Origin of the sequence: Novosphingobium sp. TCA1, assembly GCF_009811895.1 — a bacterium.
Classification (GTDB): domain Bacteria; phylum Pseudomonadota; class Alphaproteobacteria; order Sphingomonadales; family Sphingomonadaceae; genus Novosphingobium; species Novosphingobium panipatense_A.
On record NZ_BLJH01000002.1, the window covers coordinates 112,011 to 168,964 of the forward strand.

The 56,954-nt window shown below is 66.5% G+C and carries 51 protein-coding genes (2 of these 51 cut by a window edge); 27 read left to right on the forward strand and 24 right to left on the reverse strand.

From position 1 onward, the window contains the following. Positions 1-1,044, forward strand: partial view of an ABC-F family ATP-binding cassette domain-containing protein gene (locus tag NTCA1_RS03830; protein ID WP_159828520.1) — the 3' portion only. 546 nt of this gene lie to the left of the window's left edge; 1,044 of the gene's 1,590 nt are visible here — the last part of the coding sequence; its start codon lies off the left edge, out of view; it ends in the stop codon at positions 1,042-1,044. Between the two features lie 7 nt (positions 1,045-1,051). On the opposite strand, the gene NTCA1_RS03835 is transcribed toward NTCA1_RS03830, so the two are convergent. The 3 genes from NTCA1_RS03835 to NTCA1_RS03845 all read right to left on the reverse strand — a co-directional run bounded on the left by NTCA1_RS03835 (position 1,052) and on the right by NTCA1_RS03845 (position 6,090). After that, on the reverse strand, positions 1,052-2,194 hold the full coding sequence (locus NTCA1_RS03835; RefSeq protein ID WP_159828522.1) for a mechanosensitive ion channel family protein: 1,143 nt from the start codon (positions 2,192-2,194) through the stop codon (positions 1,052-1,054). Between the two features lie 215 nt (positions 2,195-2,409). Continuing rightward, positions 2,410-4,725, reverse strand: coding sequence for a CDC48 family AAA ATPase (locus NTCA1_RS03840; RefSeq protein WP_159828524.1), 2,316 nt, complete (start codon positions 4,723-4,725; stop codon positions 2,410-2,412). A gap of 582 nt (positions 4,726-5,307) precedes the next feature. Then, a complete protein-coding gene (locus NTCA1_RS03845) occupies positions 5,308-6,090 on the reverse strand; it encodes a universal stress protein (RefSeq protein WP_159828526.1) in 783 nt (260 codons plus the stop codon). A 210-nt stretch (positions 6,091-6,300) separates the two neighbouring features. Between NTCA1_RS03845 and NTCA1_RS03850 the strand changes: the two genes are divergently transcribed. The 4 genes from NTCA1_RS03850 to NTCA1_RS03865 all read left to right on the forward strand — a co-directional run bounded on the left by NTCA1_RS03850 (position 6,301) and on the right by NTCA1_RS03865 (position 8,990). Beyond that, positions 6,301-7,008: a CoA transferase subunit A gene (locus NTCA1_RS03850; protein WP_086492664.1), complete on the forward strand. Its 708-nt coding sequence runs from the start codon at positions 6,301-6,303 to the stop codon at positions 7,006-7,008. Then, positions 7,008-7,643 (forward strand): CoA transferase subunit B, encoded by a 636-nt coding sequence (locus NTCA1_RS03855; protein ID WP_159828529.1) that lies wholly within the window; start codon positions 7,008-7,010, stop codon positions 7,641-7,643. Before NTCA1_RS03850 ends, NTCA1_RS03855 begins: the two co-directional genes overlap by 1 nt. Positions 7,644-7,664: 21 nt before the next feature. Continuing rightward, the gene (locus NTCA1_RS03860; protein WP_159828532.1) at positions 7,665-8,351 is read left to right on the forward strand and encodes a glutathione S-transferase family protein; all 687 of its coding nucleotides are present in this window, start codon (positions 7,665-7,667) and stop codon (positions 8,349-8,351) included. 90 nt (positions 8,352-8,441) lie between these two features. Next, on the forward strand, positions 8,442-8,990 hold the full coding sequence (locus tag NTCA1_RS03865; RefSeq protein ID WP_159828535.1) for a glutathione peroxidase: 549 nt from the start codon (positions 8,442-8,444) through the stop codon (positions 8,988-8,990). Positions 8,991-9,036: 46 nt separating this feature from the next. Here NTCA1_RS03865 and NTCA1_RS03870 read toward each other — a convergent pair whose 3' ends face one another. From NTCA1_RS03870 to hisS, 8 genes are all read right to left on the reverse strand, one after another. Then, entirely contained in the window at positions 9,037-11,997 is a 2,961-nt protein-coding gene (locus NTCA1_RS03870) for a CHAT domain-containing tetratricopeptide repeat protein (RefSeq protein ID WP_159828538.1), read from the reverse strand. Between the two features lie 137 nt (positions 11,998-12,134). Continuing rightward, on the reverse strand, positions 12,135-12,986 hold the full coding sequence (locus NTCA1_RS03875) for a sulfurtransferase (RefSeq protein ID WP_159828541.1): 852 nt from the start codon (positions 12,984-12,986) through the stop codon (positions 12,135-12,137). A gap of 168 nt (positions 12,987-13,154) precedes the next feature. Continuing rightward, positions 13,155-14,372, reverse strand: a complete 1,218-nt coding sequence (gene metK, locus NTCA1_RS03880; protein WP_086492670.1) for a methionine adenosyltransferase — start codon at positions 14,370-14,372, stop codon at positions 13,155-13,157. A 41-nt stretch (positions 14,373-14,413) separates the two neighbouring features. Further along, positions 14,414-16,057: an apolipoprotein N-acyltransferase gene (gene lnt, locus NTCA1_RS03885; RefSeq protein ID WP_236549089.1), complete on the reverse strand. Its 1,644-nt coding sequence runs from the start codon at positions 16,055-16,057 to the stop codon at positions 14,414-14,416. Between the two features lie 274 nt (positions 16,058-16,331). Beyond that, positions 16,332-17,237: a DUF4167 domain-containing protein gene (locus tag NTCA1_RS03890; RefSeq protein WP_159828544.1), complete on the reverse strand. Its 906-nt coding sequence runs from the start codon at positions 17,235-17,237 to the stop codon at positions 16,332-16,334. A gap of 237 nt (positions 17,238-17,474) precedes the next feature. After that, complete coding sequence (gene prmC, locus NTCA1_RS03895; protein WP_159828547.1) at positions 17,475-18,323, reverse strand: peptide chain release factor N(5)-glutamine methyltransferase; 849 nt, start codon at positions 18,321-18,323, stop codon at positions 17,475-17,477. Between the two features lie 87 nt (positions 18,324-18,410). Then, the gene (prfA, locus tag NTCA1_RS03900) at positions 18,411-19,481 is read right to left on the reverse strand and encodes a peptide chain release factor 1 (RefSeq protein WP_086492674.1); all 1,071 of its coding nucleotides are present in this window, start codon (positions 19,479-19,481) and stop codon (positions 18,411-18,413) included. Next, positions 19,478-20,734 (reverse strand): histidine--tRNA ligase, encoded by a 1,257-nt coding sequence (gene hisS, locus NTCA1_RS03905; RefSeq protein WP_086492675.1) that lies wholly within the window; start codon positions 20,732-20,734, stop codon positions 19,478-19,480. Before hisS ends, prfA begins: the two co-directional genes overlap by 4 nt. A 174-nt stretch (positions 20,735-20,908) precedes the next feature. Between hisS and NTCA1_RS03910 the strand changes: the two genes are divergently transcribed. Continuing rightward, positions 20,909-22,852 (forward strand): M61 family metallopeptidase, encoded by a 1,944-nt coding sequence (locus NTCA1_RS03910; protein WP_159828550.1) that lies wholly within the window; start codon positions 20,909-20,911, stop codon positions 22,850-22,852. Positions 22,853-23,086: 234 nt separating this feature from the next. Next, positions 23,087-23,635, forward strand: a complete 549-nt coding sequence (ppa, locus tag NTCA1_RS03915; protein ID WP_086492677.1) for an inorganic diphosphatase — start codon at positions 23,087-23,089, stop codon at positions 23,633-23,635. A gap of 80 nt (positions 23,636-23,715) precedes the next feature. Here ppa and NTCA1_RS03920 read toward each other — a convergent pair whose 3' ends face one another. The 6 genes from NTCA1_RS03920 to panC all read right to left on the reverse strand — a co-directional run bounded on the left by NTCA1_RS03920 (position 23,716) and on the right by panC (position 29,352). Continuing rightward, positions 23,716-24,480: an SDR family NAD(P)-dependent oxidoreductase gene (locus NTCA1_RS03920; RefSeq protein ID WP_236549090.1), complete on the reverse strand. Its 765-nt coding sequence runs from the start codon at positions 24,478-24,480 to the stop codon at positions 23,716-23,718. 164 nt (positions 24,481-24,644) lie between these two features. Beyond that, complete coding sequence (locus tag NTCA1_RS03925) at positions 24,645-25,241, reverse strand: hypothetical protein (protein ID WP_159828556.1); 597 nt, start codon at positions 25,239-25,241, stop codon at positions 24,645-24,647. Beyond that, entirely contained in the window at positions 25,238-26,617 is a 1,380-nt protein-coding gene (locus NTCA1_RS03930) for a HAMP domain-containing sensor histidine kinase (RefSeq protein ID WP_159828559.1), read from the reverse strand. Before NTCA1_RS03930 ends, NTCA1_RS03925 begins: the two co-directional genes overlap by 4 nt. Positions 26,618-26,623: 6 nt before the next feature. Beyond that, the gene (locus NTCA1_RS03935; protein WP_159828562.1) at positions 26,624-27,310 is read right to left on the reverse strand and encodes a response regulator transcription factor; all 687 of its coding nucleotides are present in this window, start codon (positions 27,308-27,310) and stop codon (positions 26,624-26,626) included. A gap of 64 nt (positions 27,311-27,374) precedes the next feature. Continuing rightward, positions 27,375-28,160 carry a CsgG/HfaB family protein gene (locus tag NTCA1_RS03940; protein WP_086492682.1) on the reverse strand — a complete coding sequence of 262 codons (786 nt, stop codon included), beginning with the start codon at positions 28,158-28,160 and terminating at the stop codon, positions 27,375-27,377. 328 nt (positions 28,161-28,488) lie between these two features. Next, positions 28,489-29,352 (reverse strand): pantoate--beta-alanine ligase, encoded by an 864-nt coding sequence (gene panC / locus NTCA1_RS03945; RefSeq protein WP_159828565.1) that lies wholly within the window; start codon positions 29,350-29,352, stop codon positions 28,489-28,491. A 225-nt stretch (positions 29,353-29,577) separates the two neighbouring features. Between panC and NTCA1_RS03950 the strand changes: the two genes are divergently transcribed. The 3 genes from NTCA1_RS03950 to pgmG are packed head-to-tail and all read left to right on the forward strand — an operon-like array spanning position 29,578 to position 32,109. Further along, entirely contained in the window at positions 29,578-30,390 is an 813-nt protein-coding gene (locus NTCA1_RS03950) for a division plane positioning ATPase MipZ (RefSeq protein ID WP_086492684.1), read from the forward strand. After that, positions 30,387-30,695, forward strand: coding sequence for a J domain-containing protein (locus tag NTCA1_RS03955; protein ID WP_086492685.1), 309 nt, complete (start codon positions 30,387-30,389; stop codon positions 30,693-30,695). Before NTCA1_RS03950 ends, NTCA1_RS03955 begins: the two co-directional genes overlap by 4 nt. A gap of 7 nt (positions 30,696-30,702) precedes the next feature. Next, positions 30,703-32,109, forward strand: a complete 1,407-nt coding sequence (gene pgmG / locus NTCA1_RS03960; RefSeq protein ID WP_159828568.1) for a phosphoglucomutase/phosphomannomutase PgmG — start codon at positions 30,703-30,705, stop codon at positions 32,107-32,109. Here pgmG and NTCA1_RS03965 read toward each other — a convergent pair. Beyond that, positions 32,106-33,377 carry an MgtC/SapB family protein gene (locus NTCA1_RS03965; protein WP_159828571.1) on the reverse strand — a complete coding sequence of 424 codons (1,272 nt, stop codon included), beginning with the start codon at positions 33,375-33,377 and terminating at the stop codon, positions 32,106-32,108. The genes pgmG and NTCA1_RS03965 overlap by 4 nt on opposite strands. 174 nt (positions 33,378-33,551) lie before the next feature. On the opposite strand from NTCA1_RS03965, the gene NTCA1_RS03970 reads away from it, so the two are divergent. After that, complete coding sequence (locus NTCA1_RS03970; protein ID WP_374705158.1) at positions 33,552-36,008, forward strand: ligase-associated DNA damage response DEXH box helicase; 2,457 nt, start codon at positions 33,552-33,554, stop codon at positions 36,006-36,008. Positions 36,009-36,179: 171 nt separating this feature from the next. Here NTCA1_RS03970 and NTCA1_RS03975 read toward each other — a convergent pair whose 3' ends face one another. The 4 genes from NTCA1_RS03975 to NTCA1_RS03990 form a co-directional block, all read right to left on the reverse strand. Beyond that, a complete protein-coding gene (locus NTCA1_RS03975) occupies positions 36,180-36,614 on the reverse strand; it encodes a biopolymer transporter ExbD (RefSeq protein ID WP_086492689.1) in 435 nt (144 codons plus the stop codon). 28 nt (positions 36,615-36,642) lie between these two features. Then, positions 36,643-37,176, reverse strand: coding sequence for a biopolymer transporter ExbD (locus NTCA1_RS03980; RefSeq protein WP_201282410.1), 534 nt, complete (start codon positions 37,174-37,176; stop codon positions 36,643-36,645). A 115-nt stretch (positions 37,177-37,291) separates the two neighbouring features. Then, entirely contained in the window at positions 37,292-38,062 is a 771-nt protein-coding gene (locus NTCA1_RS03985) for a MotA/TolQ/ExbB proton channel family protein (RefSeq protein ID WP_086492691.1), read from the reverse strand. A gap of 74 nt (positions 38,063-38,136) precedes the next feature. Beyond that, positions 38,137-38,808 (reverse strand): energy transducer TonB, encoded by a 672-nt coding sequence (locus NTCA1_RS03990; protein ID WP_086492692.1) that lies wholly within the window; start codon positions 38,806-38,808, stop codon positions 38,137-38,139. Between the two features lie 361 nt (positions 38,809-39,169). Between NTCA1_RS03990 and NTCA1_RS03995 the strand changes: the two genes are divergently transcribed. Then, on the forward strand, positions 39,170-40,096 hold the full coding sequence (locus tag NTCA1_RS03995) for a hypothetical protein (RefSeq protein WP_159828577.1): 927 nt from the start codon (positions 39,170-39,172) through the stop codon (positions 40,094-40,096). 107 nt (positions 40,097-40,203) lie between these two features. Then, positions 40,204-41,511 carry a homoserine dehydrogenase gene (locus NTCA1_RS04000; protein ID WP_159828580.1) on the forward strand — a complete coding sequence of 436 codons (1,308 nt, stop codon included), beginning with the start codon at positions 40,204-40,206 and terminating at the stop codon, positions 41,509-41,511. Between the two features lie 158 nt (positions 41,512-41,669). On the opposite strand, the gene NTCA1_RS04005 is transcribed toward NTCA1_RS04000, so the two are convergent. Then, a complete protein-coding gene (locus NTCA1_RS04005; RefSeq protein WP_236549091.1) occupies positions 41,670-42,113 on the reverse strand; it encodes a hypothetical protein in 444 nt (147 codons plus the stop codon). A 93-nt stretch (positions 42,114-42,206) separates the two neighbouring features. Between NTCA1_RS04005 and glpX the strand changes: the two genes are divergently transcribed. Both glpX and NTCA1_RS04015 read left to right on the forward strand, forming a co-directional pair. After that, positions 42,207-43,190 (forward strand): class II fructose-bisphosphatase, encoded by a 984-nt coding sequence (gene glpX / locus NTCA1_RS04010; protein ID WP_086492696.1) that lies wholly within the window; start codon positions 42,207-42,209, stop codon positions 43,188-43,190. Between the two features lie 213 nt (positions 43,191-43,403). Further along, complete coding sequence (locus tag NTCA1_RS04015) at positions 43,404-44,339, forward strand: ribose-phosphate pyrophosphokinase (RefSeq protein ID WP_086492697.1); 936 nt, start codon at positions 43,404-43,406, stop codon at positions 44,337-44,339. A gap of 144 nt (positions 44,340-44,483) precedes the next feature. On the opposite strand, the gene NTCA1_RS04020 is transcribed toward NTCA1_RS04015, so the two are convergent. Continuing rightward, positions 44,484-45,428, reverse strand: a complete 945-nt coding sequence (locus NTCA1_RS04020; RefSeq protein ID WP_159828583.1) for a helix-turn-helix domain-containing protein — start codon at positions 45,426-45,428, stop codon at positions 44,484-44,486. Between the two features lie 180 nt (positions 45,429-45,608). Between NTCA1_RS04020 and hisN the strand changes: the two genes are divergently transcribed. The 12 genes from hisN to NTCA1_RS04080 all read left to right on the forward strand — a co-directional run. After that, positions 45,609-46,391: a histidinol-phosphatase gene (gene hisN, locus NTCA1_RS04025; RefSeq protein WP_086492699.1), complete on the forward strand. Its 783-nt coding sequence runs from the start codon at positions 45,609-45,611 to the stop codon at positions 46,389-46,391. A 12-nt stretch (positions 46,392-46,403) separates the two neighbouring features. Continuing rightward, the gene (locus NTCA1_RS04030; protein WP_159828586.1) at positions 46,404-46,838 is read left to right on the forward strand and encodes a gamma-glutamylcyclotransferase family protein; all 435 of its coding nucleotides are present in this window, start codon (positions 46,404-46,406) and stop codon (positions 46,836-46,838) included. A gap of 10 nt (positions 46,839-46,848) precedes the next feature. Next, positions 46,849-47,607: an SDR family NAD(P)-dependent oxidoreductase gene (locus NTCA1_RS04035; protein WP_159828589.1), complete on the forward strand. Its 759-nt coding sequence runs from the start codon at positions 46,849-46,851 to the stop codon at positions 47,605-47,607. Between the two features lie 190 nt (positions 47,608-47,797). Continuing rightward, positions 47,798-48,001: a 50S ribosomal protein L35 gene (rpmI, locus tag NTCA1_RS04040; RefSeq protein WP_021232722.1), complete on the forward strand. Its 204-nt coding sequence runs from the start codon at positions 47,798-47,800 to the stop codon at positions 47,999-48,001. Between the two features lie 13 nt (positions 48,002-48,014). After that, a complete protein-coding gene (gene rplT / locus NTCA1_RS04045; protein ID WP_021232721.1) occupies positions 48,015-48,374 on the forward strand; it encodes a 50S ribosomal protein L20 in 360 nt (119 codons plus the stop codon). 217 nt (positions 48,375-48,591) lie between these two features. Next, complete coding sequence (locus NTCA1_RS04050) at positions 48,592-49,431, forward strand: helix-turn-helix domain-containing protein (RefSeq protein ID WP_159828592.1); 840 nt, start codon at positions 48,592-48,594, stop codon at positions 49,429-49,431. Positions 49,432-49,520: 89 nt separating this feature from the next. Beyond that, on the forward strand, positions 49,521-50,618 hold the full coding sequence (gene pheS / locus NTCA1_RS04055) for a phenylalanine--tRNA ligase subunit alpha (RefSeq protein ID WP_159828595.1): 1,098 nt from the start codon (positions 49,521-49,523) through the stop codon (positions 50,616-50,618). Positions 50,619-50,638: 20 nt separating this feature from the next. Next, positions 50,639-53,047 carry a phenylalanine--tRNA ligase subunit beta gene (pheT, locus tag NTCA1_RS04060; RefSeq protein WP_159828598.1) on the forward strand — a complete coding sequence of 803 codons (2,409 nt, stop codon included), beginning with the start codon at positions 50,639-50,641 and terminating at the stop codon, positions 53,045-53,047. 55 nt (positions 53,048-53,102) lie between these two features. Further along, positions 53,103-53,993, forward strand: a complete 891-nt coding sequence (locus tag NTCA1_RS04065) for an aldose 1-epimerase family protein (protein ID WP_201282411.1) — start codon at positions 53,103-53,105, stop codon at positions 53,991-53,993. Positions 53,994-54,007: 14 nt separating this feature from the next. After that, complete coding sequence (locus NTCA1_RS04070) at positions 54,008-54,757, forward strand: SDR family NAD(P)-dependent oxidoreductase (RefSeq protein WP_159828604.1); 750 nt, start codon at positions 54,008-54,010, stop codon at positions 54,755-54,757. 101 nt (positions 54,758-54,858) lie between these two features. After that, positions 54,859-56,394, forward strand: a complete 1,536-nt coding sequence (locus tag NTCA1_RS04075) for a peptide chain release factor 3 (RefSeq protein ID WP_159828607.1) — start codon at positions 54,859-54,861, stop codon at positions 56,392-56,394. Between the two features lie 198 nt (positions 56,395-56,592). Further along, positions 56,593-56,954, forward strand: partial view of an endonuclease/exonuclease/phosphatase family protein gene (locus NTCA1_RS04080; RefSeq protein WP_159828610.1) — the 5' portion only. It continues 343 nt past the right edge of the window; only the first 362 of its 705 coding nucleotides appear in the window; the start codon lies at positions 56,593-56,595; its stop codon lies off the right edge, out of view.

Consider the following 56,954-nt stretch of genomic DNA (forward strand, 5'->3'; position numbering starts at 1 on the left):
TGGCCCGGCGGCGCCCTTGTCGCCAGCCACGACCGCGAACTGCTGCGCCGCGCGGATCGCATCGTCGAGCTGACCGGCACGGGCGTTCACATGGTCGGCGGCGGCTGGGATGCTTTCGACGAGCAACGCAGCCGGGAGCGTGCCCGCGCTGCCGAAGTGCTGGAAAGAAGCGAGGACGCGCTGCGCCGTTCACGCCGCGAACGTCAGGAAGAGGTCGAAAAGCAGGCCCGGCGCGACAGCCGGGGCCGTCAGGACGCCGCCAGGGGCGGCGCACCGAAGATCCTGCTCGGCGCCCGCAGGCAGCGCGCCGAGGAAACCGGCGGACGTCAGGGCAAGCTCGGCGACGAACGCGTGGGCCGCGCGCAGCAGGACCTCGACGCGGCGCGCCGCGAGGTGGAAGTGCTGGCCCCGATCCATATCGAACTGCCGCCCAGCGGCCTGCCCTCCGGCCATGTCCTGATCGAGGCGCGCGGCATTACCTGCACGCGCGGCGGAAGGCACTTGTTCGGCCCGCTCGACCTCGTGATCCGCGGCCCCCGGAGAATCGCCGTCACCGGCGCCAACGGTTCGGGCAAGACCAGCCTGATCCGTATTCTCTCCGGGCTGGACCGGCCGGACGGGGGTCCGGACGGGGGCGAGATTCGCGCCGAAAGATCACGCAGCGCGCTGCTCGACCAGCACGTCTCGCTGCTGGGCGACGGCGGCACCGTGCTGGACGCCTACTTGCGCCTCGATCCCGGGACCGACCGCCACGCCGCCCATGCCGCGCTCGCCCGTTTCGGCTTTCGCAACGCCTGGGCGGAACGCGATGTGGCCGGTCTTTCCGGCGGAGAGCGGATGCGTCTGGCGCTGGCCTGCCTGTTCACCCGGCGGGAGGTGCCCTGGCTGCTGATCCTCGACGAGCCGACCAACCACCTCGATCTCGCATCGGCGGAAATGCTGGAACAGGCTCTGCGCGGCTACGACGGCGCGGTGGTCTGCGTTAGCCACGATAGGGCCTTTCGAGAGGCGCTGGGCCTGGAAGAGACGATCGCGCTGGGATAGGCTCAGTTCAATTGGCTTTGCGCGCGTCGCCGTTTACCGACCCCGCGACCAGTTCCGCCAGCCCCGCACTTGCGCCGAGTTCGACCGGTGCCACCGGCAGGGTCCGCCGCCGCACGAGGGCTTCGGGCTGGTTGCGACGGATCCAGTCCATCATGCTCTCGCGCAGCTCGCAGCGCAGGTCGAACAGCGTCGGGCCGTCGCGGGCGCTCATCAGCAGGCGGACTTCGATGGCGTCGTCCTTGCAGTCCGTCACCTGAAGGACTTGCGCCCGCTTGTCCCAGAGGCGGTGGGCGGCGATCTGGCGGGAATATTCCTCCCGGATCGGGCCGATGTCGGTGCCCTGGTCGAGATAGAGGAACACGGTGCCGAGCAGCTGCGAGGTCGTCTTGGTCCAGTTCTGGAAAGTGTCTTCCAGGAAACGGTTGGACGGCACGACGAGGCGGCGGTCGTCCCACAGCCGCACGACGACGTAGGTGGTGCGGATATCCTCGATCCGGCCCCACTCGCCGTCGAGGATCACGACGTCGTCGATGGAGATCGGCTCGGTCATCGCCATCTGGAAGCCCGCGATCAGTGCCTTGAGCGCGGGCTGCGCCGCCGCGCCCACGGCCAGTGCCGCGAGGCCCGCCGATGCCATCAGGGTCACGCCGATCTCGCGCACACCCGGGATCGAGGCCAGCATGCCCGAGACGGTCAGGAACACGATCAGGAACGTGCCGATGCGGCTGAAGATGGCCAGGCGGGTGCGCCGCCGCCGGGCATTGCGGTTGTTCTCCACCGAGATATCGGCGCGCACGATCATCGCCTCGACGAAAGCACGCAGCACCGCCACCGCCACCCAGCCGGTCAGCAGCGGCATGACGAAAGGCGCGAACCGTTCCCAGACCGCTTCGAGCGCAGGGGTTTCCCGTGCCGCGAGAACGACCCCCATGGCCACGAAAGCCCAGCGCGTGGGCCGGAACAGGCGATTGACAACGATATCGTCCGCCTCGCTCGCGCTGCGATGGGTCACGCGGTGGAGGATGCGGAACAGCACGGCATGGGCCAGAAGCGCGATCGCCACCCCCAGCAAGGCCGCAAGCACCGCCACCAGCGGCCGCTCCGCCCAGTCGGGCAGGCCGCCGAGCAGGTTTTCGATGAGCCGGATCATGGTGATCTAACTATGCTGCACCGCAGCAGTTTCAGAACGAGGTTCGCTTCGTCGGTCTTTCGGGGCGAGTGAGCGATCCCGTTCGGACGATCGCAAGAGATTCACGTCGTCCCGGACATGATCCGGGACCGCTGGCCGAGCCGCGCCCTGCTCGCGAGGAAGCGCCTCAAGATCTGCCAGCGGTCCCGGGGCGAGCCCGGGACGACGTGTCTGGATCAGTCCCCGTGCTTCCGCTCGCGGGTAGATTCCACCATGCCGGGGGCGATGAAGCCGATCGGGATCACTTCCATGGCGCGCTTCTTGAGTTCGCCCTTCATGCGCTCGTATTCGGCTTCCATCTCCTCGGTCACGGTGGCGCGGCTGTCTTCGAGAGCGTCCTCGAAGTCCTCGCGGCGGACCTGTTCCACTTCGGCGCCGCGCTTGCGGATGGCGATAAGGCCGGCGCGGCGCACCACGTCTTCCAGGTCGGCGCCGGTGAAGCGCTCGGTGCGGGCAGCGATGTCGCGCAGGGAAACGTCGTCGGCCAGCGGCATCTTGCTGGTATGGATGCCCAGGATGTGCGCGCGTCCGGCCTCGTCGGGGGTGCCGACATAGACCAGTTCGTCAAAGCGGCCGGGACGCAGCAGCGCGGGATCGACTAGGGCAGGGCGGTTGGTCGCGCCGATCAGCACGACCGACTGCAGCTCCTCCATCCCGTCCATTTCGGCGAGGATCGTGTTGACCACGCGGCCCGTCACTTGCGGCTCGCCGCCACCGCCCCCCATACCGCGCGCGGGCACGAGGCTGTCGATCTCGTCGATGAAGATCACGCAAGGCGCGACCTGGCGGGCGCGGGCGAAGAGGCGGGCGATCTGCTGCTCGCTTTCGCCGTACCACTTCGACAGGAGGTCGGAGGACTTGATCGAGATGAAGTTCGCCTCGGCCTCCTTGGCCACGGCCTTGGCCAGCAGGGTCTTGCCGGTGCCGGGCGGGCCGTAGAGCAGGAAGCCCTTGGCCGGGCGAATGCCCAGCTTGTGGAAGGCTTCCGGGTTCTTCAGCGGCAGTTCCACGCCTTCCTTCAGCTTGAGCTGTGCCTCGTCGAGGCCGCCGATATCGGCCCAGCCGATGTTCGGCACCTGCACCATGACCTCGCGCATGGCCGAAGGCTGGACGCGCTTGAGCGCGGCCACGAAATCCTCGCGCAGGACCTGCAGTTCCTCCAGCACTTCGGGCGGGATCGTGCGGGCTTCGAGGTCGAGCCGGGGCATGATCCGGCGCACCGCCTCGATCGCGGCTTCGCGGGTGAGGGCGGCCAGGTCGGCGCCGACGAAGCCGTGGGTGGTGCGGGCGAGTTCGGTGAGATCCACCTTGCTGCCGAGCGGCATGCCGCGCGTGTGGATGCCCAGGATCTCGCGGCGACCGGCCTCGTCCGGCACGCCGATCACGATCTCGCGGTCGAAGCGGCCGGGGCGGCGCAGCGCCTCGTCGATGGCGTCGGGCCGGTTGGTGGCGGCGATCACGACGACATGGGCGCGGCTGTCGATGCCGTCCATCAGGGTGAGCAGCTGCGCGACCAGGCGCTTTTCCGCCTCGCCGTGAACCTGGCTGCGTTTGGGGGCGATCGAATCGATCTCGTCGATGAAGACGATGGCAGGCGCGGCCTTGGTGGCTTCCTCGAAGACTTCGCGCAGGGCCTTCTCGCTCTCGCCATAGCCGGAGCCCATGATCTCGGGCCCGTTGATGGTGAAGAAGTTGGCCTCGCTCTCGTTGGCGACGGCCTGGGCGAGGCGGGTCTTGCCGGTGCCCGGCGGGCCGTGGAGCAGCACGCCCTTGGGCGGGGCGACGCCGAGGCGGGTGAAGAGTTCGGGATAGCGCAGCGGCAGTTCCACCATCTCGCGCAGCTGGCGGATGGTGTCGCTCATGCCGCCGACGTCGTCGTAGTTGACGTCGCCGCGGGCGTCATGCGCTTCCTCGAAGACCTCGCGCAGTTCCACTTCGGTGTTCTCGTCGATGTGGACGATGCCGCGCGGGGTGGTGGAGACGACGTTGAGGCGGATCTGCGTCAGCGCATAGGCCGGGGCATTGAACATGCGGCGAAGCTGCGGCGGAATGTCCGCGACCTGCTGCTGGCCGGTGGTGGCGACGAGATCGCCCTGCACCATCGGGCGCTGGAAGAAGTTGCGCTTCAACGCCGCCGAGGGGCCTTGCAGGCGCATGTCCTTCTGCGCGGGCGCGAAGACCACGCGCTGCGCCGGGCGCGATTCGGCCTTGCGCACCACGACGTGATCGCCCGAGCCGACTTCGGCATTGCCGCGCTGAAGGCCGTCGAGGCGGATGACCTGGAGGCCTTCGTCCTCGTCATAGGCGAGCACGGCGCGGGCGACGGTGGCCGCCTTGCCGGTGATTTCGAGCACATCGCCTTCCATCGCGCCGATTTCCGAGAGCGAGGCGCGCGAGAGACGGGCAATTCCCTGGCCGCTTTCTTCCTGACGCGCGGCTGCGACCTGCAGCTTCACCGTCCGTTCGTCGGCTTGAGTTGGGGCGTCCGCCATGGGTGTCCTTTCCATCCTCCCGATTCCGACGCCGCGCCGGTTCGCGCGGGTCGCCCGGGATGTGGACTGGAACTAGGTATGGCTCCCCCGGATTTCAAACCAACCCGCGACCGCTCTGGATGTTTCCGATGGAACTGTTTGAGAACGTTGTTCTCAAACAGCCAAAAAGAAGGCCCGGAAGTTTCCAACCGGGCCGTGAAAGTTTTGGGAGAGGATGCCTGAAAGGCACTGTCTTTATGACCCCGACTCGGTTTTTGTGCAAGTGCGAAAACGCAGGATCGTGATTGCGAAACATGCAAGCAATGTTGCGCGGCTTGTAACTACCCTGCGTAATGATAGTTGAATTTATATAAAACAATGACTTGCAAGTTGAATGCGGCGTCAGCTTCGGCTTGACGTAATCGTCATGGCGATCGGCCTTGGCGACGGGGTGCAATCGTTGACTGTTGCGCCGCGAAATTTACTCACCCTGCTAAGTATCTGAGCTGCAAGGCTGCGCCGGAGCCTCACCTTGACGACAAGAGGCGCCGGTGACGGGCACCGGCGCCTCTTTCTGCCGTCTTTCGTTTGTTCCGTATCGGCTCAGTGACAGAACAGGACCGCAGGCGCACTGGCCTCCGACAGGAAATGGGCGGTAACGCCGCCGAACAGGAATTCGCGCAGGCGACCCTTGCCATAGGCGCCCATGACCAGCAGTTCGGCATGGTTCTGGTTTACGGCAAGCGCCAGGGTTTCCTCGGTGGACCCGCGCCTTTCGTATTCCTCGTATTCGGCGTGGACGCCGTTGCGGGACAAGTAGCGCAAGGCATCGGTGGCGGGGAAGCCGCCGGACTTTTCGATGACCATCACCAGCTTCACCACCTGGCAGCTTTGCAGCAGCGGCACGGCCGCCTTGAGCGCGCTGGCCGCCTGTTCGCCGCCGTCCCAGGCGATCACGGCGCGGCGGATCGGCAGGGAAAGCCTGCGCCCTTCCGGCAGGGTAAGCACCGGCGCGCGGGCCACCATCGCCAGTTGCCCGGCAATGCCGCTGGAGCGCGAGACCACCACCAGATCGGAAAGCCGCGCCGCGCCGGCCAGCGCCGGAACGGGATCTTCTTCGCTGCGGATCACCTCGAAGGCGATGTCGCCGCGCGTCAGCCGCCCCTCGATCGCCTCGGCGGCGGCATCGTCCTCGCCGCGGGCCTTGTCGAGCGCTTCGGAAATCACATAGCTGCCGCCCATCGGGTCCATGGCGATATAGCGCGAGACCGGCGTATCGACGAGCACGGTAAGGTGCCCGTCGAGATGACGGGCCAGTTCGAGCGCGGCATCGACGCGGGCTTCGCTGTCGGGCTTGCGGTCGGCGTTCACGAGTATCGAGCGCATGGTAATTCTCCCGTTGACCGCAGGTAACCTACCGCAAGGTCATGGAATTGCCATGACGAAGATCAAACTTCGCTTCCGGTTTCGATTCGGGGAGTGATAGCGTGCCGCGGCACAGACTTATCCTTGCCGATCGAAGACAGCCGATGGAAAACAATCGCTGTTCGTCATGAAATTGGCTGTCTAGGTTCGCGCCCAGAACGGGAGATATGCATGAACAAGATCTACCCCAGCGCCGCTGACGCGCTGGACGGACTGCTGAAGGATGGCCTGCTGATCGCCGCGGGCGGTTTCGGCCTATGCGGCATCCCTGAGCGGCTGCTGGATGCGGTACGCGATTCGGGCGTGAAGGACCTCGTCTTCGCCTCGAACAATGCCGGTATCGACAACGAAGGCATCGGCAAGCTGCTGCGCACCAAGCAGGTGCGCAAGATGATCTCGTCCTATGTGGGCGAGAACAAGGAGTTCGAACGCCAGTTCCTTTCGGGCGAACTCGAAGTCGAATTCTGCCCGCAAGGCACCCTGGCCGAGCGCATGCGCGCGGGCGGCGCCGGGATTCCGGGCTTCTACACCAAGACCGGCGTCGGCACCCAGGTGGCCGAAGGCAAGGAAGTGAAAATGTTCCGGGGCGAGGAATACATCCTTGAGGAAGGCATCTTCGCCGACCTCAGCCTGGTGAAGGCGTGGAAGGCGGACGAGACCGGCAATGTCGTGTTCCGCAAGACCGCGCGCAATTTCAACGTGCCCGCCGCCACTTGCGGCAAGGTCTGCGTGGTCGAAGTGGAGGAGATCGTTCCCACCGGCTCGCTCGATCCCGACGGCATCCACTTGCCAGGCGTCTTCGTCCAGCGGCTGGTACTGGGCGCGCCTTACGACAAGAAGATCGAATTCACGACGACCCGCGAGAGGGAGACTGCCTGATGAGCTGGACTCGTGACGAAATGGCCGCGCGCGCGGCGAAGGAGCTTCAGGACGGGTTCTACGTGAACCTCGGCATCGGCATTCCCACCCTGGTCGCGAACCATGTGCCCAGCGGCATGACGGTGACGCTCCAGTCGGAAAACGGCATGCTCGGCATTGGGCCGTTCCCTTATGCCGACGAAGTCGATGCCGACCTCATCAATGCGGGCAAGCAGACCGTCAGCGAACTGCCGCAATCGGCCTATTTCGACAGCGCCACCAGCTTCGGCATGATCCGCGGCGGCCATATCGACCTGGCCGTGCTGGGCGCGATGGAGATTGCCGAGAACGGCGACATCGCCAACTGGATGATCCCCGGCAAGATGATCAAGGGCATGGGCGGGGCGATGGATCTTGTCGCCGGTGTGAAGAAGATCATCGTCGTCATGGAGCACAATGCCAAGAACGGCGATCCCAAGTTCATCCCGGCCTGCACCCTGCCGCTGACGGGCAAGAACGTGGTCGACATGATCGTCACCGACCTGGCCGTGTTCCAGCGGGTCGATCATGACAGCCCGTTCAAGTTGATAGAACTGGCGCCGGGCGTGACGGCGGAGGAAGTCGCCGCTAAGACCACGGCGCATTACGTAACCTGATATCCACTTGGGAGAGTTCCGATGGCCTATACCCTGATCACCGCCAATCGGAACTACTCCAGCTGGTCACTGCGCCCCTGGGTGCTGATGAAGGCGCTCGGCATCGATTTTACCGATCGGGTCGAGCCTTTCCTGGCACCGACCAATTACGACGCCTTCCGCAGCTTCTCGCCCACGGGGCAAGTGCCGGCGCTGATCGACGGCGAGCGGACGGTCTGGGATTCGCTGGGAATCACGCTCTATCTGGCCGAGCGCCACCCCGGCCTCTGGCCTGCCGACGAGGGCGCCCGCGCCTTTGCCCAGTGCGCCGTGGCGGAAATGCACGGCGGGTTCTCCGCCTTGCGCAGCGATTGCACGATGAACGTCGGCGTCCGCGTCCGCCCCCGGGCGATGCGCGCCGAACTGGTGCGCGATGTCGCCCGCCTGCGCGAGATCTTCGGCGAGGGACTGTCGCGCTTCGGCGGCCCCTGGCTGGCGGGCGAGAGCTTTACCGCCATCGATGCCTTCTTCGCGCCGGTCGCCTTCCGCATCCGCACCTATGGGCTGGACGTCGGCACCTGCCAGACCTGGGTGGACACCGTCCTCGATCACCCGGCCATGAAGCAGTGGGAAGCCGAGGCGCTGGCCGAGACCTGGCGCGAGGAAGGCCACGAGGCCGAACTGGCCGAGGCCGGGGAAGTGATTGCCGACTACCGCATCGCGGAGTGATCGCACACGGGGTCTTCACGAGTTCCTGGCGTCTTGCGGCGGTCATGACCTTGCGCCATGTTCCCGGCCGACAATCCGGGAGATAACGCAATGGCCGCCGACATTACCGCAATTCCGCTGACCCGTATCGACGGCAGCGCCGACAGCCTCGCCAATCACGAAGGCAAGGTCCTGCTCGTCGTCAATGTCGCTTCCAAGTGCGGGCTGACGCCGCAGTACGAAGGGCTCGAGAAGCTCTATGGCGACTACAAGGCGCAGGGCTTCGAGGTGCTGGGCTTCCCGGCCAACGACTTCGGCGCCCAGGAGCCGGGCAGCGATGAGGAGATCGTCGAATTCTGCCAGCTCAATTACGGCGTTTCCTTCCCCCTCTTCACCAAGGCCGACGTGACCGGCGGCGACAAGCAGCCGCTCTATGCCGCGCTTACCGAGGCGATCCCGACCAAGCAGGGGGATGTCGAGGGCATGAAGGAGCGTTTCCGGGGCTACGGCATGACGCCGAACGAAGATCCCGAAGTGCTGTGGAACTTCGAGAAGTTCCTGGTGTCTCGCGACGGTTCGGTCGTTGGCCGTTTCGCGCCCGGCACCGCGCCGCAGGATCCGCTGCTGGTGGAAGCGATCGAAGGCGAGCTGGCCAGGTAAGGGGCTGAAACGCCGTGGTGGCGCGATGCGCCGCCACGGTGATCCCTCAATTCCCGACGAGCACGAAGGGCGCCCAGGTCGCAGGATGGGCGCTTCCGGCGATCGCGGCATCGCCCAGCACGTCTAGCTGCGCCCGGCGCAGGGCTTCGGCGCGGCTGGTCCTGCCGCGGGCGGCCATGACCGTGCGCAAGGTGAGGCGACTGGCGACGTCGTCGCGCACCGGCCAGTGCGACAGCAGCAGCGAGCGGGCACCCGCCGAAACGAAAGCGCGGGCCAGGCCGGAGTAAGTCGGCGCGTTTTCGCTTTCGCCCGCGCTGGTATCGCAGGCGGACAGGATCACCCAGTCGGCATCGAGGCTCAGTCCGGCAATCTCCGAGGCGGTGAGCAGGCCGTCATCGCTGCCGGAAGCCGAACCGGAGGGCGGCGTCAGCACCAGCGCCGGTTCCACGAGATTGCGATAGGCGCCGCCGACCAGACCATGGGTGGCGAAGGCGATCACCCCCGCCTTGCCGAAAGAAGCGGACTTGACCGCCTGCTCCGTGGCCTGGGCGCCGATCAGGATCCGGCGCTCTCCGGGGACGTTACGGGCCATGACCTGCAATTCGCGCGCCGCCCCCGGCAGTTCGGGAAGTTGGGCGAGGGCAGGCTCGACCGCATCGGACCAGCCTTGCGCTCCCGTGACCGGCAAGAGCGGCGCGCCGATCCCGGCAAAGCCGCTGGGCGGACTGGCCCGCTTTCCGCCCTTGCCGAGCGAGGCGGCGCTGACCAGCGTGCGCACCGCGTGGCGGCGGACCAGCCAGGCGGTTTTGCGCAGTGCTTCGGGGTCGGCGTCATTGCCGCTCGGCTCTGCGGTCACCAGCGTATCGAACGGAAGCGAGGCGAGCATGCCGGGGGCGAGAATGGCCAGTTCGCGGCTGCCGCGCAGGGCTTCGGCGATTGGGGCGGGAAACAGTTGCTGATAGAGGCGGTAGGCGGTTTGCCGGTCGAAAGCCGAAGTGCCGTCGGTCAGCAGCCCTTCCTCGATCGAGGCGCGCAGGCGGCGTTGCAGATCGCGCAGGGCGCGCGAGGCGATCGTGGTCTGCGCCGAAGCTACGCCGTCGCGGGTGATCGCCATGATCACCAGCCCGTCGGCATCTTGGCCGTAGAGCACCAGTGCCTGCCCTTTCGCCAGCTTCGCGCGGGCTTCGGCAAGGGTGGCCGGTTCGAAGCCGGTCAGCGAGGCATAGCCGGGGACGAGCGCAGCGATCCGCCGGTCCAGCGCGCGCAATTCCTCTTCGGCCTCGGCAATACGGGCGGCAGTGTCACGGCGACCCGTATCGTCCCCGCCGCTGAGGCCGATCTCGCGGTCCTGCTGCTTGTGCAGTTCGCGCAGCCGTGCGGCGGCGGACAGATAGGCGCGGATGGCCGTGTCGGCCTCCGGGCCGAAGCGGTCGCGGATCGCATCCACGGATGTGAAGGCGGTTTGCAGGTCGCCCATTCCGGCCATCTGCAAGGCGTCGAAAGCGGTTTCCGGGGCGCCGGCGGCTAGGGCCATGCGCGCTTCGAGGACGAACGTGCCCGCAGCCTGATCGCGTAGCCGCACCGCGCTGGTGGCGGCACTGGTGCGGTCGAGCAGATGGGCGCGCAAGGCGGCCACGGCGGGCCTGGCGCGGGCGAGGGCGCCTGCCGGATCGCCCCGGCGCAGATCCACGGCGCCGCGCAGGGTCAGTGCGGCCACGCGGTCGAGATTGGTGGGCAGGGCGCGCCGGGCATAGGCGGCGTTGACATGGTCCAGCAGCGCCTGCGCCGCATCGAGATTGCCTTCTGCCGCATCGCCCAGCGAGATCAGCATCTTGGCAAGGCTGAGTTCGGCGCGCAGCACTTCGGGATCGTCGGGGGAGGAGGCGATGCGGCGGGCCATGCCCAGGGCCTTGCGGTTGAGCGCCAGCGCGCGCTCGGGCTGGCCGTCGTCGCGGACGATGCGGGCGATCTGGCCGAAGACATTGGCCCCGGACATCGGCTGCGACGAGGGCGGCAGGGCCTCGAAGATCTTCGCGGAGCGCTCGTAGAAGGCCAGGGCCTCGTCCGAGAAACCGGCAAGGTCCAGCGAGTAGGCGACGGCGTTGAGCGAATAGCCCACGTCGCGGTCGTCCGGCTCGCTTTTCGCCATGCGCAGGTCCAGCGCGCGGCGCAGGATCGGCGTGGCCTGACCGTAGATTCCCGCGTCGTTGAGCGCCGCGCCCAGCGCATTGAGCGCGGCCAGCGTCAGCCGGTGATCCTTGCCGAGATGGCCGTCCGCCCAATTCGCGGCAGCGCGGGCCGCCGCGACCGCCGAAGTCGAATCGCCCGCCTGTATCTGCAGGGTGCTGAGAGTGATCCCGTAGAGCGTGGGATATTCGCTGTTCCGGCCGCTGCGGGTGCTGGCGGCCACGGCAATGTCCACGGCCTGCTGCACTTTTGGGATGGCTTCCAGCGGCAGGCCCCGGCGATAGTCGATCAGGGCAAGCCCATAGAGGGCGGCGGCATATTCGTTGCTGTCGGGACCGGCCAAGCTTTCGCTCAGTTCCAGGGCGCGTAGCTTGTAGATCCGGGCTTCGTCCAGTCTGCCGAGGCTGGAGAGGGCGGAACCGATGTTGTTGACGATATCGGCCCGGCGCGGCGTCATCGGTCCGCCGAGGGCGGTCATCCGGGCATCGAAATCGCGAAAGGCGCCGAGCGCTTCCTCGTAACGGCCGAGCCAGAACAGCGCCTCGCCGCGCGTCGCCTCTGCCAGGAGCAGGTCGGCGGCATCGACGGTTCCCGCCTTGCGGGCGCGGGCGAGGGCGGCATCAATGCGACGCAGCGCCGCCTGGGGATCGCCGGACGTATCGTAGTCTGCCAGCGCCCGGATTTCGCGAGCGATCGTGGCCGTAGGCGGTGCAGCGTCGATGGTCGCAGGGGTAGGGGCGGCGGCAGCCGCGCCTGCGTTACCCGCCGTCATTCCCGCCAGAAGGCCCGCCCCCAGGCAGGCCCATACCCGCTTGCTCATCTGCGCCCCCTGCCGGAGCCGATGGACGGGCGAATCCCCATTCAATCGTTTCCAGCACCGCCTCTCAAGCGCAGGATTCGTGCGCTTGAGCAAGTCGGCAATTGTTTTCGCGGGTTAAATCCGGCTTTGTCGCCCGCTCACGCGTCTCCGGTCGCGACCGGGTGGGCAGGATCGGCGATCCATTCGCTCCACGATCCGGGATAGAGCCGGGGCTGCGGCAGACCCGCCGCCGCCATGGCCAGCGCGTTGTGGCAGGCCGTTACGCCCGAACCGCAGGAGAGCACCGCAGGCTTGCCGCCCAGCAGCGTGCGAAACGCCTGCGACAGTTCCTCGGCCGGGCGGAAGGATCCGTCCTCGGCGAGATTGTCCCTGAAGAAGCGGTTGCGGGCGCCGGGGATATGCCCGGCCACCGGGTCGATCGGATTGGGTTCGCCCCGGAAGCGCGAGGGATCGCGCGCGTCCAGCACTTGCGCTTCGCCCGTCCCGATATTGGCAAGGACCTGACGGGCGGTAAGCGGTGCCGGGACGAGCGGTTCGTCGGCGGTGAAATCGCCGGGGACGACGGGCGGGGCCTCGCCCGTCTCCATCGGCAATCCCGCCGCGGCCCAGGCCTGCTTGCCGCCGTCGAGCACGGCGACTTCGGCATGGCCGATCCAGCGCAGCAGCCACCAGGCACGGGCGGCCCAGGCGCCGCCGCTGGAATCGCAGGCGACGACCTGCCCGCCGCGCTTAAGCCCCTGCGCGCGCAGCCATGCCGCGAAAGCGACCCGCGCGGGCAGCGGATGGCGGCCGTTGGTGCCGTCGGGCGGCCCGGCCAGATCGTCATCGAGATGGGCATAGCGCGCGCCCGGAAGGTGCCCGGCGCGATAGGATTCGCGGCCCTTGTCCGGCTGGCCCAGCTCGAAATCGCAGTCGAGAATCAGGACGTCGCTGCCCGCTGCGAGAATCTCGTGCAGATCTGTGACGGAAATCAGCGTGTCGTAAGCCATGGAACCTGCCCCGGTGGATCGCGCGGTGGATTGCGCGGTGGAATTAGGAGGAGAAGGGCCTGCTGTCGACGCCTGCCGCTGCGGAAATGCGAACGGGCCGGGTTTCCCGATAGGAAAACCCGGCCCGTCTCATGACTTTCCGTGTGACCGGAAGGCCCTGCTTTCACATCAGGCGATAGCGGCCTTCAGCGCATCGGCAAGGTCGGTGCGTTCCCAGGGGAACAGGTCGCCTTCCGGCTTGCGGCCGAAGTGGCCGTAAGCGGCGCTCGGGCCGTAGATCGGCTTGTTGAGGCCAAGGCCGGTGCGGATGCCGCGCGGGGTCAGGCCGCCGAGCTTGTCGGCCGCAACCTTGGTGATCGCCACTTCGAGATCGGCATCGCTGGCCGCGCCGGTGCCGTGGGTGTCGACATAGAGCGAGAGCGGCTCGGACACGCCGATGGCATAGGCGATCTGGATCGTGCAGCGCTTGGCAAGGCCCGCCGCGACGACGTTCTTGGCGAGGTAGCGGGTGACGTAGGCAGCCGAGCGGTCGACCTTGGTGGGGTCCTTGCCCGAGAATGCGCCGCCGCCGTGCGGAGCCGCGCCGCCGTAAGTGTCGACGATGATCTTGCGGCCGGTCAGGCCCGCGTCGCCGTCAGGGCCGCCGATCTCGAACTTGCCGGTGGGATTGATGTGGAACTTGGTGTTCGCGGTGACGAAGCCCTCGGGCAGCACTTCGCCCACGGCCTTCTTCACATAGGCCTTGAGTTCCGCGTCCTGCGCGCCCTCATGGTAGCCGGGCTTGTGCTGGGTGGAGACGACCACGGCCGTGGCTTCCACCGGCACGCCGTCCTTGAAGCGCAGGGTCACCTGGCTCTTGGCGTCGGGCTCCAGGAACGGGGCCGCGCCCGAGTGACGGTCGGCGGCGAGGCGTTCCAGGATCTTGTGGCTGTAGTCGAGCGTGGCGGGCATGAGGTCCGGCGTCTCGTCGCAGGCGAAACCGAACATGATGCCCTGGTCGCCCGCGCCTTCGTCCTTGTTGCCGGCCGAGTCCACGCCCTGCGCGATGTCCGCGCTCTGCGGGTGCAGGTGGTTTTCGAACAGCAGGTCCTGCCAGTGGAAACCGGCCTGTTCGTAGCCGATGCGCTTCACGGTCTCACGGACGATGTGCTGGATTTCCTCCTGCGCGCCGTCTTCCCAGTGACCGTCCTTGTCGATCATGCCCTTGCCACGCACTTCGCCCGCCAGGACGACGCGCTGGGTGGTGGTCAGGGTCTCGCAGGCGACGCGGGCTTCCGGGTCCTTCGAGAGGAAGAGATCGACGATGGCGTCGGAAATCTGGTCCGAAACCTTGTCGGGATGGCCTTCCGAGACGCTCTCGGAGGTAAAGACATAGTCATTTCGCATCGTGACACCACATATAAAGAAATCTTTATGTGGGTCATGGTCTAGCGACCGCGACGGCGAAGCGCAATAACGGAAAGCGCAATGATCCAGAAAGCCGTGGCAAGTGCCAGTGGCAGCAGGTTTCCGAATATTGCGAAAGGCGTCGGCTCGCGGGGCGGGGGAATGCGCCCATCCAGCCTTCCGGCGCGGTGCCAGGGGACGTGCGCCCGTACCAGGCCGTCGGCGTCGATCACGGCGCTGATGCCGGTAGTGGTGGAGCGCATGACCGGCAGACCTTCCTCGATCGCCCGCAGGCGCGCCTGGGCGAGGTGCTGAGGCGGCCCCCAGCGTCCGAACCAGCCGTCGTTGGAGGGGTTGAAGATGTAGTCCGGCCTGACGCGGGGGTCGGCCACCTCGCCGCTGAAGACGATCTCGTAGCAGATCTGGATCCCCGCCTTGCCCCAGCGGCCAAGATCGAAACTGCGCGGGCCGGGGCCGGGCCAGAAGTCCATCGCACCGGGCACGAGACGGGTGGCACCCAGCGGCTCCAGTAGCCAGCGCAAGGCGAGATATTCGCCGTAGGGCACGAGATGGGCCTTGGAATAGCTGGCCAGAAGGTTGCCGTTCCCATCGACCATCGAGACCGAATTGCGCGCCGCGACGCCCTCGCCGTCCTTCAGCACCAGATCGACCGCGCCGGTCATCAGCAGGGAATAGGGGCCGATCACCCGGCCGATCCGCTCGCGGGCGAGCACGGGATCGCCCGCGTAAGTGTACATGCGGTAGAGGAACGGCGGATAACCGTCGCGGATATAGTCGCCAAGGCCGGATTCCGGCCAGAACACCACGCGGGTCTCTCCCGGCGAGCGGGGCAGGGAGAGGCGCGCCAGCTTGACGAAGTTGCCCTCGTAGTAGCGCGGATCGTCGATGAACTCCTGGCGGATGTCGGGCTGGACCAGCGTGTAGCGAACCGCGCCTTCGGTGCGCTGCGCCCAGTGGTCGGGCAGGAGCATCAGTGCCGCCAGCGCGGCGAAAATCACGATGCAGGGCAGTGCCCAGACCCAGCGGCGTGCGCCGACCGAAGTGCTGGCAAACCGCCAGAACAGTCCGGGAAGGCAGGCAATCAGGACCAGCAGGCCGGAGAGGCCGTAAGTTCCCACCCATGGCGCCGCCATGGCCAGGCCCCGGCTCTGGTAGCCGCCGAGCAGGGCGATGCCGAGCGGGTTCCAGGCGAAGCCGGTGAAGACCCAGGCGCGCAGCCATTCGCTGACGATCCAGGCCGGTGCGAAGGCGAGGGCGAGCAGGAGGAACCTGCCCGGCCCCCGGTGGTCAGCGCGCTCTGACCGTCCGTCGAGCCGGAGCACCAGCCAGGTGCCCAGCGCGGCGAGGCCGGGATAGATCGCGAGGTAGAGGGAGAGCAGGAACACCGCGATCATGCCTAGCCAGGCAGGCATCGAGGCCTGATACGTGAAGGCGGTGGCGATCCAGTTATTGCCCAGCGTGAAGTGCCCGAGGCCGAAGCACCAGCCGATCAGGAATGCGCGCCGCCAACCGGGGGCGCGAGCCACGAGTTCGGCCAGGATAGCTACACCCAGCAGCGTCAGCGGCCAGAGCGCCAGCGGCTGGAAGCCGCAGGCGGCTGCGGTTCCGGCCAGGATCGCGGCAAGACCGGCCGCAAGGCGCGGGCGGCGTTCGAGAAAGTCCAATACGGGTTTCAGAGCCGGGCCTCGTGCCGATGGGTATGTGCCGAAGGGTGTGTAGGACCGCCGCTATGGAGGGACAAGCCCGTGCGAGGCAAGCGAATTGCAGCGGGAAAACGGAAGGCCCGTAGGTGTGGTTTGGCAACCTCGAAAGAACCGCCTGAAACGCAGCGACCCGAACCAAAACGACCCACGTCTTGCCTTGCGGCGAGACGTGGGTCGTTTTTAAGGTCGTTTTTGGTATCGCGATGCCTTGAGGGCCGTGCGCCCCGGCAGGATCTTACGAGTTTACCGCTTCCAGCGGGCTTTCGCCGCCTTCGTCTGCCGCGGCAGCCTTGCGGGTGCGGCGACGGCGGGGCTTTTCCTCGCCGGCTTCGGCTTCGCCGGTAGCCTGCTCGGCGGCCGGTTCGGCAGGCTTTTCAGCCGTCTTGGCGGCGCGGGTGCGCTTGGCCGGGGCGGCGGCGATGGCCGGGGGCAGCGTGGCCGGATCGAGGTTGGCGACCGGCTCGGCTTCGGCGGCGGCCGGAGCTTCACCATCGGCGTTCTCGCCCGCTTCATCCTCGTCGCGGCGGCGGCGCGGCTTGCGCTGCTTCAGCCCGCGCGAGGCGCGGTTGTCGCGCACGAAGGGATTTTCGGCCGGTTCGTACACGGTCGCTTCGCCTTCGGGTTCCGCTTCGTTGCCGGGAGCGGGAAGCGCGGCTTCTTCCTCGACGGGCGCGCTGCGGGGCGCGCGTTCTTCGCGGCGCGAATCCTCACGTCGGGAATCGTCACGACGCGAATCTTCACGACGGGGCTGGCGCTGTTCCTGCCGGTCCTGCCGATCGAAATTGCGCTCCTGCCGCTCCTGGCGTTCCGGTGCGGGCGAATCGAAATCGCCATACTCGTCGGCCGCGTAGTCGTCGCCGTAATCGGACCCACGGTCTTCGCGGCGCGGCTGGCGCGATTCTTCCTGGCGCTGCTTCTGGTCGGCAATCACACGGAAGTAATGGTCCGCGAACTGGAGGTAATATTCCTCCTGCACGCGATCTCCGTTGAGGTGCGCGTCATGGGCCAGCTTCCGGTACTTCTCCAGCAGCTGCGGCGCATTACCGCGAGCCCTGCTGTCGATTCTGTTGACTTGCTGACCGCCCTGCTGGCGATTGTTACCGCGGCCGCGCCGACGGTTGTTACCACGATTATTATTCAAGGATTATTTCCTCAAAACCCAGGGCATCGGCCAGTTCCCGTCGGGCCGATCTGCCACACGTCACATGATCACGGATCGCCCCCGAGTGCCGTGAACTCCACCGTTTGCCGTGCCGAGGCGCTAAAGGCCGCGACGATCTGCTAAGGTTGGAGGCGAGCCGCCCACATGGGAAATTTCATCCATGTGCCGGTTCGCCGTAATCCTTAGGCATTCCGGGGCGAAATTCCAAGTGAAAACTTACTCGGCTGTTGAAAACTCCAGCACGCGCGGCCGATTGCCGAGATCGCGGTGGAGTCGGCTGGAAAGGCCCGATCCCGCCCCGATCGCGGCGACGGCTTCGGCCTGCTGGTGGCCGATCTCCACCAGCGCGGCGCCGCCTGGGGCCAGGAGAAGCGGCAATTGCGGCACCAGCACGCGGTAGTCGTCCAGCCCCAGTTCGCCGGAATAGAGGGCGCTGGCCGGTTCGTACTCGGCCACCGAGCGGTCGAGCGCGATAGTGGTTTCCACGTAGGGCGGATTGGCGAGAATCAGGTCGAACGGCCCGCCCAGCGCATCGGCCCAGCCGGGAACGTGCCAGTCGGCGGCGACCATGCGGGCGCGCTGCGTCAGGCCGAGCGAGGCGGCATTTTCCGCCGCTTTCGCGAGGGCGCTGGGCGAGCTGTCGATGCCGGTGCCGCGGGCTTCGGGCAAGTTAGCCAGCACTGCCAGCAGCAGCGCGCCGGAACCGGTACCGCAATCGAGCACGGTGCGGGCATCGGGGCGGGCGGCGAGGGCGGCTTCGACCAGGACTTCGGAATCGCCGCGCGGGATCAGGACTTCGGGGCCGACCGCGAAAGGCAGGCCGAAGAATTCCTGATGGCCGGTAATATAGGCCACGGGTTCGTGCGCGGCGCGGCGCTCCACCAGCGGCGCGAAGTCCGGCGGCGCGGCATCGCGCATGTGCGCCAGCAGCAGCGAGGAGCGCGAGCAGCCCAGCGCATGGGCCATCAGCACTTCGGCATCGAGCCTTGCTGTGTCGCTGGTTTCCGCAAGGCGCTGTGCCGCCTCGCGGATCGCTTCGCCGACGGTGGGGGTGTGGGCCGTCATCCTTCGACAGGCTCAGGATGCGCGGGGAAGACAGTCTCAGGATGAGCGGACTTTAGGGAGCAAGCTCGCCCTGAGCGTGTCGAAGGGTCAGGCATCCATGGCGGCGAGGCGCTTGGCCTCGTCCTCGGCGATCAGGGCATCGACCAGTTCGGCAAGGCCGGGGCCTTCCAGCACTTCGGGCAGGCGGTGCAAGGTGAGGTTGATGCGGTGATCGGTCACACGGCCTTGCGGGAAATTGTAGGTGCGGATGCGCTCCGAACGGTCGCCCGAGCCGACCATGGCCTTGCGGGCCTCGGCCTCGGCGCCGTGGGCCTCGTCGCGCATCTTCTCGTAGAGGCGCGCGCGCAGGACCTGCATGGCCTTGGCCTTGTTCTTGTGCTGGCTGCGCTCGTCCTGGCAGATCACCACCAGATTGCTGGGCAGGTGGGTGATGCGCACCGCCGAATCGGTGGTGTTGACGTGCTGCCCGCCCGCGCCCGATGCGCGGAAGATGTCGATCTTGAGGTCCTTGTCCTCGATCTGCACGTCCACTTCACTGGGCTCCGGCAGAACCGCGACGGTGGCCGCCGAAGTATGGATGCGTCCGCCCGATTCGGTAACGGGCACGCGCTGCACGCGGTGAACGCCGCTTTCGAACTTCAGCTTGGCGAAGACGCCAGCACCGTTGACGTTGGCGACCACTTCCTTGAAGCCGCCGAGATCGTTGGCATTGGCGCTGATCATCTCCACGCGCCAGCCCTGTTCGGCGGCATAGCGTTCGTACATCCGGTAGAGATCGGCGGCGAAGAGGGCAGCTTCGTCGCCCCCCGTACCGGCGCGGATTTCCAGCATGGCCGGGCGTACGTCCGCCGCATCGCGCGGCAGCATGGCAATGGAGAGCTGGCGTTCGGCCTCGGGCAATTCGGCCTTGAGGCGGAACACTTCCTCCTCCGCCAGGGCGCGCATGTCGGGGTCCGGGTCTTCCAGCGTCTGCAGCGCTTCCAGCTCCCCGCGCATCGACACGACTTCGGCGGCGACGCGCGCCACCGGTTCCAGCTCGGCATAGTCGCGGCTGGCGGTGACGAAGGCGTCGCCCTCCAGCGTGCCCGAGGCCAGGCGCGCCTCAAGCTCCGCGAAACGCGCGGCAATCTGCGCCAGACGGGCGTCGGAAACGCTCACGGATGGACCGACTGGAGAACCTGCTCGACCGCGAGATATTCGGCGGTCGGCTCGGCCGCGCGCAGGTTCGCCGTGGGCGCGCCGTCCTTCACGCCGAACGAGACGAGGACCTTGGCGCCCATCTTCACCGCCTTGTCGAAGCGCTTGCGCGCCGATCCGGTGGCGACCATCTCGGCATCGAGGCCCTGGAAACGCAGGGCGGTGATGACCTTCTGGGCATAGGCCAGCGCGGCATCGTCCTCGACCGCGAGAACCACGGTGAGCGGCGCTTCGGCCAGCAGGCCGGCGTCGGCGACGAGCATCGACAGGCGCTCGATCCCGGCCGCCCAGCCCACGGCGGGGGTGGCGGGGCCGCCGAGGCTCTCCATCAGGCCGTCATAGCGGCCGCCGCCGAGCACGGTGCCCTGCGCGCCGAGGCGGGTGGTGACGAATTCGAAGGCGGTGTGGCGATAGTAGTCCAGCCCGCGCACCAGCGAGGGCGCGCGCTCGTAGGCGACGCCTGCCGCGTCGAGGCCAGCCGTCACCGCGGCGAAGAAGTCCTGCGCCTCGGACGAGAGGAACGTGTCGATCTTCGGGGCATCGCCGACGAAGACCTTGTCGCGCGGGTCCTTGGAATCGAGGATGCGCAGCGGGTTGCGTTCCAGGCGGTCCTGCGAATCTTCCGAAAGCTCGGCCTTGTGGGCGCGGAAGTACTCGATCAGCGCGGCGCGCCAGGCGTCGCGGCTTTCGGTATCGCCCAAGGTGTTGAGCTGCAGCGTCACGCCTTCCGAGATGCCCAGTTCCTTGAGCAGCTGGTCGGCCATGACCAGCAGTTCCACGTCGGCGAGCGGTTCGGGCGAACCGATCAACTCGGCGTCGATCTGGTGGAACTGGCGGTAGCGGCCCTTCTGCGGGCGTTCGTAGCGGAACAGCGGGCCATGCGTGGCGACCTTGAGCGGGGCGAACTGCTTCCACCCGTCGGTGAGGTAGGCGCGGGCAAGGCCGGCGGTGAATTCGGGGCGCAGGGTCAGCGATTCGCCGCCGCGATCCTCGAACGAATACATTTCCTTGGAGACCACGTCGGTGGTTTCGCCGATCGAGCGCGAGAAAACTTCGGTCTTCTCGAACACCGGCATTTCCACGCGGCGGAAGCGGTAGAGCTTGCGGATCCGCTCGAAGGTCTCGACGACATGCGCGAAAGCCTCGGCGTCGGTGCCGAAGATGTCCTGGGTTCCGCGGATCGCCTGAGGCGTCTTGGTCAATGTCGTGCTCATAACGCGCGCGCTTAGCCCGATTGCGGCGGCGGGGAAAGTGGCTGTGGATCGGGGGAAAGGCGGCCGGGCCGAAAATCCGGGGACGTCTTCTTCCGAACGGCGATGCGTGGTCCCTTCGCGGCGGAGCGAATTGGATGGTTGCCAAATCCGGCAACAGCCGCAAAGACTGGCGACATGAAATATCGTAACGCGGTCGTCACGCTCCTCGCCCTTCTTTCGGTTTCAACCCCCGCGCTCGCGCAGGATTCCGCCCAGCGCAGCAAGCCGATGGCACCCGCGCTGCCTGCGCCGCTGCCTGCCGCGCAGGACAAGGCCTATCCCGGCACCGTCGCGCTCGACATCGATGCCAGCGACGTCGTCCACGGCGTCTACCGCGTCACCCAGCAGTTTCCGGTCGCCGCCGGGACCGACAAGCTGATCCTGGTCCAGCCGAGCTGGTTGCCCGGCAACCATTCGCCCACCGGCCCCGCCGCGCTGCTGGCGCAGATCCACTTCTTTGCCGACGGCAAGGAGATCAAGTGGCAGCGCGACACCGTGGCGGTGAACGCCTTCCATCTGGACCTTCCGGCAGGAACGCAGCTTGTCACCGCTAAGTTCATCCACACGTCCCCGGTGCAGGCCAAGGAAGGCCGCATCACGATGACGCAGGAAATGCTCAACCTGCAGTGGGAGAAGATGAGCCTCTATCCTTCGGGCTACTACACGCGCGGCGTGACCGTGAAGCCGACCGTGAAGTTCCCCGCAGGCTGGACCGTCTATACCTCGCTCGACGGCAAAGTGCAGCAGGGCGACACCGTCACCTGGACGCCGACTGACTACGAACGCCTGGTCGACGAGCCGATCTTCGCGGGCAAATATGCCCAGCGCTGGGATCTCGGGCATGACGTCGGCATGGCCGTGGTCGCGGACGAGGCCAAGCTGCTGGGCATCAAGCCCGAGAACATGAAGGTCTATCGCAACCTCGTGTCCGAAGCGCTGCTGACCTTCGGCGCGCGTCACTTCGATCACTACGACTTCCTGCTGGCGCTGACCGACCGCATGGGCGGCATCGGCCTCGAACACCACCGTTCGAGCGAGAACCAGATGGAGCCCAAGGTCTGGACCGAGTGGGACAAGATGGACTGGGATCGCAACGTGATCCCGCACGAATTCGTCCATAGCTGGAACGGCAAGTACCGCCGCCCGGCAGACCTCTGGACGCCGGACTACCAGCAGCCGATGCAGAACACGCTGCTCTGGGTCTACGAGGGCCAGACCCAGTTCTGGGGCTATATCCTGGCCGCGCGTTCGGGTGTGCAGACCAAGCAGACCATCCTCGACACGCTGGCGGGCGCGGTTGCGCGCTATTCGGAAGCGACGCCGGGTCGCGGCTGGCGCTCGGTGGAGGACACCACCTTCGCGCCGGTGCTCAACATGCGCCGCCCGCTGCCCTACACCTCCGTCACCCGTACCGAGGACTACTACGTCGAAGGCGCGCTGACCTGGCTGGAGGCGGACCAGATCATCCGCCAGGGCACCGGCGGCAAGAAGGGTCTCGACGATTTCGCCAAGGCCTTCTTCGGCGTGCGCGATGGCGACTGGGGCGAGCTGACCTACGATTTCGACGAAGTGGTGAAGACGCTGAACGGCGTCTATCCCTACGACTGGGCCGCCTTCCTCAAGACCCGCATCTACGACACCAACCAGCCCGCCCCCACCAAGGGCGTGGAGATGGCCGGCTACAAGCTGGTCTGGAAGGACACGCAGAACGGCTATGAGAAGGGCATCGCGGATTCGCGCAAGTCGCTGGACCTGTCCTATTCGCTGGGCGTGTCGCTGGATAACGAAGGCACGGTGACGGGCGCGGTGTTCGACGGTCTGGGCTACAATGCAGGGCTCGTCAGCGGCGTGAAGGTCATGGCGGTGAACGGCACGGCCTATAGCAGCGAGGCGATCAAGGACGCCATCACTGCCGCCAAGACCGCGAAGGCGCCGATCTCGCTGCTGGTCAAGCGCGGCGACGCCTTCAGCACCGTGACGCTCGACTATCACGGCGGCCTGCGCTGGCCCTGGCTGGAAAGCACGACGCCGGGCAAGGTCAACGGGCTGGACCGCCTGCTGGCGCCGCGCGCCAAGTAACAGGCGGCCAGATCTTCTTTTGAAGATCAAAAAGATAGCCCGGAGCCGGATTTCGATCCGGTTCCGGGCTTTTTCCATGGGTTCGCGGAATTTCGTCGATCGCAGCGGCGTGTGTGTCGCAAACTGGAGGTATTTACCACGATAAGGCAGTTGCGATGCATTACCTGCAAGGCTAAGCCCCGCGGTCAAAGACTAACCGGCGCGCCTTAGCCGTGCCAGTAATGAAGGACCAACATGCGCATCGACATGATTCCTGTCGGCAAGAACCCGCCGGAGAGCCTGAACGTCATCATCGAGGTTCCCGTCGGTGGCGAGCCCGTCAAGTACGAGTTCGACAAGGACTCCGGCGCACTGTTCGTCGATCGCATTCTGCACACGCCGATGCGCTACCCTGCGAATTACGGTTTTGTGCCGCACACCCTTTCACCCGACGGCGACCCGCTTGACGCGTTGGTCGTGGCGCGCTCGCCTTTCGTGCCCGGCTCTGTCGTGCGCGTTCGCCCGATCGCGGTGCTGAACCTGGAAGACGAGCATGGCGGCGACGAAAAGCTCGTCTGCGTGCCGGACGACAAGACTTTCCCCTACTATTCCGACGTGCAGGAAAAGGGCGATCTGCCGCCGATCGTGTTCAGCCAGATCGAGCACTTCTTCACGCACTACAAGGACCTTGAGGCCGAGAAGTGGGTGCGCGTCGGCACCTGGGGCGGCGCCGAGGAAGCCCGCCAGATCGTGCTCGAAGCGATCGAACGCTACGAGACCGAAGGCAAGAAGGTCGAGGCCTGATCTAGCCTATAAAGTTCCACCACCCCCCATGTGGAACGAAGGGCCGGCGGTGAAAACCGCCGGCCCTTCATGTTTGGTGCTCAGCTTACCACGCGCCCACCGTTGACGCCGATCGTCTGGCCGGTGACGTAGCCCGAATCCTCGTGGCACAGCCAGGCGCAGGCATTGGCGATGTCGTCCGGCTCGCCCAGGCGCCGCACGGGAACCGACTGGAGCAGCACTTCGGTGGGAATCTGGAAACGGTCGCGGTTCGCCTCGGACATGATCGTGCCCATCACCGAGCCGGGCGGGATATTGTTGACGGTAATGCCGTAAGGTCCGAACTCCTGCGCCATGGACCGCGTCATCGTCACCACAGCGCCCTTGGAAGACGAATAGGGAATCATGCTCGTCGCGCCAGTCTGGGCGCTGGAGGACGAGATATTGACGATCCGACCCCAACCGGCCGCCTTCATGTCCGGCAGGCATTCCTGGGTCATGATGAACGGCCCTCTGACGTTGACGGCGTAGATGAAGTCCCAGCGCGCGTCGGTCACGTCCTCGAAGGGGGTGAAGTCGGTGACACCCGCATTGTTCACCAGGATGGAGATCGCTCCCAGTGTCTCGCGAACCTGTGCCACCGCTGCTTTGACCGAGGCGCGGTCGGCCACGTCGGCGCCCACGGCAAGCGCGGTACCGCCCGCATCGCGAATGGCGGCGACGGTATCGGCGCAGCGCCCGGCGTCGAGGTCGAGCACGGCGACGGCCACGCCCTGCTTCGCCAGCCGCCGGGAACAGGCCGCGCCTATGCCCGCGGCGGCGCCGGTGACGATGGCAACCCTGTAGGACGCCGAGTTATCTGACACTGGCACTCTCCCGCTGCGGCGCCTGTGTCGAAGATCGGTCCGGCGCATTTCCCGTGGGCTAGCTCCAATCGGGCGCTGCTAGAAGGATTGACTGAACTTCCGTTCAATTATTCGCAGGAGCGAAGTCCCTCGTTCGGTCGGGACCAGCGCCTTCGCGGCGGCGATCAGTCCACCACGAGGAAGTAGTTCGCCTCGCTCTGACCGGCGTTGCGGACCTCGATCAGGTAGCGCTGGGTGAAGATCGGCACCCAGTGGCATGCGCGCTGCCGGGCATCGGCCACGCAGACCGGCTTGCGGGCGGCGTCGACCACCCGCAGGCTCAGCGGCTGGGTGCCTGCCGCTGAAAGGGCGATGCTGGCCTTGCGGCCCGACAGGAAGACCTGCTGGAACGAATCGCTCTGGCCCGCGCCGATCTGGCCCGAGCGATATCCCGGCCCCAGCGGGCTGCCGCGCAGGGGCGGAAGCACGGCGGCCGGAACCAGGGCCCGCCATGCGGGAACCGGGTCCGCGCCGGTCCAGCCTTCCATCGGCCGGGCGCCGGAACGCGCGATCACGCGGAGCGCACTGGCGAGGGCGGCGGAATCGGATGCCTGCTCCGCTTCCTGCGCGGCGGTCAGCGCCATGGCCACGCGTTCGTCGCGGCCTTTCTCCGCTGCGCCGTCGTTCTGCGCCAATGCGGCCAGAGGCACGGCGGCGAGAGGCGCGGCCGCCAGCAGCGCAGCCGCAGCGGCGGCGTTCAGGACGGATTTGGCCGCGGTCATGATTTCGACTCCGGTGCGATCGTGAAGCAGGCGCCCTTTTCGGAGGGTACGAGCTTGATTTCAAGATGATGGCGCTCGGCAATGGCGCGGCAGAGCGTAAGACCCAGGCCTGCGCCGCCGTGCCCGTCATGATTGCCCGCGCGGCTGAACTTGTCGAAGATCCGGTGGCGGTCGGGTTCCGGTACGCCGGGGCCGTCGTCGCGCACCGTCAGCCTCGGGCCTTTGGCCAGCTCCAGCCGGACGGTTCCGCCCGGCGGCACGAACTTGAAGGCATTGTCCAGCAGGTTGGTGATCAGGCGGGTAAGCTGCATCTCCTCGCCCTCCAGGGTGACGCCCGGCTCGATCGCCAGTTCGAAGGCGTGGCCCGATTCCTCGGCACTGTCCGCGTAGAGTTCGGCCAGACGTTCGGCCAGGGCGCTGAGATCGACCTGGGCAAGCCCGTGGCGGTCCCCGCGCCGGGCCTGGCTGGCGGCGATGTCCAGCAGCGATTCGAGCATGCGGATGATGCTGCGGATTTCCAGCCGGGCATCGGTGATGCGGGCGGCGGCCTCGCTGCCCGCATCATCGGCGGATCCATTGGCAGGAAGCGTGGCGAGTGCGCGCACCAGCCGGTTGTCGAGGTGCATGAGCGGGGTGCGCATCTCGTGCGCCACCTGATCCGTCGTCTCGCGCTGGGCACTGGCAAGGCGGCGCAGGCGCGCCAGGGCATCGCCGGAATGGCGCGTCAGTTCGTCGATCTCGTCGCGGTCCTTGGAGCCTTTCGCGAGCTGGGCCAGCGCGGCATCGTCCGGGTGGCGAAAGGCGGCGTTTATGCGTTCGATGCGGCCCGCCAGCCGCTGCGCGGCGAGCCATCCCGCCAGCGCCACGGCCCCTACCGCGAGCAGTCCGCCGGCGAGGAACGCCAGCGCCACCTGACGCAGCAGGAGGCCCAGATCGCGATATTCGTGCGCGACCATGAGCCGCAGATCCGGGCCGAGCTGGGTGGCGCGGGCCAGCGCGCGCTCCCCGTCGGGCAGGACGATCTCTCCGGTTTCGGAGACTCCCGCATGAAGACCGGGCCAGGCGCGGACGTCACCTGCCAGCGGCGTGCCCTTGGCATCGGCCAGGAGATAATGGGCCGGGTTGGCGTCGCGCGGTTGCAGGGCAAGGCGGTCGTTGATGCGATTGGACAGTTCCACCGCGCCGCCGCTGGCGAAGATGTCCACCATGCCCGCCAGATCCACGTCGACGGCGCGTTCCAGGGCGATGTGGTTGGTCCGCTGGATGGTCGTATCGGTCAGCAGCCAGAGGCCGAACGTGATCAGCGCGGCGATCAGGATCGCCCAGGCCACGATCTGGGTGAAGATCGACCTGTGGATGTCCACCAGACGCGCCATGACCCTCTAGCGCCCGTCGAGCAGGCGGTAGCCCGATCCCCAGATCGTCTCCAGAGCCGGGGAATCGAAGCCTTCCTCAAGCTTGCGGCGCAGGCGGCCGATATTGACGTCCACCACGTTGGTCTGGGGATCGAAGTTCATTTTCCACACGTCGCGCAGCAGCATCTCGCGGGTGAGAATCTCGCCGGCATTTTCCATGAAGTAGCGGAAAAGCTCGAATTCCTTGGGGCTGAGCGCGAGGTGGCGGTTACTGCGAAAGGCGGTGCGCGCCTTCACGTGGCATTCGAAGGCGCCGTAGAGGATCATCGCGCTGTGCTCGCGCCCCGATGCGCGCCGATGCAGGGCGCGCAGGCGTGCCAGCAGTTCGGGTGCCTCGAAGGGCTTGGCCAGATAGTCGTCGGCGCCCGCGTCGAGCCCTTCGGCGCGGTCGCTGGTGCGGCCGAGCGCGGAGAGCATCAGCACCGGGGTACCGATCCCGCTTTCACGCAGGCGCGAAAGGATCGTCAGTCCGTCGAGATCGGGCAGCATGCGGTCGAGAATGATGACGTCGAAGTGCTCGACGCCCGCCAGCCGCAGCCCTTCCTGGCCGCTGGAGGCCCAGACGAGCGTGATCCCCGTCTGCTCGGCCAGTTCCCTGACCTGACAGGCGGCGCGCGCATCGTCTTCGATGTAGAGGGTCTTGGGCGTGGTCATGGCCGGATCGTTCCCGTTCCCGGCCGATGCCCGGCCGGGAACGGAGATGTCTCACGCAGTGCGATCAGTGCGCCGAGGCGTTGGTGGCCTGCGGGGCGGCTGCCGAGGGATTCTCGGGCATGCCGCCAAGCTCGGTGACCAGCTTGGTATAGGCGTCGAGATAGGCCAGCACGATGATCTGGCCGATCTGGGTGTTCTGGTAGCCGCCGCCACCGGCACCGCCGAAAGTGCCGCCGAAGAAGCCGCCGCCACCGCCGCCGAAGCTGACGTCGGACTTGCGGGCATAGCCTTCGGTCAGGGCTTCCTCGACCGTGGTGCGCGAGTTGACGATGGAGAGCGTGACGTTGGCCTCGCCCTTCTTGATGTTGAGACCGCCGGCGATCGCGCCGACGCCGCGACCGAACAGGCCGCCGACACCGCCGAGCACGCCGCCTATGCCGCCGCCGCCCGAATTGTTGTTGGTCGAGACGATGTCAGGCTGGAGGAAATAGTCCGCCGCCTTGATCTGGCCCTTGCCGATGTTCGAGCCCTTCTGAAGCTCACCCTGTTCGGCCAGCGCGCGTTCCATGGCGCTGTTCTGGAGCGAACGGCCGCGATTGACGAGCGTGAAGCAGTGCGACTTCTGCACGAAGACGCGCAGGATCGCCTCCGGGCTGCCGAGGCTCAGTTCGCGCCACCACTGGGTGTCGGGCTCGACGATGGAGATGGAGCCCAGATTCTTGCGGCAAACCGGGATTTCCTGGATGCCCTTGTCCTGGACCTTGCGTGCGGACGACCTGTCTTCGGCGAATGCCGAGGGCGCGCCTGCGATGACGGCAAGTGCGGCGAGCGCACAGGCGATCTTCTTCATGGTGATTCCCTCTGTTGCGCCGGACACGATGCGACCCGGCCTTCCCAACCCCGCGCGACATTAGGCCGGAAATCTTTCCGCGCAAATGACTATTGCTGTGAGATTTCCCTCCAGAAAAATAGGCATGTGCTGTGTTTGTTTGAAAAATGCCCGGATGGGCATTTTTGATGCGGCACCGGCCCACGCCCCCACCCGACCTCCCATCAGGATACACTCGTGGGAGGTCGGGTGGGGGCGTGGGCCGGTGCCGCAAGCCTTCGACGGATGTCGAAGGCGCACTCAATAAAGACTCGGGCCGGTGCCGCCAAAATCCGCCTTCAGCGAATTTTCAAACGGACGCCGGCTCCACCGCCATGTTGTCGATCAGGCGGGTCGAGCCGATCCGTGCCGCGACCAGCAGCCGCATCGGCGTGTCGCCGCGCGCATGCAGCGGGGCGAGGTTTTCGGCATCGCGCAGTTCGGCATAGTCGATCGAGGAGAAACCCCCGGCCAGCAGCGCCGCGTTCAGGCGCGAGAGGCAGGCTTCCACCGGCTCGCCGCTCTCGATGCCCGCGATCGCGACTTTCATCGCCATGGGCAGGGTCACGGCCTGCGCGCGCTGCTCGCTGGTGAGATAGGCATTGCGCGAGGACATCGCGAGCCCGTCTTCCTCGCGCACGGTCGGCACGCCCAGCACCGCATCGACGTGCGGCTGCGTCAGGTCGAGGTCGCGGGCCATGCGGCGGATCACGGCGAGTTGCTGCCAGTCCTTTTCGCCGAACAGCGCGACATCGGGCAGCACTTGGTGGAACAGCTTGCAGACCACGGTGGCGACGCCGTCGAAATGGCCGGGCCGCGAGGCGCCGCACAGGCCCTCGCTGACGCCGGAAACCGAGATGTTGGTGGCGAAGCCCTGCGGATACATCGCCTCCACCGTCGGTGCCCATACCAGCGCCACGCCTTCGGCTTCCAGCAGCGCGCAGTCGCGTTCGAGCTGGCGCGGATACTTGTCGAGATCCTCGTTGGCGCCGAACTGGAGCGGATTGACGAAGATCGAGACGACGACGTGATCGGCCTGTTCGCGTGCGGCCCGCACGAGTGTCAGATGGCCTTCATGAAGCGCGCCCATGGTCGGCACGAGGGCGATCTTTCCCGATTCCCGCAGCCCGGCAACGGCACGGCGCAGTGGATCAAGGCTGTGGAGGGTTTGCATTGGGTGTCCCTGCTCCGATAGGATGCACTTGACCGGTGGTCGGGCCTGCCCATAGCCGCACCGCGCCCCAGTGAGCAATGGGGGGCAAGCCATCAAGGCAATGGGGGGCGGGCAACGGGTTTGATCCGTTTCGCCGGTTAACGGTTTGATTTCGCTTCCGGGACTAGAACCGGGGGCAAGGAATCCGGGCTTAGTCCGGGGGCAACAGGAAAGCGAACAGGGTCCGTGACAGCGCATCGCATCGTCTTCGCCAACGAAAAAGGCGGCACCGGCAAGTCCACGACGGCCGTTCACGTCGCCATCGCACTCGCCTATCAGGGGGCCAAGGTCGCCGCGATCGATCTCGATCCGCGCCAGCGCACCCTGTTCCGCTATCTCGAAAACCGCGTGGAAACCGAGCGCCGCCGCGAGATCGCGCTGCCGGGCGCCCGTTTCGCGGTCTACGACGGCGACGATATCGGGGAACTCGACGATCTGGCCGAGGCCATTGCCGAGGGCTACGACTTCCTGATCTTCGACACGCCGGGCCGTGACGATGCTTTCGCCCGCCACGTCGCGGCGACGGCCGACACGCTCGTCACCCCGCTGAACGACAGCTTCATCGATTTCGACCTCATCGGCCAAGTGGAAAGCGAGACCTTCAAGGTGAAGAAGCTCTCATTCTACGCCGAACTCATGTGGGAAACCCGCAAGAAGCGCGGGCTCAAGACCATCAACGAAGGCCGCCGCGAACTCGACTGGGTGGTGGTGCGCAACCGCGTCCAGCACGTCGAGGCGAAGAACATGCGCCGCCTCGAAGGCGCGCTGCTGGAACTGTCCAAGCGCGTGGGCTTCCGCATTTCCAACGGCCTGTCCGAGCGCGTCATCTTTCGCGAGCTGTTCCCCTCTGGCCTGACCCTGCTCGACAAGGGGCACCTCGGCGAGCTTGGTACCAGCCATCTCGTCGCGCGCCAGGAACTACGCCAGCTCGTCGCCGGCCTGAACCTGCCGATGCCCGCGAAGGGCGAGGCCGACCTGCAACTCGCTGCCGACGAATGAAATTCCTCTGGCTCATCGCGCTTGCCTGCATTGCCTGGCGGCTGATCAAGGGTCGCTGGCCCTGGCAAAGCATGGGATATGGCATCGGCCAGACTAAACCCGGCCCGTCCTTTGCCGAAATCCACGCCAATACGCAGGCGCGGGCGCTGCTGGGCGTGGCGGAGGGGGCCGGGCGGCGCGAGATCCTCGACGCGCATCGCCGCGTGGTGGCGCAGGTCCATCCTGATCGCGGCGGGTCGAACGAGAAAGTCCACGAGGCCAATGCCGCGCGCGACCTGCTGCTTTCCAGGCTGAACGACGCATAGCCGGGGCATGAGCCACAGGTTCGATCCCACGATCCTGCGCGAATACGACATTCGCGGCGTGGTCGGCCGGGATCTGGCCGCTGAGGACGCGTGGGCCATAGGCCGCTGCTTCGCGACCGTGCTGCGCCGCGCGGGCGGGCGCAAGGTGGCGGTCGGCTACGACGGGCGGCTGAGTTCGCCGATGCTGGAGGCGGCCCTTGTCGACGGACTGAGGGCAAGCGGCGCGGATGTCGTGCGGATCGGCCTGGGGCCGACGCCGATGCTCTACTATGCCGAGGCGTCCGGCGCGGATGTGGACGGGGCGATCCAGATCACCGGCAGCCACAATCCCGTCGATCACAACGGTTTCAAACTGGTGCTGGGCGGGCGACCGTTCTTCGGGCCGGACATCGCGATGCTTGGCGAAATGGCGGAGCGGGGCGACTGGGACGACTGGGATGAGGGCGCGGGCAGCCTCGAGGATCGTCCCGTGTTGGATGCCTACGTCGAGCGGATCGCTCAGGGGATCGCCGGGATTGCCGGGTTGGCGCATCTGCGCATCAGCTGGGATGCCGGGAACGGCGCGGCGGGCCTGGCGGTGGAGCGGCTGACGGCGCGTCTGCCGGGCGAGCATCACCTGCTCTTCACCGAGATCGACGGCCGCTTTCCCAACCATCACCCGGACCCGACCGAGGAAACGAACCTTGCGGACCTGAAGGCGCTCGTCGCTGCGAAAGGGCTGGATTTCGGCGTGGCTTTCGATGGGGACGGCGACCGGATCGGCGTGGTCGACAGTCTCGGGCGCGCGATCTGGGGCGACCAGCTACTGGGGATCTTTGCCGAGGACTTGTTGGCGCGCCTTCCGGGGGCGACCGTGATCGGGGACGTGAAGGCTTCCGGCGCGCTGTTCGACACGATCCGGCGGTGCGGCGGGCAGCCGCTCATGTGGAAGAGCGGCCATTCGCACATGAAAGCGAAAATGCGCGAAACCGGCGCGCCGCTGGCGGGTGAGACCAGCGCGCACCTGTTCTTCGCGGACGATTTCTACGGTTTCGACGACGGGCTCTACGCAGCCGTGCGGCTGATGGCGGCGACGGCGCGGCTCGGCCGCTCGGTGACTGCGCTGCGATCTGCCATGCCCGAGATGCTCAATACGCCGGAACTGCGCTTCCAGGTGGACGAAAGCCGCAAGTTCGCGGCGATCGACGAAGTGCGGGCGCGGCTTGCTGCGGCGGGGGCCGATTTCGTCGATATCGACGGGGTGCGTGTCACCACGCCCGAAGGCTGGTGGCTGCTGCGCGCCTCGAACACGCAGGACGTTCTGGTAGCACGGGCGGAAAGCGGCACGGCTGAAGGGCTGGAGCGGCTGATTGCGCAAGTCGACGCGCAGCTTACGCTTTCAGGACTGCGGCGCGGGCCTCAAGCCGGGCATTAACGAAGCACGAGCCAGGCGAGGCCGACCGCCAGCGCGCTGGCGATCAGCGGGATCGCGCCGTCCCGGCCCTTCTGCCATCCGGCGACGCTGACGACGACGCCTGCCTTGAACAGGGTATTGAGCGCCACCGGCACGGCCAGTACCAGCCCCGCCGTCCGGGGATCGAGCGCCTGGCCGGCAAGGCCGCCCATGGTGATGATCGCCGAATCGACGTCCACCGTCCCCGAGATTGCCAGTACCAGCGCAAGGCCCCGGTCCCCGAAGTTCTGGAGCACCCAGAGCGAGGCGACGGTGAGGACCATGACCAGCCCGGCCAGCATGAGGGCCGGGGCGATGTCGAAAGGGTTGCGGATGGTCATGGCGTGGCTGGTGCCGGACACTTCCACCAGGCGCGTGCGGTGCAGATACCAGGCGGCCAGGGCCAGGCTGACGACCAGGCCGGGGGCGACCAGCCTGACCAGCATCGGCAGGGCGGGCGGGGCCAAGAGCCCGGTCAGCACCATGACGCGCAGGAACATCACCACCGAGGATACCGAGACGGCCGAGGCCAGCACGGGCGCGGGGATCGCGTCTTCCTTCATGCGATTGGCGATCGAGGCGGTCACCGCGGTCGAGGATACCAGAGCGCCCGCCGCCGCCGTGGCAATGACCCCGCGTGCGGCGCCGACGATCCGCGTCGCGAAATATCCCGCGAAGGAGAAGCCCGAGACCAGCACCACGATCAGCCAGAGCTTCCTTGGGTTCCATGCGTCGTAGGGGCCGAAATCCCGGTTGGGCAGCAGGGGCAGGATCACCAGCGCGATCAGGGCGAAGCGGGCGATCGACAGCACCTCGCGCTGGCTGAGGCGCTCGATCCAGTCGTGAAGCTGCTCGCGCATGGCCAGGAGCAGCACCATGACCACGGCGACCACCGTGCCGATCAGCCGCTCCCCCATGCCGACCAGCAGGCCGCTGGCCAGCATCAGCAGCGCCACTACCCCGGATGTCCCGCTGACGCTGCGGTTGAGCCGGGCGTCGCGCCAGTAGCCCAGGATCACCAGCATCCCGGCCGCGCCCAGCAGCACGGTCGCGGGGCCGGGGGCCGGTGCGAGGAGAATGCCGGAGAGCCCGCCCGCAAGGCCCATCAGCGCGAACGTGCGGATCCCGGCGAAACGGGCGCCCTCGGCCCGCTCGCGCGTGGCCCAGCCGCGTTGCAGCCCGACCAGCAGCCCTAGCGCGAGACTGACGGCAAGGGCGGTCAGGTGGCCGAAGTCGAGATCCGTCTGCATCGTCCCCAGGGGTGCTGCTGCGATGTGGCCCAACCATCCGCGAAGGGGCGCAAGTAGGCAAGAAGATTGCGCAACCCGGACCGCTGCTCGGGCTTTCCTGAAGGGCCTGCCCGTGCTTCAACTCCGTGCTTCAACCCTGTCCCTGTCGAACCACATGCCGAGACCGACCTGATGATGCCTGCCGGCGCCGTTCCTGCCGAGATTGACGCCTGGTTCGCCGGGCGGGGATGGCGGGTGCGGCGGCATCAGGCGGAAATGCTGGCCGCGTCCGATCGCGGGCTCCATGCCCTGCTGGTGGCCGATACCGGCGCGGGCAAGACGCTGGCGGGGTTCCTGCCGACTCTGGCCGCCTTCTGTCCTTCGCGGCTGGGAGAGGCGGTGCTGCCGGTGGGGCTGCACACGCTCTACGTCTCGCCGCTCAAGGCGTTGGCGCATGACGTTCAGCGCAACCTCCTCACCCCGGTCGAGGAAATGGGCCTGCCGATCCGTATCGAGACCCGCAGCGGCGACACCCCCTCCGACCGCAAGGCGCGGCAGCGCGCAAGGCCGCCGCATGTCCTGCTGACCACGCCGGAATCGCTTTCGCTCCTGCTCAGCTATCCCGAGGCCCCGGCGCTGTTCGCGGGGCTGAAGCGTGTGGTCATCGACGAGATCCACGCTTTCGCCACCGGCAAGCGTGGCGATCTGCTGGCCCTGGCGCTCTCGCGTCTTCAGGCACTCTCGCCCGGCCTCCAGCGGGCCGGTCTCTCGGCCACGCTCGCCGACCCCGATGCCTTTCGCGGCTGGCTGGCCCCCTGGGGCGAGATCGATGCCGTCGAGCTGGTGGAAGGCGAGACGGGGGCGCAGCCCGAAGTCTCCATTCTCCTGCCCCAGGAAGAACGCATCCCCTGGAGCGGTCACGCCGCGACATGGGCGATCCCGCAGCTGATCGAGCAGATCGCCGCCCACCGCACCACGCTGATCTTCACCAACACGCGGTTTCTGGCGGAATATATCTTCCAGGAACTCTGGAACGCCAACGAGCAGAACCTGCCGATCGGCATCCACCACGGGTCGCTTTCCAAGGAGGCGCGGCGCAAGGTGGAAGGGGCCATGGCGGAAGGGCGGCTGCGCGCGCTGGTCTGCACCGCCAGCCTCGATCTGGGCGTGGACTGGGGCGATATCGACCTTGTCGTGCAGATGGGTGCGCCGAAGGGCTCATCGCGCCTGCTCCAGCGGATCGGCCGGGCTAATCACCGACTCGACCAGCCCAGCAAGGCGCTGCTGGTGCCGGGCAACCGTTTCGAGTTTCTCGAAGCCTTCGCGGCGCAGCAGGCGGTGGAGGACGGCCAGCGTGACGGCGAGCCGTTCCGCCCGGGCGGGCTGGACGTGCTTGCCCAGCATGTCATGGCCATGGCCTGTAGCGGGCCGTTCCGGGAAGAGGCACTGCTCTCCGAAGTACGCTCGTCGCTGGCCTATGCCTGGGTGGACGAGACGATCTTCGCCCGGGTGCTCGATTTCGTGGCGACCGGGGGTTACGCGCTGCGCTCCTACGATCGCTTCCGCCGGATCGTGCGGGAGAAGGACGGCACCTGGCGGCTGACCCATCCCGAACATGCTGCGCGCCACCGGCTCAATGCCGGGATCATCGTCGATGCCGAGATGCTCGACGTGCGCTTTCGCAACGGACGCTCGCTGGGGAAAGTCGAGGAAGGGTTCGGCGCCAGCCTCAAGCCGGGCGATACGTTCCGCTTCGCCGGGATGGATCTGGAAGTCGAGGCCATGCGCGAACTGGAACTGGTGGTGCGGGCCGCGAAGCGTTCGGCGACCATACCCAGCTACATGGGCCAGCGCATGCCGATCTCCACCCATCTGGCCGACCGGGTGCGGGCGATGCTGTTCGACCGCGCGGGGTGGGCGAGGTTTCCCGACGATGTGCGCGAATGGCTGGAAGTGCAGGATTGGCGATCGCACCTGCCCGCGCCGGGGCGCCTGCTGGTGGAAAGCTTTCCGCACCGGGGCCATGCCTATACGACCTACTACACGTTCGAGGGCTGGCCCGCGAACCAGTCGCTCGGCATGCTGGTCACGCGGCGCATGGAAGACCGGGGGCTGGGGCCGCTGGGCTTCGTGGCGACCGACTATGCGCTGGTGGTCTGGGGGCTGAAGGCGGTGGAGGATCCGGCCGCGCTGCTCTCGCCCGATATCCTCACGCATGAATTCGTGGACTGGGTGCAGCAGTCCTACCTGCTGCGGCGGGCCTTCCGCGAGGTGGCGGTGATTTCCGGCCTCGTCGAGCGGCAGCAGCCGGGAAAACGCAAGTCCGGGCGGCAGGTCACGTTCTCGACCGACCTGATCTACGACGTGCTGCGCAAGTACGAGCCGGATCACCTGCTGATGGATGCCGCCTGGGCCGATGCCCGCACGCGCATGACCGACGTTGCTCGCGTGGCCGATGTGCTCGACCGCGCCGCGCGCGAAGTGGACCATGTCCGGCTGGAGCGGATCAGCCCGCTTTCGGTTCCGGCGATCTCGATGATCGGCCGGGAATCGCTGCCCTCCGGCTCGGCCGACGACGACTTGCTGGTGGAGGCGGAAAGCCTGGCCTCGATGGCGATGAGGGTCGATCCCATGGAAACGGAAGGCGATTGAAAGCATTTTCTAATCAGGTGGAATTTCCTGATGACTCGGAAAATTCGACAAAACAATAACCTAGAGCGGCCGATCCGATGCAATCGGGTCGAAAGCCGCTCTAGACAACAAAAAAGGGGCGGATCGCTCCGCCCCTTCGTTGGTCCTTGAGAGACCGTTTCGCAATCCGGCTTACTTGCCGAAGTCGCGGAACTGTTCGTTGCCGACGAAGCCGAACTTCGTGACTTCCGCCGCCTTGATCAGCTGCAGCACACCGGCCGAGAGATCGTAGCTGGCGTTCGGCTCCGGCTGGTACTGCAGCTCGGGTTCGACCGGGTAGTTCATCGACTGCTTGAGCAGATTGGTGAGACCCGGGCCGTCGACCGGCGTGCCGTTCCAGAGGATCTTGTCGTCCGCGGTGAGAACCACCTTGTTGCGGATCGGATCGACCGGAGGAGGGTTGTTCGTCGGAGGGGTTGCAACCGGCAGATCGATGTCGATCGAGTGGGTCGCAACCGGGATGGTAATGATGAACATGATGAGGAGAACGAGCATGACGTCGATCAACGGCGTCGTGTTCATTTCCATCATCGGCGCGCCATCATCCTTGCCGCCTGACATTGCCATGGAAAGTTACTCCTGTTCCTGCCGAACGTCAGCCGTTCGGGTCGACCGGGTTGGTGATGAAACCAACCGTCGGGTAGCCCGAGATCTGAACGTTGTAGATCGCACCGGCAACGCAGCGCCACGGGGCGTTGACGTCACCACGGATGTGGACCTGCGGCACGAGATCGGGGTTAGCCTGAAGGGCCTGCGGACCGCCTTCGCGCTTCACGATGTTGTCGAGGCGCTTGAAGGCCATGTCACGCAGTTCCTGCGAGGTCACCGGCGTGATGTTGTTGAAGTAGACGCGGCATTCGCCGTTGCGCGAAGCGCCAGCGTAACCGGGTTCACCCGCTGCCTTGCCGCCATCGTCGGTGGTCGAGACGGTGAGGAGAAGGTTTTCAACCTTGTCCTTCGATTCGACGGCTTCGATGACAGGGATCTTCAGCTTTTCGATCGTCTGGATCGCGACCGGAACCGCGATCAGGAAGATGATCAGAAGCACCAGCATGACGTCGACGAGCGGCGTCGTGTTGATGTCGGACATCGGTGTCTCGGCACCGCCTCCGCCCGAGGATATCGCCATAGTCTTATCCTAATCCTTGCGTTGCCCTGGGCAGGCGGCGGACGCGCATGCAACGCACCGCCGCCTGGTTCCCTGGACGCGCCCGGCCGCCATGCGACCGGCGCGTCCGTGCTGCTTACGGCTTGGCCGGAGCAGCAGCCGGCTTCGCCGGAGCGGCAGCAGGCTTGGCAGGGGCAGCGGCAACGACGGGCTTCACGGCGCCCTTCGAGTTGATGTTCGCGAGAACGTCAGCCGAGAAACCGGTCAGGTTTTCAGCGATGCGCTTGTTGCGGCTCTGGAGGTAGTTGTAGGCGAGAACGGCGGGAACGGCGACGATCAGACCGAGCGCGGTCATGATCAGCGATTCACCGACGGGGCCGGCAACCTTGTCGATCGAAGCCGAACCGGCGATGCCGATGGCGATCAGGGCGCGGTATATGCCGACGACGGTACCGAACAGACCGATGAACGGTGCGGTCGCGCCGACGGTGGCGAGGAACGGCAGGCCCGAAGCGAGGCGGGCGTTGATCGAGGCTTCCGAGCGGGCAAGCGAAGCGTGCATCCAGTCGTGGGCTTCGAGCGAGTCGGTCATCTTGGCGTGCTGGTCTTCAGCAGCGATGCCGTCGTCGACGAGCTGGCGCCATGCGCTGTTCTTCTCGAGCTTGGCGGCGCCTTCACGCAGGGTCGGGGCCTTCCAGAACGTCGTGCGGACGACGTTGTACTGGCGCATGATCTTCGACTGTTCGAACCACTTGGTGAACAGGATGTAGAACGAGCCGAACGACATCACGCCCATGATGATCACGGTTGCGTACGAGATGAAGCCACCGGCCTCGAGGGCTTCCATGAAACCGAACTTGTTCTGCGGCGCAGCTTCGCCCGCGGCGGCAAGGATATCAATAAGCATGCGATTTACCTCTCAAGAAGAATGCAGGGACCGATTCCGGCCGGGGTGTGGGGCCGGACCAGTCTTAAAAGGAGTTAGTTCAGCTTGTAGACGATGGCCGTCGAGAACTGGCCGCTCGTCGGATTGCCGGCATCGTCCAGCGCCGGATTGAACCGCGCGTAGCGGGTCATGCCGTCGCAGGCTGCCTCGTCCAGGTCAGGGCTGCCGCTCGACGCGGTGACCGAGCATGCGGTGACCTTGCCGTCCGGTCCGATCCCGACGCGCACGCCGACGCGGCCTTCACGCTCTTCACGAGCGGCGCGGGTCGGATAGTTCGCCTGGATGCGGGCTGCCCAGCTTCCCTGGCCCTTCGGCGAAGCGCCGCGAGCCTTGGAGGGACCCGGAGGAGCCGGAGCCGGAGCCGGGGGCGCCGGCGGAGCCGCCGTCGTGATCACCACCGGCGGAGCCGGGGGAGGGGTGATGACGGTCTGCACCGGCGGCGGGGCCGGGGCAATGTTGATCGGCGGCGGAGGCGCGACGATCGGCGGCGGCGGAGCTTCTTCCTGCTTCGGCGGCGGCGGCGGCGGCTCTTCCTCCTTCGGTTTCTCTTCCTTGATGTCGACTGTGGTCACCTTCTTGATGACCTGTTGCGCAGCCTGGTAGGCCAGGCCCGTGACGAGCGCATAGCCTACAAAGACGTGGATCAGCGCAACAATGACAAGCGCGGTAATCTTGTTACCGCTCATTTGCTGGTCAGCGTAAGCCATTCAAACGCATCACTCCATTACCAAGCCCCGGACCGGACCGAAACCGGACAAGTCCAAGGGCGTCCATGGCCCTTCCCCGAAGGCAAGGTCCATGACGAAACTCCAAATTACCCACCCTGACGGCTGACGATCAGCCCATCCGTAAACTTTTGACGGGAGGCGAACCGTGGGGCTTTATCGTTTTTTGGCCCCAATTTGCGAGTTTCCTTAGCCCGACAGTTGCATGTGTGCAACGCCTTATCGGTACGTCAACCGTTAACGGTCAATTCAGGGCGGATAAGTTCCAATCGCAAAAGGGGGATTTTGTGGCTGGCCCCCAAAGCCGCTATAGGCTGGCCTTTTTCCACGGAGAGTATCCCCCATGTCATCGAAACTGCACCGACTTGTCGCGAATCTGGCGGGGGTTGCGCTGGCCGTGCAGGCAGTTCCGGTTGTCGCCCAGGGGGTAACCGGTGGCAATTCGGGCCCGGGGGTGGGCTCTGGCGCAGGGGCAGCAGGCACCCGCGACCTGACGAGCGCGGGCGGCCCGACCTTTGCGGATATTGCAGATCTGTCCGAATCGGCCGGGCTGGTGGTCAAGGCGCAGATTCGCAAGATGGTGCGCGTGGAGGACGAGCGGGCGCCCGGTCTCGCGCAGGGCATGGCGCGCTTCTACATGACCGCGCAGACGCAGGCCCTGATCGCGGGCAAGGCGCCGATCGGCGAATCGTTCGTCTATCTGGTGGACCTGCCGCTCGACGCCAAGGGCAAGGCACCCAAGCTGAAGAAGCAGGACGTGCTGCTCTTCGCCCGCGCGGTGCCCGGCCGTCCCGGTGAACTCCAGCTGGTGACGCCGACCGCGCAGCAGCTGTGGAGCGAGCAGGCCGAGGCGCGGGTGCGCGGCATCCTCCAGTCGCTGCTTTCGGGCAATGCCCCGGTCAAGATCACCGGCGTGCGCGAACTGATGTACGTTCCCGGCAATCTGGCGGGGCAGGGCGAGACCCAGATCTTCCTCAACACGAAGGACGGCTCGGCCGCCTCGATCACCGTGCATCACGAACCCGGCGCGGCGCCGGCCTGGGGTGTCTCGTTCTCGGAACTCGTGGCGGATATCGGCAACCCGCCGCGCCCGGAGACGGTCGAGTGGTACCGCCTCGCCTGCTTCCTGCCGAACAACCCGCCGCAGGGCACCAATGTGGCCGAGGGCATCGAGGAGCGCCGTCAGGCTGCGGCCGACTATCGCATGGTCCTGGGCGAGCTGGGCGAGTGCCGCCGCACGCTGGGGCAGGGCGGGAAGACGCAGGGCTGATTCCTCGGGGTTAATTCCCCGGCACTGACGTTTCCCCTCATCACCTCTCGAAGGTACTGGAATTTCGCCGTGGGCTCCCCTAGGGCCCGAACCCGAAAGGGTAGTCCATGGTTGAACCGCTGAATATTGCGCTGGCCGGTCTCGGCACTGTCGGAACGGGCGTCGTCCGTCTCATCGAGACCAATGCCGAACTCATTGCCCGCCGCGCGCGGCGCCCCATTCGCATCGCCGCCGTCAGCGCGCGGGACCGGACCAAGGATCGCGGCGTGGACTTGTCCCGCTACGACTGGGAGGACGATCCCGCGGCCCTGGCGGCCCGCAGCGACGTGGATGTCGTGGTGGAAATGGTCGGCGGTTCGGACGGTCCGGCGCTGGCGCTGGCTCGCGGGGCCATCGGGCAAAGCAAGGGGCTGGTCACCGCCAACAAGGCGATGATCGCGCATCACGGCCTGGAACTGGCTTCGGCCGCCGAGAAGGCGGGCGTGGCGCTGAAGTTCGAGGCGGCGGTGGCGGGCGGCATCCCGGTGATCAAGGGGCTGAGCGAAGGCGCGGCCGCCAATGCGATCGAGCGGGTCTACGGCATCCTCAACGGCACCTGCAATTACATCCTCTCGACCATGGAGGATACCGGCCGCGATTTCGGCGATGTTCTCGCCGAAGCGCAGCGCCTGGGTTATGCCGAAGCCGATCCGACGTTCGACGTCGAGGGCATCGATGCCGGGCACAAGCTTTCGATCCTCGCGGCGATCGCCTTCGGTTCGCGCCTGCGTTTCGACGCGGTCGAGACCACCGGCATTTCCCGCGTGAAGGCGGCGGACATCGAGCAGGCCCGTTCGCTCGGCTACGTCATCCGCCTGCTGGGCATGGGCGAGATCGACCGGACGGGCGGCACGCCGCGCCTGTTCCAGCGAGTCCATCCGCATCTCGTGCCCTTCGATCATCCGCTTGCCCATGTCGACGGCGCGACCAATGCGGTCGTCGCGGAAGGCAATTTCATGGGCCGCCTGCTGTTCCAGGGCGCCGGGGCCGGTGACGGGCCGACCGCAAGCGCGGTGGTGGCCGACATCATCGACATCGCGCGCGGCGAAAAGGGCGCCGCCTTCTCGATGCCTGCGCACGAGCTGGAGGCCATGGAACCGGCCGAGACCGGCCATCGCCGCGGGCGCAGCTATATCCGCTTCACCGTGCCGGATCGTCCGGGCGTGCTGGCCGACATCACGGCGGCCATGCGCGATGCGGGCGTCTCGATCGCCAGTATGATCCAGAAGGGCGAAGACGCGCAGACGGGCGAGGTGATCCTGGCCATCGTCACCCACGAAGGCCCGGAATCGGCGGTGACCGAAGCGCTGCGCATCCTCGACGGATCGGACAGCCTGGCGGCGCGTCCGCTGGTGATGCAGATCATCGAGGGGTAAGGGGCGCCATTTGAAAAATGCCTGAAGGGCATTTTTGAGCGGCACCGGCCCACGCCCCCACCCACCACCCGCAGGATACTACCGTTGGGTGGTGGGTGGGGGTGCCTGATAGTCTTGGGGCCGGTGCCGCCAAAATCCGCCTTCATCGGATTTTCAAATCAATGCGCGCGCATCTCGCCCTTGGCGACCTTGTCCGCGTCCGAGCCCGCGGGGGCTTCGGGGATCGCTGACAGGTCGATGATATAGGGCTGCTCCACTTTGCCGAAAGTGGCGGTGGCCTTGCCCTTGAAAATGCCCTTGCCGGCGACGTCCGGCGGGGTCAGCCTGCCGTCGTTCAGGGCCTGGTCCGAAAGCGGGTCTTCCTGCGAGGTGGACTGGGCGCGGTACTTTTCCTCGTCCGGCGCGCAGACGACGATCTCGCCCGGCCGCGCGGCGCGGGTTTCGCTCAGGCATTTCTGGCGGGCGGTTTCCGGCGTAAGACGGCCCGCGCCGGACATCATGCGCTGGGCGATCGCGCGGTCTTCATCGGAAACAGTACTGCCTGCAGCCGTCGCAGAGGAATTCGCCTGGGCCATCGCCGGAACCGGCGCAAATAAGGCCATTGCGAACAATATCCGCCATCTTCTCGACAATTGAAAATCCTCTGTCTAAGCCGCTCCCAGAACCTTTCCTCCTCGGATTAATCCAGAGTGAACATGCCTGAAAACAAGACGCCTGCAAGTAAAGTTCTCGACCGGGTCCTTGTACTTGAAATGGTTAGGGTTACCGAGGCTGCGGCCATCGCCGCATCGCGCCTGGTGGGGCGCGGTGACGAGAAGGCTGCAGACCATGCCGCAGTTGAAGCGATGCGCAAGGCTTTTGACACGCTTTACATGGACGGCACCGTCGTGATCGGCGAAGGCGAGCGGGACGAGGCGCCGATGCTGTTCATCGGCGAGAAGGTCGGCGGGGCGCCGGGCAGCGGCCCCAAGATCGACATCGCGCTCGATCCGCTCGAAGGCACGACGATCACCGCCAAGGCGGGCCCCAACGCGCTGGCCGTGCTGGCTGCGGCCGAGGAAGGCTGCCTGCTCAACGCGCCGGACGTCTACATGGAGAAGCTGGCGGTCGGCCCCGGCTATCCCGAGGGCGTGATCGATCTCAACCGCACGCCGACCGAGAACGTCGCCGCCGTCGCCGCCGCCAAGGGCGTGCGGCCTGACGAGGTCATCGTCTGCGTGCTCGATCGTCCGCGCCATGCCGACCTGATCGAGGAACTGCGCGAGATCGGCTGCGGGATCCACCTGATACCCGACGGCGACGTGGCGGGCGTGATCGCGGTGACCGACGAGGAAACCACGATCGATATCTACATGGGTTCGGGCGGCGCGCCGGAAGGCGTGCTGGCGGCGGCGGCGCTGCGCTGCGTGGGCGGCCAGATCCAGGGGCGCCTGCTGTTCCGCAACGAGGACGAGCGCAGCCGCGCGCGCAAGTGGGGCATCAAGGATCTCGACAAGATCTATACCCTGGGCGACCTTGCCAAGGGCGACTGCATCTTCGCGGCCACCGGCGTGACCGACGGTTCGCTGCTCTCGGGCGTCAAGCGCCTCAAGGGCGGCAAGATGACCACCGAAAGCGTCGTGATGCGCGCCAGCTCCGGCACCGTGCGCTGGATCAAGGGCGAGCATCGGGACCGCTGAAATGATGCCGCGGGTGCGCGTGCCGGATCGGAACTCGCGTTTCCATTCAGATATTTGTCGTGAAAACGGTCGGTTTCGGGATTTGCCGAAACCGGCCGCTTTCACATGGAAGTCACGGTGATGCGCAATGCTTTCTGTTGCAATCCGATGACTCATGGCTAGAGGCGACCGCGTCCAGCCACCCTTCACCACAAGCCGTCTCGGGGATTCGCAATGAAGATCATGTCCGGCAACAGCAACCTTCCGCTCGCACGCGCGATCGCGGGGTATCTTGAACTGCCGCTCACCGACGCCGCCGTACGCCGTTTCGCCGACGAGGAAATCTTCGTCGAGATCCACGAGAACGTGCGCGGCGAGGATGTCTTCGTCGTCCAGCCGACCAGCTATCCGGTCAACGACAACCTGATGGAGCTGCTGATCTGCATCGACGCCCTGCGTCGTGCCTCGGCCAAGCGCATCACCGCCGTGATCCCCTACTTCGGTTACGCCCGCCAGGACCGCAAGCCCGGCCCGCGCACGCCGATCTCGGCCAAGCTGGTCGCCAACCTGCTGACCGAAGCCGGTGCCGACCGCGTCCTCTCGGTCGACCTGCACGCCGGCCAGATCCAGGGCTTCTTCGACATTCCCACCGATAACCTGTTCGCGGCGCCGGTCATGGCCGCCGACATCCAGGCCCGTTACGGCGATCAGTCGCTGATGGTGGTTTCGCCCGACGTCGGCGGCGTGGTCCGCGCCCGCGCGCTGGCCAAGCGCCTCGACAACGCCCCGCTCGCCATCGTCGACAAGCGCCGCGACAAGCCCGGCCAGTCGGAAGTGATGAACATCATCGGTGACGTGAAGGGACGCGCCTGCATCCTGATCGACGACATCATCGATTCGGGCGGCACCCTCTGCAACGCCGCACAGGCGCTGATGGACGAGGGCGCCACCAGCGTCACCGCCTACATCACCCACGGCGTGCTTTCCGGCGCGGCAGTTTCGCGCGTGACCAATTCCGCGCTCAAGGAACTGGTGATCACCGATTCGATCCAGGCCACCGAAGCGGCCCAGCAGTCGGACAAGATCCGCATCCTGACGATCGCGCCGCTGATCGGCGAGGCCATCCGCCGCATTGCCGACGAAAGCTCGGTGTCCAGCCTGTTCGACTGAGCTGCGTCTTACGGACTGCGCAAATCAGGGGGCGCTCTCGCAGGAGAGCGCCCCCTTTTGTTTCATGTGGAACTTTTTGGATTTGAAAATCCGCCGCAGGCGCAAGCTCGTCACGGATGTGACGAGCGCACCCAACAAAAACCATCACGCCCAGGGACGCGCTTGCCCAGGCTCCAACCGATGCAGGGCCTCAAGCCGCCTTGCCTGCCGCGATTCGAGCGAAAGCGTGAGGATCGGCTGCGGGGTCTGGGCGAACTGGCGCGGGGACATCCCGAACAGCTGCGTGAATTCGTGGATGAGGTGGCTCTCATCGTAATAGCGCAGGGCCATTTCGTCCGCCTCGTCCTTGTCGGCCACGCCGCGCAGATAGCTGGCCATGTCGAGCGCGCGGGCACGGCGCAGGACCTGCTTGGGGGCCATGCCGAAGTCGCGACTGACCACCCGTTCGAGCTTGCGCCGCTCCACGCCGCAGACACTGGCCGCCTCCGCGATCGACATGGCCGGGTCGCGGTAGCTGATCTCCTCGAACCGGGCGCTGATCGGGTCGGGCGAGGGGCAGTTCATATGTTCGATGCGCCTGCGGACCATGTTTTCCAGCGCGAGGAGCCAGTCCTCCGGCTCGGCATGGGGTTCGAGCAGGGCCAGCATCCGGTCGGAGGGCATGGCGACTACGTCGGTCGAAACGAGGCGGTCCACATGATCGCCCACTCTCGGACCGCGCAAGGCGGTGCAGGCGCCAGGACGGAACGACATGCCGACGCTGATGAAGCTGCCGGTGACGCGGATCGGCATGCGCCGGGATTGCGGCCCGCAGAAGATCGCCGCATTGCCCGCTTCCATCCGGCCCGTGGCGGTTTCGGCTTCCCACAGTCCCGCAAGCTGGATGCGCAGGAAGGCGCTGTCGCTGAACAGGCCGCATTGCACCGTGTAGTCCACCGGCGCCGCGACTTTCGTGACGTAGAGCCGCGCCACCCACGGCGCGAGGTTCGGCGCGGGTGCCCGGTTGTAGCTGAGGGGCTGGCCCTCTCTGGTAACTCCCTGTTCCGGCGCGATCGCATGATCGATGGCCGGCCGCACTTTATGGTACATGTACCTGCTTCCGTTATGCGCGTGGTTGCGGCCCCGTTCTCTGGATAGGCAGGCGCCGGGGGCGCCGCAATGTGGGAAAAACCCATAGAGGTCTTCCACAGGCGGCTAATCCGCCCCGAAACGGCGGTATTTCCGATGATCGCTTGACCAGCCATCGTCGCGGCGGGCAGAGCATGGCGCATGAAGCTGGACAACGACATTGCCCTCGCCCTGCGCCTTGCCGATGCTGCCGGTGACGCGATCCGACCCCATTTCCGTTCTGGTGTAGGGGTGGAGAGAAAGGGCGATGCCTCGCCGGTCACGGTGGCCGATCGCGCGGCCGAGGAAGCGATGCGCCGCATCCTCAAGGCCGAGGTCCCGCGCGACGGCATCATCGGCGAGGAGTTCGGCAGCGAGGAAGGCTCATCGGGCCGGACCTGGGTGCTGGACCCGATCGACGGCACCGTGTCCTTCATCGCCGGGCGCCCGATCTTCGGCACCCTGATCGCGCTGCTGGTCGATGGCTGGCCGGTGCTGGGGATCATCGACCAGCCGATCCTGGGCGAGCGCTGGGTGGGCGCGAGCGGCCTGCCGACCACGTTCAACGGCAAGGAAGTGCGCACGCGCCCCTGCCGCGAGCTTTCCCAGGCCATGCTGGCGACGACCGGCCCGCACTATTTCGACGACCATCAGGGCGAGCACTTCATGGCGCTGGCGGCCCGGACCGACCACAAGCGCATGGTGATGGGCGGCGATTGCTACAATTACGGGCTGCTCGCCAGCGGTCATCTCGACGTGGTGTGCGAGGCCGGACTGAAGCTGCACGACTGGGCGGCACTGGTGCCCGTGGTCGAAGGCGCAGGTGGCACGATGTGCGACTGGAACGGGGAGCCGCTCCACGCCCGGTCCGACGGCCATGTCCTGGCGATCGGCGATCCGGCGCGGCTGGAGGACGTGGTCGAGGGCCTGGCCTGTCACCACTGACCGGAGGAAACCATGCGCAGGGTAGGACTCTTCGTCTACGGTACGCTCCAGCCCCACGCGGGTACGCGCATGGGCCGCTGGGTGGCGGCGCGCATGGTTTCCAGCGAGCCTGCCAGCGTGCCCGGTGCCATCCGTGCGGTGCGCGGCGGCAACGGCTGGTTTCCCGCGCTCGTGCCGGCGGGATCCGCGACACGGGTGCAAGGCACCTTCTGCGAACTGGAACTGCATCCCGGCGATCTGGCGAAGCTCGATCGCTACGAGGGGCGCGAATATCGCCGCACCGCGATGCCGGTGCGCACGGCCGCCGGGCGCAAGGCACGCGCGCAAGTCTACCTCTGGCGGATAGCCTTGCCCCAGGGCTCGCCGCCGATCCAGGGCGGCGACTATCTCGCCTGGCTGGAACGCACCGGGCGCCAGGCATTCACGACCCCGCGCAACGGCAGCTGAGGAGGCGCAGATGCGCGACAGGACGGCTATCATCACCGGCGCGGGGGCAGGGATCGGCCGCGGGCTGGTGATGCACTTCGCAGGGCTCGGCTGGCGGGTGGCCGCTCTGGACATTGACGAGGAGGCGCTGGGCGAACTCGCCGCGCTCCTGCCCGAAGACCGTTTCCTGCCGCTTCCCTGCGACGTCGGCCACGAGGCGCAGGTCCGTTCCGCCTTCGCGCGCATCGGCAAGTGGAGCGAGGCGGCGCACCTGCTGGTGAACAATGCAGGGATAGCCGATCCCGTGTCGGGCCCGCTTGAGGACCTCACATTGGCAAGCTGGCAGCGCTGGATCGATTCGAGCCTGAACGCGGCCTTCCTCTGCACCCGCGAGGCGCTGGGCCTGCTGCGCACCGGGGCGCCGGCCAGCGTGGTGCATATCGCCTCGACGCGCGCCTTGCAGTCCGAGCCGGACACTTATGCCTACGCGGCCTCCAAGGGCGGGCTCTGTGCGCTGACTCATGCCATGGCGGTCGGACTGGGGCCGGAAATCCGCGTGAATGCGGTGCTGCCGGGCTGGATCGAGACCGGCCCCTGGCAGAAGGCCGCGAAGCGCCGCGAACCGCAACATTCGGCGCAGGACCGCGCGCAGCACCCGGTGGGGCGGGTCGGCACGGTCGAGGATATCGCCGCGGCCGTCGAATGGCTTGCGGGAGAGGGCGGCGGGTTCGTGACCGGGCAGGAGATCGTCGTGGACGGCGGCATGACGCGCAAGATGATCTATATCTGATCGCGGGCATGTTCCCCGGAGCCGCCCCAGGGAACGCCGGGCAAATGAGTCCCTTGCGCTCGGGCCGTTCTCCCACTAAAGGCGCGCCCTTCAATCGACACGGTTGAGTCTCCAACAGGAGATTCGCGGGTCGGCCTGGCGAAAAGGGCTGCCATGGCTGACCGGACGTGTCCCTGTGAAAGGAAACGAAATGCCCAAGCTGAAGACCAAGAGCGGTGTGAAGAAGCGCTTCAAGCTCACCGCCACCGGCAAGGTGAAGCACGGCGTTGCCGGCAAGCGCCACCGCCTGATGAGCCATAACGGCAAGTACATCCGCCAGAATCGCGGCACCGAAGTCATTTCCGACGCCGATGCCAAGACGATCAAGAAGTGGGCGCCCTACGGGCTCAACTGAGGAGTACTGACCTATGAGCCGTATCAAGAGGGGCGTAACCACCCGCGCCAAGCACAAGCGTATTCTCGAACAGGCCAAGGGTTACCGCGGCCGTCGCAAGAACACGATCCGCGTTGCCCGTCAGGCCGTCGAAAAGGCCGGCCAGTACGCCTACCGCGACCGCAAGATCAAGAAGCGGACCTTCCGCGCTCTCTGGATTCAGCGTATCAACGCCGCCGTCCGCGCCGAAGGCCTGACCTACTCGCAGTTCATGCACGGCGTTAAGCTCGCCGGCATCGAGCTCGATCGCAAGTCGATGGCCGACCTCGCCATGAACGAGGGTTCGGTGTTCTCGGCGGTGATCGCTCAGGCGAAGGCCGCTATCCCGGCCTGAACTGTCGAAGGCGGGGCAGCGGAAGATTTCGGCTCCCCGGTTTCGCAGATCGCGAGATAAGGAAAAGGGGCGTGGGTGACATTCACCCGCGTCCTTTTTCTTTTTGGCCCTTTTCTTTTTGGCACCCTTTTTCGTGCGTGCTCGAAAAGTTTGCGCTCCCTTTCAAGTCTGATTACCACGGATGCGGGGGCGCCATGGCGCGAAGAATAGACAGGGAATGACAGCAAGGCGGGTCGTCATACAGTATTGCCCCGTACCCGCGGGGCTCGATCGATATGTCTCGGCCTTGTTCTATTGCGAAATCGAACTGGGTGAGGGGGAGCGTCTTCATGACGTCTTGTCCCCGGACTGGGCCAGCTTCCGCTTTCATTACGGCGCCAGTGTCGAAGGGACGATGCGCACCGGTTCCTCGATCGCCGATTGCCGCTTTACCATTGCCGGTCCGCGTTCCCAGGAAGTGCGCTTTTCCATGGGCGTCGCCCGCCAATGGGGTTTCCGCCTGACGCCGCTGGGCTGGGCGGCCCTGGTCGGCGTTCCTGCCGACCGTTATGCCGATACCCTGATCGACGGCGATGCCGACGAGGCTTTCGTCCAGTTCCGTCCGCTCTACGACCTGTTGTGCCCGGACCTTTCCCCCGGCGAGCAGCTGGACGTGCTGACGCATTTTCTCGAAGCCATGCCGCGCCGCGCCGTGCCGCATGAGGCGCTGATCCTGGCCATCTGCGAGGCTCTGGCCGACCCGGAAATGCGTTCCGCCACCGATCTGGCCGCACGGGTTCGCGCGCATCCCCGAACCGTCGAGCGGGTCTGCCGCGCCGCTTTCGGCTTTTCGCCCAAGCTCCTGCTGCGCCGCCAGCGGTTCCTGCGCAGCATCGACCAGTTCACGCGGGAGCCCAAACGCAAGTGGATCGGGGCGATCGATGCGGCCTATCACGACCAGGCCCAGTTCGTCCGCGATTTCCGGGCCTTCATGGGCATGACCCCGCGGCAATATGCGCAGCTGGAGAAGCCGGTCACCGGGCTGGTCATGCGCGAGCGGGCGCGTAGCGTTCGGTAATATACGCGCCGAAGCAGTCGTTGCGATTTGGCCGCCGTCCCCTTAAGGACCGCGCTTCCAGATATCAGCAACAGTCAGGCAGACCACCAGTGGACTACGCAGCAACCGGCCAGGAGGCGCTCTCGCGGATTGCGGAAGCATCCGATCTCGAAACGCTGGAGGCCCTGCGTGTCGCGTTTCTGGGCAAGCAGGGATCGATCTCCGGCCTGCTGAAGACACTGGGCAAGCTCGACCCTGAAGAGCGCAAGGTTGAAGGCCCCAAGATCCACGCCCTGCGCGAAAGCGTGAGCGACGCGCTCACTGCCCGCAAGGACGCGCTGGAGACGGCGGCGCTGACCGCCCGTCTGGCCGCCGAGACCATCGACCTCTCGCTGCCCGCGCCCGAAACGCCGCGCGGCACCGTCCACCCGATCTCGCAAGTGATGGACGAGATTGCCGAGATCTTCGCCGACCTCGGCTTCTCGGTCGCCACCGGGCCGGAGATCGAGGACGACTGGCACAACTTCACCGCGCTCAACATGCCGGAAAGCCACCCGGCGCGCGCGATGCACGACACGTTCTATTTCCCGGACCGTGACGCCCAGAACCGCGAGATGCTGCTGCGCACGCACACTTCGCCGGTGCAGATGCGCACGATGCTCAAGGACGGCGCGCCGCTGCGCATCATCGCGCCGGGCCGCGTCTACCGTTCGGACAGCGACGCCACCCACACGCCGATGTTCCACCAGGTCGAAGGTCTGGTGATCGACAAGCAGGTTCACCTCGGCCACCTGAAGTGGACGCTGGAAACCTTCCTGAAGGCGTTCTTCGAGCGCGAGGACATCGTCCTGCGCCTGCGCCCCAGCTACTTCCCCTTCACCGAACCCTCGGTGGAAGCGGATATCGGTTTCACCCTGATCGACGGCAAGCGCGTGATCGGCGGCGATCCGTCCAAGGGCGAGGGCGGCTGGATGGAAGTGCTCGGCTCGGGCATGGTCAACCGCCGCGTCATCGAATTCGCCGGGCTCGATCCCGACGAATGGCAGGGTTTCGCCTTCGGCATCGGCATCGATCGCCTTGCCATGCTGAAGTACGGCATGGACGACCTGCGCGCCTTCTTCGACGGCGATGTGCGCTGGCTCTCCCACTACGGTTTCTCCGCCCTCGACGTGCCGACCCTTTCGGGCGGCGTTGGCACTCCGGCCTGAGCGCGGGAAGGATCTAGAAAATGAAGTTCTCGCTTTCCTGGCTCAAGCAGTACCTTGAGACCCATGCCTCGCTTGAGGATATCGCCCTGAAGCTCAACGCCATCGGCCTTGAGGTCGAAGGCATCGAAGACCCCGCCGCCAAGCTGGCCGGTTTCCGCGTCGCCAAGGTGCTGACGGCGGACAAGCATCCGCAGGCGGACAAGCTGCAGGTCCTCACCGTCGATACGGGCGAGGGCGTGCTGCAGGTCGTCTGCGGCGCACCCAATGCGCGTGCGGGCCTTGTCGGCGTGCTCGGCCTTCCCGGCGCGACCGTGCCCGCCAACGGCATGGTGCTGAAGGTCGCGGCCGTGCGCGGCGTCGAATCGAACGGCATGATGTGCTCCACGCGCGAGCTGGAGCTGGGCGAAGATCACGACGGCATCATCGAACTGCCCGAGGATGCACCGGTCGGCACGCCTTTCGCGAACTACCACGGCGCCGATCCGGTGATCGAGGTCGCCGTGACCCCCAACCGCCCGGACTGCATGGGCGTCTACGGCATCGCGCGCGATCTGGCCGCCGCCGGTCTCGGCACGCTGAAGCCGATCGAGGTGCTGGATATCGCCGGCAGCTTCCCCTGCCCGGTGGAAGTCCGCACCGACGATGCCGAGGGTTGCCCGGCGTTCTATGGCCGCGTAATCAAGGGCGTGAAGAACGGCCCTTCGCCGCAGTGGCTTCAGGAACGCCTGAAGGCGGCTGGTCAGCGTCCGATCTCGGCGCTGGTCGATGCGACCAACTACATCATGTTGGCCTATGGCCGCCCGGCTCACGCCTATGACCTTGCCAAGCTGAACGGCAGTGTCGTCGCGCGCCGCGCGCACGACGGCGAGACTGTCGTCGCGCTGAACGAGAAGACCTACACGCTCGATGCCGAGATGACCGTGATCGCCGACGATTCGGGCGTTCACGACATTGCCGGGATCATGGGCGGCGAGCATTCGGGCTGCGGTGAAGAAACCACCGACGTCCTGCTCGAAATCGCCTATTTCGATCCCGAGCGCATTGCCAGGACCGGCCGCAAGCTCAACCTGACCTCGGACGCGCGCAGCCGCTTCGAGCGCGGGATCGATCCGAACTTCCTCGACACCGGTCTCGATCACCTGACCCAGCTGATCCAGACGCTGTGCGGCGGTGAGGCCTCGCAGGCGGTGCGCAGCGGCGCGGCCCCGGCCACGCCGAAGATCGTTCACTTCGATCCGGCCCTGACCGAGAAGCTGGGCGGCGTCCGCATCGAAGCGGCCGAACAGCAGCGCATCCTTGAGAGCCTGGGCTTCTCGGTCGTGGCCGAGCAGGCGAATTTCGACAAGGCATGGGCCGTCACCGTTCCCGGCTGGCGCCCGGACGTGGACGGCGCGCCTGACATCGTCGAGGAAGTCGTCCGCATCAACGGCCTCGACAAGGTGACCAGCGTTGCCCTGCCGCGCGCCGACGGCGTTGCCCGTCCGACCGCTACGCCGACGCAGGCGCTGGAGCGCCGCGTTCGCCGCGCCGCTGCCGCGCGCGGTCTGCACGAGGCCGTCACCTGGTCGTTCCTGCCTTCTGCTGAGGCCGATGCCTTCGCGGACGGCAACGACCTGTGGTCGCTGGCCAACCCGATCAGCGAGGACATGAAGGTCATGCGGCCTTCGCTGCTGCCGGGCCTGCTCATGGCGGCCAAGCGCAACCTCGATCGCGGCGCTTCGTCGCTCCGCCTGTTCGAACTGGGCCGTCGCTATCTGCGCGGCGCGGGCGGTGCGAGCGACGAGCGTCTGGCGCTGGGCTTCGTGCTGGCGGGCGAAAAGGTCTCGCGCGGCTGGGCGACGGGCAAGGCGACCGTGTTCGATGCTTACGATGCCAAGGCCGAAGTCACGGCGCTCCTGGCCGAAGCGGGCGCTCCGGTCGAAAAGTTGCAGGTCATGGGTGAGGCCGGTTCGCAGTTCCACCCCGGCCAGTCGGCCACGCTGCGCCTTGGGCCCAAGAACGTGCTGGCGCGCTTCGGCATGCTGCACCCGGCGGTCGCCAGGCAGTTCGACATCGAAGGCCCGGTGGCGATTGCCGAGATCTATCTCGACGCTATCCCCGGCAAGAAGGGCGCCGCTACTTTCGCCCGTACCCGCTACGCGCCCCCGGCGCTGCAGGCGGTGACGCGCGACTACGCGTTCTTGGTGCCTGCGGAACTGCCGGCGGGCGATCTCGTCCGCATGGTTGCGGGCGTGGACAAGGCGAACATCGTTTCGGCCCGTCTCTTCGACGATTTCCGTGGGACCGGCGTGCCGGAAGGGCAGAAGTCGCTCGCGCTCGAAGTCACGCTCCAGCCGCTCGAAAAGAGCTACAAGGAAGAGGACCTCAAGGCGATCAGCGACAAGGTAACCGCCGCCGCCGCCAAGCTGGGCGCGGTGCTGCGGGGGTGATGCAATGCGTCGTCCCGGATCGAGCCCGGGACGACGGACAATCAGGAGTGAGCCGGTGACCGACTTGGACTTCGTGACCATCTCTTCCGGCGATCTCTCCGCCCGGATCGCGCCGTTCGGGGCCGAACTCTGGTCGCTGACCGACCGCGCGGGCCGCGAATACATGACCGATGCCGACCCGGCGTTCTGGACCGGCCATGCGCCGATCCTGTTTCCCATCGTCGGCGCGCTCAGCGGCGGTCGCTACCGGCTGGACGGGCGCGAATATGCTTTGCCCAAGCACGGGTTTGCCCGCCATTTGCTGTTCGAAGTGGTCGAAACCGCGCCGGATCGCGCCCGTTTCCGCCTGCGTGACAGCGACGAAACCCGCAAGGTCTATCCTTTCGCTTTCGTGCTGGAACTGGAGTTCCGCCTCGAAGCCATGTCCTTGCACATGACCGCGGCGGTGACGAACGCGGGCGGCGAGGCCATGCCGTTCAGCTTCGGCTACCACCCCGCCTTCGCCTGGCCGCTGCCGGGCGGCGCGGCCAAGGCCGACCACACGATCGCTTTCGAGCAGGGCGAACCCCAGCCGATCCGCCGCATCGACATGGCGACCGGCCTGGTCATGCCCGAGCCGGTGGCAACGCCGGTCGAAGGACACCTGCTCACCCCCGATGCCGCGCTGTTCGAGACCGACGCGTTGATCTGGGACCGCCTTGCCAGCCGCGCGCTCACCTTCGGGGCGCCGGGCGGCGGGCAGCTTGCCGTTGCGTTTCCCGATACGCCGATGCTGGGTATCTGGCAGAAGCCGGGCGCGAACTATCTCTGCATCGAACCCTGGCAGGGCGTGGCCGATCCGCTCGGTTATACCGGTGACTTCCGCGCCAAGCCCGGCGTGCTTTCGCTCGAACCCGGTGCAAGCCGGAGCTTCCGCATGGACGTCAGCGTCCTCACCGCCGATTGAAGGAGACTTTCCCCATGAAGACCGCACTCGTGACCGGCGCCACCGCCGGAATCGGCGAAGCCTGTGCCCGCGCGTTCGTGGCCGAAGGCTGGCGCGTGATCGGCACCGGCCGCCGTGCCGAGCGTCTGGAAGCCCTGAAGGCGGAACTCGGCGCCGACATGTTCCACGGTGCCGTCTTCGACGTGCGCGACGAAGCCGCGCGTGACACGGCCCTGGCCGCGCTCCCGGCCGAGTTCGCCGGGATCGACTGCCTCGTCAACAATGCGGGCCTCGCGCTCGGCACCGAACCGGCCCAGAGCGCCTCGCTCGAAAGCTGGAAGACGATGATCGACACCAACGTCACCGCGCTGGTCTCGCTCACCCACAAGCTGCTGCCCGCGCTGGTCGCGCGCAAGGGCGCGATCGTCAACTTGTCCTCGGTGGCGGCGACTTATCCCTATACCGGCGGCAACGTCTACGGCGGCACCAAGGCTTTCGTGCATCAGTTCTCGCTCGGCCTGCGCTCGGACCTCGCGGGCACCGGTGTGCGCGTCACATCGATCGAGCCGGGCATGGTGGAGACCGAGTTCACGCTGGTCCGCACCGGCGGCAACCAGCAGGCCTCGGACACTCTCTATGGCGGCGCCAATCCGATGACCGGCGAGGATATTGCCCGGACCGTGCTCTGGGTGGCCACCCTGCCGCCGCATCTCAACATCAACACGCTGGAACTGATGCCGGTGAGCCAGTCCTTCGCTGGTTTCCAGGTCGCGCGCGAAGGCTAATGGGGATGACGGGGGAGCAGGCGTGCCCCGCTTTCCCTTGCATCTGGCCCTTGCCATCTGGCCCCTTTCCATCTGGCCCCGCGCCCAGTAATAGCGCGCCGATGAGCAACGTCCCCCACCAGTCCCGGCGCACTTTCGCGATCATCTCGCACCCTGACGCCGGCAAGACCACCCTGACCGAGAAGCTGCTGCTGCAAGGCGGCGCCATCCACCTGGCAGGGCAGGTCAAGGCCCGCGGCGCCGCGCGCCGTGCGCGGTCGGACTGGATGAAGATCGAGCAGCAGCGCGGCATTTCCGTGACCAGCTCGGTCATGACCTTCGAGCGCGACGGGATCACTTTCAACCTGCTCGACACGCCGGGTCACGAGGACTTCTCGGAAGACACCTACCGCACGCTCACGGCGGTCGATTCGGCGATCATGGTGATCGACGCTGCCAAGGGCATCGAGCCGCAGACCCGCAAGCTCTTCGAGGTCTGCCGCCTGCGCTCGGTGCCGATCATCACTTTCATCAACAAAGTGGACCGCGAAGGCCGCGCCTGTTTCGACTTGATGGACGAAGTGGCCGACATGCTGGCGCTCGACGTCTGCCCGATGTCCTGGCCGGTCGGCATGGGCGGCCTGTTCGAGGGCATTCTCGATATCGAGAGCGGCAAGATCAGCCGCCCGGAAGGCGCGAGCAAGGAATTCCTCGGCAAAGTCGATGAAAATGCGACCCTGCCCGACGCGGTGGCCGAGGAACTCGAACTGGCCCAGGCCGGTTATCCCGAATTCGACGTCGAGGCCTATCGCGGCGGCGACCTTACGCCGGTCTATTTCGGCTCCGCGCTCAAGAACTTCGGCGTCACCGAACTGATCGATGCCATCGAGAAGTTCGCCCCGCCGCCGCGCCCGCAGCCCTCGAACGAGGGCACGATCGAGCCGGACAACAAGGAAGTCACCGGCTTCATCTTCAAGGTCCAGGCCAACATGGACCCGATGCACCGCGACCGCATCGCCTTCATGCGGCTGGTCTCGGGCACCTTCAAACGTGGCATGAAGCTGACGCCGTCGGGCCTGGGCAAGCCGATCGCGGTCCACTCGCCGATCCTGTTCTTCGCGCAGGACCGCGAGATCGCCGACAATGCCGAGCCGGGCGACATCATCGGCATTCCCAACCACGGCACCCTGCGCGTGGGCGATACCCTTTCGGAGAAGAACCAGGTCCGCTTCACCGGCCTGCCGAACTTCGCGCCGGAAATCCTGCGCCGCGTGGCGCTGAAGGATCCGACCAAGACCAAGCAGCTGCGCAAGGCGCTGGACGATCTGTCGGAGGAGGGCGTGATCCAGGTGTTCTACCCGGAGATCGGCTCGCAGTGGATCGTCGGCGTGGTCGGCCAGCTGCAGCTCGACGTGCTGATCAGCCGTCTGGAAGCCGAATACAAGGTGGAAGCCGTGCTGGAAGGCTCGCCCTTCGACACCGCCCGCTGGCTCAAGGGCGACGACAAGGCCCTGCGCGACTTCGGCGAGTTCAACAAGATGAACCTCGCCCGCGACCGCGACGGCGACCCGGTGTTCATGGCCCGCTCCGCCTGGGACGTGAGCTACCAGCAGGAACGCAACCCGGACCTGACCTTCAGCGCGACCAAGGAACGCTGATACCTCGGTAAACCTGGGGTGACGTTCCGACAGGTTCGGGATGATCCTTCGACAAGCTCAGGATGAGCGGGCGTGGTGCATAAACCTCTCAACCCGCTCAGGCTGAGCCTGTCGAAGCCCCCGCATAATCACGCCAAGCCCGGAACCTGACAGGACGCCGATGGATTGCTACAGCCAGCATCCCTTCGGAGTCCTTCGTTGCAGATCAAGTTCGCCAGCTACAACATCCACAAGGCCGTCGGTCTCGACCGGCGGCGCGATCCCGAGCGCATCCTGACGGTCCTGCGCGAAATCGACGCCGACGTGGTGGCGCTACAGGAAGTGGACCGCCGCTTCGGCCGCCGGATGAGCGCGCTGCCGCTCGATGCGATCCACACCACGACCGACTACGTTCCCGTACCGCTCTCGATGAAGCCGGACAGCCTGGGCTGGCATGGCAACGCGATCCTGGTGCGCAAGGGCATCGAACTGCTCCAGGCCGAGGCGGTGCCGCTGCCGGTGCTGGAGCCGCGCGGAGCGATCCGCGCCGACCTTTCGCGCGACGGGCAGCGCTTCCGGGT

Coding starts and splice junctions, on each gene's coding strand:
- NTCA1_RS03835 (WP_159828522.1), bottom strand. CDS start 2,194: ATGATCCGGCTCATCGAAAACCTGCTCGGCGGCCTGCCCGACTGGGCG.
- NTCA1_RS03840 (WP_159828524.1), bottom strand. CDS start 4,725: ATGGCGGACGCCCCAACTCAAGCCGACGAACGGACGGTGAAGCTGCAG.
- NTCA1_RS03845 (WP_159828526.1), bottom strand. CDS start 6,090: ATGCGCTCGATACTCGTGAACGCCGACCGCAAGCCCGACAGCGAAGCC.
- NTCA1_RS03850 (WP_086492664.1), top strand. CDS start 6,301: ATGAACAAGATCTACCCCAGCGCCGCTGACGCGCTGGACGGACTGCTG.
- NTCA1_RS03855 (WP_159828529.1), top strand. CDS start 7,008: ATGAGCTGGACTCGTGACGAAATGGCCGCGCGCGCGGCGAAGGAGCTT.
- NTCA1_RS03860 (WP_159828532.1), top strand. CDS start 7,665: ATGGCCTATACCCTGATCACCGCCAATCGGAACTACTCCAGCTGGTCA.
- NTCA1_RS03865 (WP_159828535.1), top strand. CDS start 8,442: ATGGCCGCCGACATTACCGCAATTCCGCTGACCCGTATCGACGGCAGC.
- NTCA1_RS03870 (WP_159828538.1), bottom strand. CDS start 11,997: ATGAGCAAGCGGGTATGGGCCTGCCTGGGGGCGGGCCTTCTGGCGGGA.
- NTCA1_RS03875 (WP_159828541.1), bottom strand. CDS start 12,986: ATGGCTTACGACACGCTGATTTCCGTCACAGATCTGCACGAGATTCTC.
- metK (WP_086492670.1), bottom strand. CDS start 14,372: ATGCGAAATGACTATGTCTTTACCTCCGAGAGCGTCTCGGAAGGCCAT.
- prmC (WP_159828547.1), bottom strand. CDS start 18,323: ATGACGGCCCACACCCCCACCGTCGGCGAAGCGATCCGCGAGGCGGCA.
- hisS (WP_086492675.1), bottom strand. CDS start 20,734: ATGAGCACGACATTGACCAAGACGCCTCAGGCGATCCGCGGAACCCAG.
- NTCA1_RS03910 (WP_159828550.1), top strand. CDS start 20,909: ATGAAATATCGTAACGCGGTCGTCACGCTCCTCGCCCTTCTTTCGGTT.
- ppa (WP_086492677.1), top strand. CDS start 23,087: ATGCGCATCGACATGATTCCTGTCGGCAAGAACCCGCCGGAGAGCCTG.
- NTCA1_RS03925 (WP_159828556.1), bottom strand. CDS start 25,241: ATGACCGCGGCCAAATCCGTCCTGAACGCCGCCGCTGCGGCTGCGCTG.
- NTCA1_RS03930 (WP_159828559.1), bottom strand. CDS start 26,617: ATGGCGCGTCTGGTGGACATCCACAGGTCGATCTTCACCCAGATCGTG.
- NTCA1_RS03935 (WP_159828562.1), bottom strand. CDS start 27,310: ATGACCACGCCCAAGACCCTCTACATCGAAGACGATGCGCGCGCCGCC.
- NTCA1_RS03940 (WP_086492682.1), bottom strand. CDS start 28,160: ATGAAGAAGATCGCCTGTGCGCTCGCCGCACTTGCCGTCATCGCAGGC.
- panC (WP_159828565.1), bottom strand. CDS start 29,352: ATGCAAACCCTCCACAGCCTTGATCCACTGCGCCGTGCCGTTGCCGGG.
- NTCA1_RS03955 (WP_086492685.1), top strand. CDS start 30,387: ATGAAATTCCTCTGGCTCATCGCGCTTGCCTGCATTGCCTGGCGGCTG.
- pgmG (WP_159828568.1), top strand. CDS start 30,703: ATGAGCCACAGGTTCGATCCCACGATCCTGCGCGAATACGACATTCGC.
- NTCA1_RS03965 (WP_159828571.1), bottom strand. CDS start 33,377: ATGCAGACGGATCTCGACTTCGGCCACCTGACCGCCCTTGCCGTCAGT.
- NTCA1_RS03970 (WP_374705158.1), top strand. CDS start 33,552: ATGCCTGCCGGCGCCGTTCCTGCCGAGATTGACGCCTGGTTCGCCGGG.
- NTCA1_RS03975 (WP_086492689.1), bottom strand. CDS start 36,614: ATGGCAATGTCAGGCGGCAAGGATGATGGCGCGCCGATGATGGAAATG.
- NTCA1_RS03980 (WP_201282410.1), bottom strand. CDS start 37,176: ATGGCGATATCCTCGGGCGGAGGCGGTGCCGAGACACCGATGTCCGAC.
- NTCA1_RS03985 (WP_086492691.1), bottom strand. CDS start 38,062: ATGCTTATTGATATCCTTGCCGCCGCGGGCGAAGCTGCGCCGCAGAAC.
- NTCA1_RS03990 (WP_086492692.1), bottom strand. CDS start 38,808: ATGGCTTACGCTGACCAGCAAATGAGCGGTAACAAGATTACCGCGCTT.
- NTCA1_RS03995 (WP_159828577.1), top strand. CDS start 39,170: ATGTCATCGAAACTGCACCGACTTGTCGCGAATCTGGCGGGGGTTGCG.
- NTCA1_RS04000 (WP_159828580.1), top strand. CDS start 40,204: ATGGTTGAACCGCTGAATATTGCGCTGGCCGGTCTCGGCACTGTCGGA.
- NTCA1_RS04005 (WP_236549091.1), bottom strand. CDS start 42,113: ATGGCCTTATTTGCGCCGGTTCCGGCGATGGCCCAGGCGAATTCCTCT.
- glpX (WP_086492696.1), top strand. CDS start 42,207: ATGCCTGAAAACAAGACGCCTGCAAGTAAAGTTCTCGACCGGGTCCTT.
- NTCA1_RS04015 (WP_086492697.1), top strand. CDS start 43,404: ATGAAGATCATGTCCGGCAACAGCAACCTTCCGCTCGCACGCGCGATC.
- NTCA1_RS04020 (WP_159828583.1), bottom strand. CDS start 45,428: ATGTACCATAAAGTGCGGCCGGCCATCGATCATGCGATCGCGCCGGAA.
- hisN (WP_086492699.1), top strand. CDS start 45,609: ATGAAGCTGGACAACGACATTGCCCTCGCCCTGCGCCTTGCCGATGCT.
- NTCA1_RS04030 (WP_159828586.1), top strand. CDS start 46,404: ATGCGCAGGGTAGGACTCTTCGTCTACGGTACGCTCCAGCCCCACGCG.
- NTCA1_RS04035 (WP_159828589.1), top strand. CDS start 46,849: ATGCGCGACAGGACGGCTATCATCACCGGCGCGGGGGCAGGGATCGGC.
- rpmI (WP_021232722.1), top strand. CDS start 47,798: ATGCCCAAGCTGAAGACCAAGAGCGGTGTGAAGAAGCGCTTCAAGCTC.
- rplT (WP_021232721.1), top strand. CDS start 48,015: ATGAGCCGTATCAAGAGGGGCGTAACCACCCGCGCCAAGCACAAGCGT.
- NTCA1_RS04050 (WP_159828592.1), top strand. CDS start 48,592: ATGACAGCAAGGCGGGTCGTCATACAGTATTGCCCCGTACCCGCGGGG.
- pheT (WP_159828598.1), top strand. CDS start 50,639: ATGAAGTTCTCGCTTTCCTGGCTCAAGCAGTACCTTGAGACCCATGCC.
- NTCA1_RS04070 (WP_159828604.1), top strand. CDS start 54,008: ATGAAGACCGCACTCGTGACCGGCGCCACCGCCGGAATCGGCGAAGCC.
- NTCA1_RS04075 (WP_159828607.1), top strand. CDS start 54,859: ATGAGCAACGTCCCCCACCAGTCCCGGCGCACTTTCGCGATCATCTCG.